General features: G+C 66.5%; 61 protein-coding genes (2 of these 61 running past the window's edge). 35 read left to right on the top strand and 26 right to left on the bottom strand.

Annotation, left to right across the window (positions count from 1 at the left end):
* On the top strand, positions 1 to 1206 hold the 3' portion of the coding sequence (locus KV110_RS22835) for a (2,3-dihydroxybenzoyl)adenylate synthase (RefSeq protein WP_218469319.1). 438 nt of this gene lie to the left of the window's left edge; only the last 1206 of its 1644 coding nucleotides appear in the window; its start codon lies off the left edge, out of view; it ends in the stop codon at positions 1204 to 1206.
* Here KV110_RS22835 and KV110_RS22830 read toward each other — a convergent pair.
* Together KV110_RS22830 and KV110_RS22825 are read right to left on the bottom strand one after the other, a co-directional pair.
* On the bottom strand, positions 1173 to 2300 hold the full coding sequence (locus tag KV110_RS22830) for an acyl-CoA dehydrogenase family protein (protein WP_218469318.1): 1128 nt from the start codon (positions 2298 to 2300) through the stop codon (positions 1173 to 1175). The two genes, KV110_RS22835 and KV110_RS22830, sit on opposite strands and share 34 nt — an antisense overlap.
* Entirely contained in the window at positions 2300 to 3553 is a 1254-nt protein-coding gene (locus KV110_RS22825; RefSeq protein WP_218469317.1) for an aspartate aminotransferase family protein, read from the bottom strand. Before KV110_RS22825 ends, KV110_RS22830 begins: the two co-directional genes overlap by 1 nt.
* Before the next feature lie 188 nt (positions 3554 to 3741).
* Between KV110_RS22825 and KV110_RS22820 the strand changes: the two genes are divergently transcribed.
* The 4 genes from KV110_RS22820 (at position 3742) to KV110_RS22805 (ending at position 8136) form a co-directional block, all read left to right on the top strand.
* Entirely contained in the window at positions 3742 to 4413 is a 672-nt protein-coding gene (locus KV110_RS22820; RefSeq protein ID WP_218469316.1) for an SGNH/GDSL hydrolase family protein, read from the top strand.
* 69 nt (positions 4414 to 4482) lie between these two features.
* Positions 4483 to 6018 (top strand): MFS transporter, encoded by a 1536-nt coding sequence (locus KV110_RS22815; RefSeq protein ID WP_218469315.1) that lies wholly within the window; start codon positions 4483 to 4485, stop codon positions 6016 to 6018.
* 55 nt (positions 6019 to 6073) lie between these two features.
* Positions 6074 to 7327: a glycosyltransferase gene (locus tag KV110_RS22810; protein ID WP_218469314.1), complete on the top strand. Its 1254-nt coding sequence runs from the start codon at positions 6074 to 6076 to the stop codon at positions 7325 to 7327.
* Positions 7328 to 7407: 80 nt separating this feature from the next.
* Positions 7408 to 8136, top strand: coding sequence for a dienelactone hydrolase family protein (locus tag KV110_RS22805; RefSeq protein ID WP_246633921.1), 729 nt, complete (start codon positions 7408 to 7410; stop codon positions 8134 to 8136).
* 464 nt (positions 8137 to 8600) lie between these two features.
* On the opposite strand, the gene KV110_RS22800 is transcribed toward KV110_RS22805, so the two are convergent.
* Positions 8601 to 9263: a TetR/AcrR family transcriptional regulator gene (locus tag KV110_RS22800; protein ID WP_218469313.1), complete on the bottom strand. Its 663-nt coding sequence runs from the start codon at positions 9261 to 9263 to the stop codon at positions 8601 to 8603.
* 68 nt (positions 9264 to 9331) lie between these two features.
* Between KV110_RS22800 and KV110_RS22795 the strand changes: the two genes are divergently transcribed.
* The 5 genes from KV110_RS22795 to KV110_RS22775 all read left to right on the top strand — a co-directional run bounded on the left by KV110_RS22795 (position 9332) and on the right by KV110_RS22775 (position 14138).
* Positions 9332 to 10600 (top strand): oxygenase MpaB family protein, encoded by a 1269-nt coding sequence (locus tag KV110_RS22795; RefSeq protein ID WP_218469312.1) that lies wholly within the window; start codon positions 9332 to 9334, stop codon positions 10598 to 10600.
* Between the two features lie 35 nt (positions 10601 to 10635).
* Positions 10636 to 11658 (top strand): AraC family transcriptional regulator, encoded by a 1023-nt coding sequence (locus KV110_RS22790; protein WP_218469311.1) that lies wholly within the window; start codon positions 10636 to 10638, stop codon positions 11656 to 11658.
* A gap of 131 nt (positions 11659 to 11789) precedes the next feature.
* The gene (locus KV110_RS22785; RefSeq protein WP_218469310.1) at positions 11790 to 13256 is read left to right on the top strand and encodes a flavin-containing monooxygenase; all 1467 of its coding nucleotides are present in this window, start codon (positions 11790 to 11792) and stop codon (positions 13254 to 13256) included.
* 49 nt (positions 13257 to 13305) lie between these two features.
* Positions 13306 to 13572, top strand: coding sequence for a helix-turn-helix transcriptional regulator (locus tag KV110_RS22780; RefSeq protein ID WP_218469309.1), 267 nt, complete (start codon positions 13306 to 13308; stop codon positions 13570 to 13572).
* 17 nt (positions 13573 to 13589) lie between these two features.
* Positions 13590 to 14138: a hypothetical protein gene (locus KV110_RS22775; RefSeq protein ID WP_218469308.1), complete on the top strand. Its 549-nt coding sequence runs from the start codon at positions 13590 to 13592 to the stop codon at positions 14136 to 14138.
* On the opposite strand, the gene KV110_RS22770 is transcribed toward KV110_RS22775, so the two are convergent.
* Positions 14135 to 14791, bottom strand: coding sequence for a hypothetical protein (locus KV110_RS22770; RefSeq protein WP_218469307.1), 657 nt, complete (start codon positions 14789 to 14791; stop codon positions 14135 to 14137). The genes KV110_RS22775 and KV110_RS22770 overlap by 4 nt on opposite strands.
* Positions 14792 to 14809: 18 nt before the next feature.
* Here KV110_RS22770 and KV110_RS22765 point away from each other — a divergent pair, with 18 nt between their 5' ends.
* A complete protein-coding gene (locus tag KV110_RS22765; RefSeq protein ID WP_218469306.1) occupies positions 14810 to 15055 on the top strand; it encodes a hypothetical protein in 246 nt (81 codons plus the stop codon).
* Between the two features lie 2 nt (positions 15056 to 15057).
* Here KV110_RS22765 and KV110_RS22760 read toward each other — a convergent pair whose 3' ends face one another.
* From KV110_RS22760 to KV110_RS22745, 4 genes are all read right to left on the bottom strand, one after another.
* On the bottom strand, positions 15058 to 16494 hold the full coding sequence (locus tag KV110_RS22760; RefSeq protein ID WP_218469305.1) for a short-chain fatty acid transporter: 1437 nt from the start codon (positions 16492 to 16494) through the stop codon (positions 15058 to 15060).
* Positions 16495 to 16691: 197 nt separating this feature from the next.
* Positions 16692 to 17039: a DUF6766 family protein gene (locus KV110_RS22755; protein ID WP_218469304.1), complete on the bottom strand. Its 348-nt coding sequence runs from the start codon at positions 17037 to 17039 to the stop codon at positions 16692 to 16694.
* 89 nt (positions 17040 to 17128) lie between these two features.
* Positions 17129 to 18112, bottom strand: coding sequence for a hypothetical protein (locus tag KV110_RS22750; RefSeq protein ID WP_218469303.1), 984 nt, complete (start codon positions 18110 to 18112; stop codon positions 17129 to 17131).
* Positions 18113 to 18370: 258 nt separating this feature from the next.
* Complete coding sequence (locus KV110_RS22745) at positions 18371 to 18850, bottom strand: DUF6194 family protein (protein ID WP_218469302.1); 480 nt, start codon at positions 18848 to 18850, stop codon at positions 18371 to 18373.
* A gap of 61 nt (positions 18851 to 18911) precedes the next feature.
* Between KV110_RS22745 and KV110_RS22740 the strand changes: the two genes are divergently transcribed.
* Positions 18912 to 19634, top strand: coding sequence for a MerR family transcriptional regulator (locus KV110_RS22740; RefSeq protein ID WP_218469301.1), 723 nt, complete (start codon positions 18912 to 18914; stop codon positions 19632 to 19634).
* On the opposite strand, the gene KV110_RS22735 is transcribed toward KV110_RS22740, so the two are convergent.
* From KV110_RS22735 to KV110_RS22710, 6 genes are all read right to left on the bottom strand, one after another.
* On the bottom strand, positions 19618 to 20520 hold the full coding sequence (locus KV110_RS22735) for an alpha/beta fold hydrolase (RefSeq protein WP_218469300.1): 903 nt from the start codon (positions 20518 to 20520) through the stop codon (positions 19618 to 19620). The two genes, KV110_RS22740 and KV110_RS22735, sit on opposite strands and share 17 nt — an antisense overlap.
* A complete protein-coding gene (locus KV110_RS22730) occupies positions 20517 to 21386 on the bottom strand; it encodes an SDR family NAD(P)-dependent oxidoreductase (protein ID WP_218469299.1) in 870 nt (289 codons plus the stop codon). The genes KV110_RS22735 and KV110_RS22730 overlap by 4 nt, the downstream gene beginning before the upstream one ends.
* 32 nt (positions 21387 to 21418) lie before the next feature.
* Positions 21419 to 22915, bottom strand: coding sequence for a flavin-containing monooxygenase (locus KV110_RS22725; RefSeq protein WP_246633920.1), 1497 nt, complete (start codon positions 22913 to 22915; stop codon positions 21419 to 21421).
* 6 nt (positions 22916 to 22921) lie between these two features.
* Positions 22922 to 24193, bottom strand: coding sequence for a cytochrome P450 (locus KV110_RS22720; RefSeq protein WP_218469298.1), 1272 nt, complete (start codon positions 24191 to 24193; stop codon positions 22922 to 22924).
* Positions 24194 to 24256: 63 nt separating this feature from the next.
* The gene (locus tag KV110_RS22715) at positions 24257 to 24826 is read right to left on the bottom strand and encodes a TetR/AcrR family transcriptional regulator (protein WP_218469297.1); all 570 of its coding nucleotides are present in this window, start codon (positions 24824 to 24826) and stop codon (positions 24257 to 24259) included.
* 99 nt (positions 24827 to 24925) lie between these two features.
* Positions 24926 to 25594 (bottom strand): polysaccharide deacetylase family protein, encoded by a 669-nt coding sequence (locus KV110_RS22710; protein ID WP_218469296.1) that lies wholly within the window; start codon positions 25592 to 25594, stop codon positions 24926 to 24928.
* Between the two features lie 332 nt (positions 25595 to 25926).
* Between KV110_RS22710 and KV110_RS22705 the strand changes: the two genes are divergently transcribed.
* The 3 genes from KV110_RS22705 (at position 25927) to KV110_RS22695 (ending at position 28853) form a co-directional block, all read left to right on the top strand.
* On the top strand, positions 25927 to 27249 hold the full coding sequence (locus KV110_RS22705) for a dicarboxylate/amino acid:cation symporter (protein WP_218469295.1): 1323 nt from the start codon (positions 25927 to 25929) through the stop codon (positions 27247 to 27249).
* Between the two features lie 138 nt (positions 27250 to 27387).
* Positions 27388 to 27903 (top strand): pyridoxamine 5'-phosphate oxidase family protein, encoded by a 516-nt coding sequence (locus KV110_RS22700; protein ID WP_218469294.1) that lies wholly within the window; start codon positions 27388 to 27390, stop codon positions 27901 to 27903.
* Between the two features lie 212 nt (positions 27904 to 28115).
* Positions 28116 to 28853 carry a VOC family protein gene (locus KV110_RS22695; RefSeq protein WP_218469293.1) on the top strand — a complete coding sequence of 246 codons (738 nt, stop codon included), beginning with the start codon at positions 28116 to 28118 and terminating at the stop codon, positions 28851 to 28853.
* Here KV110_RS22695 and KV110_RS22690 read toward each other — a convergent pair.
* Complete coding sequence (locus KV110_RS22690) at positions 28850 to 29290, bottom strand: hypothetical protein (RefSeq protein ID WP_218469292.1); 441 nt, start codon at positions 29288 to 29290, stop codon at positions 28850 to 28852. The two genes, KV110_RS22695 and KV110_RS22690, sit on opposite strands and share 4 nt — an antisense overlap.
* Positions 29291 to 29595: 305 nt before the next feature.
* Between KV110_RS22690 and KV110_RS22685 the strand changes: the two genes are divergently transcribed.
* Entirely contained in the window at positions 29596 to 30039 is a 444-nt protein-coding gene (locus KV110_RS22685) for a response regulator transcription factor (RefSeq protein ID WP_218469291.1), read from the top strand.
* Here the strand turns inward: KV110_RS22685 and KV110_RS22680 are convergent.
* Positions 30029 to 30364, bottom strand: a complete 336-nt coding sequence (locus KV110_RS22680) for a DUF1761 family protein (RefSeq protein WP_218469290.1) — start codon at positions 30362 to 30364, stop codon at positions 30029 to 30031. The genes KV110_RS22685 and KV110_RS22680 overlap by 11 nt on opposite strands.
* Positions 30365 to 30492: 128 nt before the next feature.
* A complete protein-coding gene (locus KV110_RS22675; RefSeq protein ID WP_218469289.1) occupies positions 30493 to 31380 on the bottom strand; it encodes a CE1 family esterase in 888 nt (295 codons plus the stop codon).
* Positions 31381 to 31676: 296 nt separating this feature from the next.
* On the opposite strand from KV110_RS22675, the gene KV110_RS22670 reads away from it, so the two are divergent.
* The 3 genes from KV110_RS22670 to KV110_RS22660 all read left to right on the top strand — a co-directional run bounded on the left by KV110_RS22670 (position 31677) and on the right by KV110_RS22660 (position 34651).
* Positions 31677 to 32936, top strand: coding sequence for a sensor histidine kinase (locus KV110_RS22670; protein ID WP_218469288.1), 1260 nt, complete (start codon positions 31677 to 31679; stop codon positions 32934 to 32936).
* Positions 32914 to 33579 (top strand): response regulator, encoded by a 666-nt coding sequence (locus tag KV110_RS22665; RefSeq protein WP_218469287.1) that lies wholly within the window; start codon positions 32914 to 32916, stop codon positions 33577 to 33579. The genes KV110_RS22670 and KV110_RS22665 overlap by 23 nt, the downstream gene beginning before the upstream one ends.
* Positions 33580 to 33742: 163 nt before the next feature.
* Entirely contained in the window at positions 33743 to 34651 is a 909-nt protein-coding gene (locus KV110_RS22660; protein WP_218469286.1) for a cutinase family protein, read from the top strand.
* A gap of 97 nt (positions 34652 to 34748) precedes the next feature.
* Here the strand turns inward: KV110_RS22660 and KV110_RS22655 are convergent, their stop codons facing one another.
* A complete protein-coding gene (locus KV110_RS22655) occupies positions 34749 to 35498 on the bottom strand; it encodes a copper homeostasis protein CutC (protein WP_218469285.1) in 750 nt (249 codons plus the stop codon).
* A gap of 168 nt (positions 35499 to 35666) precedes the next feature.
* Between KV110_RS22655 and KV110_RS22650 the strand changes: the two genes are divergently transcribed.
* The 6 genes from KV110_RS22650 (at position 35667) to KV110_RS22625 (ending at position 39846) form a co-directional block, all read left to right on the top strand.
* Positions 35667 to 36212: a TlpA family protein disulfide reductase gene (locus tag KV110_RS22650; RefSeq protein WP_218469284.1), complete on the top strand. Its 546-nt coding sequence runs from the start codon at positions 35667 to 35669 to the stop codon at positions 36210 to 36212.
* Positions 36213 to 36382: 170 nt separating this feature from the next.
* Positions 36383 to 36664: a hypothetical protein gene (locus KV110_RS22645; RefSeq protein ID WP_218469283.1), complete on the top strand. Its 282-nt coding sequence runs from the start codon at positions 36383 to 36385 to the stop codon at positions 36662 to 36664.
* A complete protein-coding gene (locus KV110_RS22640; RefSeq protein ID WP_218469282.1) occupies positions 36657 to 37703 on the top strand; it encodes a polyprenyl synthetase family protein in 1047 nt (348 codons plus the stop codon). Before KV110_RS22645 ends, KV110_RS22640 begins: the two co-directional genes overlap by 8 nt.
* Before the next feature lie 37 nt (positions 37704 to 37740).
* Positions 37741 to 38922: an oxygenase MpaB family protein gene (locus KV110_RS22635; protein ID WP_218469281.1), complete on the top strand. Its 1182-nt coding sequence runs from the start codon at positions 37741 to 37743 to the stop codon at positions 38920 to 38922.
* A 37-nt stretch (positions 38923 to 38959) separates the two neighbouring features.
* Positions 38960 to 39544 carry a hypothetical protein gene (locus KV110_RS22630; RefSeq protein WP_218469280.1) on the top strand — a complete coding sequence of 195 codons (585 nt, stop codon included), beginning with the start codon at positions 38960 to 38962 and terminating at the stop codon, positions 39542 to 39544.
* Positions 39541 to 39846 (top strand): transcriptional regulator, encoded by a 306-nt coding sequence (locus KV110_RS22625; RefSeq protein ID WP_218469279.1) that lies wholly within the window; start codon positions 39541 to 39543, stop codon positions 39844 to 39846. Before KV110_RS22630 ends, KV110_RS22625 begins: the two co-directional genes overlap by 4 nt.
* Before the next feature lie 81 nt (positions 39847 to 39927).
* Here the strand turns inward: KV110_RS22625 and KV110_RS22620 are convergent, their stop codons facing one another.
* Complete coding sequence (locus tag KV110_RS22620) at positions 39928 to 40107, bottom strand: hypothetical protein (protein ID WP_218469278.1); 180 nt, start codon at positions 40105 to 40107, stop codon at positions 39928 to 39930.
* A 182-nt stretch (positions 40108 to 40289) separates the two neighbouring features.
* Between KV110_RS22620 and KV110_RS22615 the strand changes: the two genes are divergently transcribed.
* A complete protein-coding gene (locus KV110_RS22615; protein WP_218469277.1) occupies positions 40290 to 41369 on the top strand; it encodes a quercetin 2,3-dioxygenase in 1080 nt (359 codons plus the stop codon).
* A 15-nt stretch (positions 41370 to 41384) separates the two neighbouring features.
* Here KV110_RS22615 and KV110_RS22610 read toward each other — a convergent pair whose 3' ends face one another.
* The 6 genes from KV110_RS22610 to KV110_RS22585 are packed head-to-tail and all read right to left on the bottom strand — an operon-like array spanning position 41385 to position 48389.
* The gene (locus tag KV110_RS22610; protein ID WP_218469276.1) at positions 41385 to 42392 is read right to left on the bottom strand and encodes a sugar phosphate isomerase/epimerase family protein; all 1008 of its coding nucleotides are present in this window, start codon (positions 42390 to 42392) and stop codon (positions 41385 to 41387) included.
* Entirely contained in the window at positions 42389 to 43552 is a 1164-nt protein-coding gene (locus KV110_RS22605) for a Gfo/Idh/MocA family protein (protein ID WP_246633919.1), read from the bottom strand. The genes KV110_RS22610 and KV110_RS22605 overlap by 4 nt, the downstream gene beginning before the upstream one ends.
* Before the next feature lie 14 nt (positions 43553 to 43566).
* Positions 43567 to 44613 carry a substrate-binding domain-containing protein gene (locus KV110_RS22600; protein ID WP_218469275.1) on the bottom strand — a complete coding sequence of 349 codons (1047 nt, stop codon included), beginning with the start codon at positions 44611 to 44613 and terminating at the stop codon, positions 43567 to 43569.
* 23 nt (positions 44614 to 44636) lie between these two features.
* Positions 44637 to 45683, bottom strand: coding sequence for an ABC transporter permease (locus KV110_RS22595; protein ID WP_246633918.1), 1047 nt, complete (start codon positions 45681 to 45683; stop codon positions 44637 to 44639).
* On the bottom strand, positions 45680 to 47182 hold the full coding sequence (locus KV110_RS22590; RefSeq protein WP_218469274.1) for a sugar ABC transporter ATP-binding protein: 1503 nt from the start codon (positions 47180 to 47182) through the stop codon (positions 45680 to 45682). Before KV110_RS22590 ends, KV110_RS22595 begins: the two co-directional genes overlap by 4 nt.
* A 22-nt stretch (positions 47183 to 47204) precedes the next feature.
* A complete protein-coding gene (locus KV110_RS22585) occupies positions 47205 to 48389 on the bottom strand; it encodes an ROK family protein (RefSeq protein WP_218469273.1) in 1185 nt (394 codons plus the stop codon).
* Between the two features lie 194 nt (positions 48390 to 48583).
* Between KV110_RS22585 and KV110_RS22580 the strand changes: the two genes are divergently transcribed.
* Together KV110_RS22580 and KV110_RS22575 are read left to right on the top strand one after the other, a co-directional pair.
* Positions 48584 to 49948 (top strand): cytochrome P450, encoded by a 1365-nt coding sequence (locus tag KV110_RS22580; RefSeq protein ID WP_218469272.1) that lies wholly within the window; start codon positions 48584 to 48586, stop codon positions 49946 to 49948.
* Between the two features lie 137 nt (positions 49949 to 50085).
* Complete coding sequence (locus tag KV110_RS22575) at positions 50086 to 51129, top strand: alpha/beta hydrolase (protein ID WP_218469271.1); 1044 nt, start codon at positions 50086 to 50088, stop codon at positions 51127 to 51129.
* Here KV110_RS22575 and KV110_RS22570 read toward each other — a convergent pair.
* Positions 51126 to 51428: a hypothetical protein gene (locus KV110_RS22570; RefSeq protein WP_218469270.1), complete on the bottom strand. Its 303-nt coding sequence runs from the start codon at positions 51426 to 51428 to the stop codon at positions 51126 to 51128. The genes KV110_RS22575 and KV110_RS22570 overlap by 4 nt on opposite strands.
* A gap of 181 nt (positions 51429 to 51609) precedes the next feature.
* Between KV110_RS22570 and KV110_RS22565 the strand changes: the two genes are divergently transcribed.
* From KV110_RS22565 to KV110_RS22535, 7 genes are all read left to right on the top strand, one after another.
* Positions 51610 to 52014: a VOC family protein gene (locus KV110_RS22565; protein ID WP_218469269.1), complete on the top strand. Its 405-nt coding sequence runs from the start codon at positions 51610 to 51612 to the stop codon at positions 52012 to 52014.
* Positions 52011 to 52634, top strand: a complete 624-nt coding sequence (locus KV110_RS22560; RefSeq protein WP_218469268.1) for a TetR/AcrR family transcriptional regulator — start codon at positions 52011 to 52013, stop codon at positions 52632 to 52634. Before KV110_RS22565 ends, KV110_RS22560 begins: the two co-directional genes overlap by 4 nt.
* Before the next feature lie 4 nt (positions 52635 to 52638).
* Positions 52639 to 52944, top strand: coding sequence for a hypothetical protein (locus KV110_RS22555; RefSeq protein ID WP_218469267.1), 306 nt, complete (start codon positions 52639 to 52641; stop codon positions 52942 to 52944).
* Positions 52945 to 53040: 96 nt separating this feature from the next.
* A complete protein-coding gene (locus KV110_RS22550) occupies positions 53041 to 53418 on the top strand; it encodes a helix-turn-helix domain-containing protein (protein ID WP_218469266.1) in 378 nt (125 codons plus the stop codon).
* A 190-nt stretch (positions 53419 to 53608) separates the two neighbouring features.
* Entirely contained in the window at positions 53609 to 54409 is an 801-nt protein-coding gene (locus tag KV110_RS22545; RefSeq protein WP_218469265.1) for an SDR family NAD(P)-dependent oxidoreductase, read from the top strand.
* Positions 54406 to 55146 carry an SDR family NAD(P)-dependent oxidoreductase gene (locus tag KV110_RS22540; protein WP_218469264.1) on the top strand — a complete coding sequence of 247 codons (741 nt, stop codon included), beginning with the start codon at positions 54406 to 54408 and terminating at the stop codon, positions 55144 to 55146. The genes KV110_RS22545 and KV110_RS22540 overlap by 4 nt, the downstream gene beginning before the upstream one ends.
* Positions 55147 to 55169: 23 nt before the next feature.
* Positions 55170 to 55410, top strand: partial view of an ACP S-malonyltransferase gene (locus tag KV110_RS22535; protein ID WP_218469263.1) — the 5' portion only. Its footprint extends 668 nt past the window's final position; only the first 241 of its 909 coding nucleotides appear in the window; it begins with the start codon at positions 55170 to 55172; its stop codon lies beyond the right edge, outside the window.

The raw sequence follows: 55410 nt of genomic DNA, 5'->3' as shown, positions 1-55410 counted from the left end.
GTTGCGGCGGCACCCACCGTGCGTAGGGTGATCGTGGTCGGAGAGCCGGACGAATTCGTCGCGTTGACCGACCTCGAGTCGACCTCAGCACGGGCGCTGCCCGCGCCGGACCCGTCGTCGGTGGCGCTGCTACTGCTCTCCGGCGGCACCACCGGAACCGCGAAACTGATCCCGCGAACCCACGATGACTACGCGTTTCAGCTGCGCGCGACCGCCGAGCAGATGGGATTCGACGCGGCGGGCGTGTATCTCGCGGTAGTTCCGGTGGCGCACAACGCCGGACTCGGCTGTCCCGGCGTCCTCGGCGCGCTGCGCGCCGGCGCCACGGCGGTGCTGGCCGCGACCCCGAGCCCGGACGAGGCGTTCCCGTTGATTGCCGCCGAACATCCGACGCTCACCACCCTGATGCCCTCCTTCGTGACGTTGTGGCTCGATCTGGCAATGGAATTCGACGCGGATCTGTCCGGGCTCGTGCTCGAAGTCGGCGGGGCACGGCTGCCGGAACAGATCGCCAGACGGGTCGAGCCGGAGCTCGGCTGCACGCTGACCCAATGGTTCGGGATGGGGGAGGGGCCACTGGTTTTCACCCGGCCCGGCGACGATCCGGAGCGCCGGTACACCACCCAGGGCAGGCCGCTGTCCGAGGCCGACGAGTGGCGAATCGTCGACGACGCTGACCACGAGGTGCGGCCGGAAACCGTTGGCCACCTGTTGTTCCGGGGGCCCACCACGATTCGTGGCTACTACCGGGCCGAGGCCGCCAATGCGAGCGCCTTCACCGCGGACGGATTCCTGCGCACCGGTGACCTCGCGCGGCGCACCGCCGACGGCTGCCTGGTGGTGGAGGGCCGGGTCAAGGACATTGTCAATCGCGGGGGCGAGAAGGTATCCGCCGAGGAGGTCGAAGCCCACATCCTGGCTCATCCCGCGGTACGCCGGGTGTCCGTCGTCGCGGTGCCGGACCGGCTGATGGGTGAGAAGACCTGCGCTGTAGTCGTTTCTGGCGCGGCACTCACCCTCGGTGAGCTAAGGGACTTCCTGGACGGGCGCGGCGTCGCGGAGTACAAGTGGCCGGATCAGCTGGCGACGGTAGCGGAATTGCCGCTCACCCACCTCGGCAAGGTGGACAAGGTCGCACTTCGCCGCGACCTTGCCGGTAAAGCGGATTCGCGTCAGGCCAGCGTGATCGACTCACCGCGCAGATAGCCGTCCAGCGCCTCGGCCGCCGACCCGAACGAGGGCGGATGATAGGCCAGCGCCCGCGAAGCGGCCAGCAGGTACCCCACGTCGGCACCGGTGATGAAGCTCAGCCCGCCCGCCAGAGCGGCGGCGTGCATGCTCGCGCCCTCGATCGCCCGCTGCACCCCGTAGCGGATCAGCAGCACTTTGCCGAGATCGGCGCTGCCACCATCGACCTCGCCCGCGACGCCTTCGAGTGCGGCCATCGCGGTCTCCAATGGTGCCGCGACCTGGCATCGTTCGCTCGCGGTGCCGCGCTGCTCGCGGATCACCCGTTCGGCCAAGCCACTGGCTATACCAAGGTAGGACGCGCAGATCAGCAGCTCGAACCAGACGAACCCACGGGTGTGCACCGGATCCATTCGGTCGCCTGCCTGTTCGGCGACCACCGCCAACTGCTCGGGCACGAACACGTCGGTGAGGACTATTTCGTCGCTTTCCGCCCCGGCGAGTACGGGGTTGGCCCAGAACGGTTTTCGGGTGATCCCCGGACTGTCGGCGGAAATCTGCAAAACGACCAATGCCGGTTCGCCAGAGGTACCGAGGTCTGCCGGTATCTGGGCGCTCGCCGTCAGCACATCCATCGACCAGGTGAGGCTGCACGGCTTCTTCGATCCCGTCACCAGGAAGCCACCTGGTACGCGCCGCGCATGCAGCGCGGGCTTCAGGATGTGCTGGCCGGGTCGGCCTTCGGCGAAGCCGGACGCCACCAGCATCGATTTGTCGGCGATCGAGCGCAGCAGCAGCCATTCGGCGCCCTGGTTGCTCTCGGCAAGGGCGGTCACGGTGGCGACCGAGAAATGGTGCATGGTGCTGGCGATCGCCAGCGACGGGGCACGCGCCGCCACCGCGCGCTGGATGCGGACGGCGTCGACGGCGCTCGCGCCGCGCCCGTGATACCGCTTCGGGACCAGCAGCCCCGGGCCGCCGCTGCTGCGGAACAGCTCGATCGCGGGGCCGCGTGCTCGCTCGCATTCGGCGAGGAGCATCGCGTCGAGGCCGTCGGCCAGCTCGGGTAGGAAGGCGGCCAGGCACGCGCGCTCGACTCGCAGGAATTCCATTACGCTCTACCGATTTCCAGGGCGGCCGCCTGTAAGGCCGACAGCAGCCAATCCACGTCGGACGCGCTCAACAACGCGGGCGGCGTCAGTCGCAGCACCTGGTCGGCGTTCAGGGAGTAGGAGGTGATCACCCTGCGGCGCAACATTTCCCGCATCATGTTCAGCGCCGCGCCCGCGCCGACGAATTCGATGCCGATCAGCAGTCCGCGCCCGCGCACCTCGCGGACCAACTGCGGGCAGCCCGCGAAGACGAGCTCGCGGACCTGCGGCAGCAGCAGCGCCCCGAGTTCAGCGCTGCGGGTGACCAGATGTTCGTCCGCGATCACCGCCAACGCGGCGCGGATAGCCGCGGCGGCGGCCGGATTGCCACCGAAGGTGGACGTGTGCAGGAACGGGACCCGGTCGAACGGCCGATGCACCCGCGACGTCGCCAGCGCAGCGCCGACGGGGTAGACGCCGCCGCCGAGAATCTTGCCGGACAACAGGATATCCGGCGCCACGTCCTCGAACGAGCAGCCCCATTCGCGGCCGAGCCTGCCGAGTCCGGTCTGGATCTCGTCCACGATGAGCAGGGCGCCGTGCGCGTCGCAACGCTCCCGCACTGCGGCTAGATACCCGGCCCGCGGGATCCGGACGCCGCCTTCGGCTTGGACCGGCTCGACGATGACCGTGGCGGGCCCGCCGGTCGCCAATGCGCTGTCGAGGGCCGCGATATCGTCGAACCGGACGTGCTCGACGCCGGGCAGCAACGCACCGAAGGGCTTGCGGTAGCGCTCATTTCCGGTGACCGACAGCGCACCCATGGTCTTGCCGTGAAACCCGTTTTCCATGGCGATGATTCGATGACGTCCCGTCGCCCTGGCCAGTTTGAGGCCGATCTCGACGGCTTCGGCACCGGAGTTCGTGAACGTCACGTGCGCCAGCCCCGGCGGCGCGATACCGATCAGCGCCTCGGCGGCCCGCACGATGTCCGGGTCCACCAGCAGGCGGGAACCGAGCGGCCGGGTACGCACCTGCCCGACCACCGCGTCGACCACTCGCGGGTGGCAGTGACCGAGCAAGAACACTCCGTAGCCACCGCACGACAGGTATTCGACGCCCGCCTGGTCGACGACATGACAACCGCTGCTCGACTGCTCGACCGGGGCGCCGATCGAGCCGAGCATGCGCGCCATCGCCTTGCTCAAGAGCCTGCCGTGACCATCGAGTACATCGGCGGCCGGTGCTGCCGGTCGAGTCGTCTGCCGGGTCATCGCCGCACCGGCTCCGGCGGCGGTTTGCGGAGGTCAGCTGCCACGTCACCGATGCTAAGACCGCGGCGCGGTGCCGCGACGGGTTCGCGGCAGTTCTCGTCCGGTCGGGTGGAACGGGTAGTGGCCGAGAGCTTCTCGGTGCGGTGGCGGGCCGGATACGATGGCGCGACGAATCGCGAGGAGCGAGTATGTCCGATCCGTTGGCGCAACCGATCCTGACCGAGGACACCGATCCGTACTGTCTCGACGACCGCGCGTCCGACGAACTACTCGCGGGCGCGCCGTGGCGCAGATACGCGGTGCTGGGGGACAGTGTCGCCGCGGGCACCGGGGATCCGAGCCCCGGCTATCGGACCATCCCGTGGGCGGATCGCGTGGCCGCGGCATTGCGTCGGGTGCAGCCCGACCTCGCCTATCTGAACACCGGCAGGCTCGGCGCGGTGACTGGTGAAGTCGTTGCCACGCAACTGGATCCGGTGCTGCGGTTCGAACCGGACCTCGTCCACGTCAACTGCGGGGCCAACGACCTGTTGCAGCCGGAGCCGGATGTGCGGGCCATCCGCGCCAACCTCGACACGATCTGCACGGCGATAGGTGAGATCGGCGCTCGCATAACGATGTTCACGTTCGTCGACGTCAAGATCAGGCCGCGCAGACCTGCACTGCGTGCACGATTGCAGGCGCTGATCGATCTCACCGACGACGTCGCCGCCTGCTACGACGCGATTCTGGTCGACGTCTCGGAGCACCCGGCCCGGCTGCGGTCGAATCTGTTGAGCGCGGACCGGATGCACTTCTCGATGGCCGGACACGCGGTATTGGCCGCGGAAATGATCAAGGCGCTCTCCGCGCAACGATAGCGGCTGCCTACCGGGCGGGACTATTCTGAGCGTGCGCGCATCCAGGACCTTCTTCGAGGGGAACGCAAGATGCAGTCGAAATGGTGGACGCTGATCGGTGTTTGTGTCGGCGTATTCATGATCTTGCTCGACGTGACGATCGTGAACGTGGCGCTACCGGACATCCAAACCCACTTCACCGCGACGCTGACCGACCTGCAGTGGGTGATCGACGCCTACGTCCTCACCCTGGCGGCCTTCCTGCTGACCGGTGGGACCGTTGCCGATCTCGTCGGCCGTCGGATCGTCTTCGCCTACGGTCTGGTGATCTTCACCCTCGCGTCGCTGCTGTGCGGCCTCGCGAACGGTGTCCTGATGCTGTCGCTGTCCCGTGCGTTGCAGGGGGTCGGCGGCGCGATCATGTTCGCGACGTCGCTGGCGCTGCTCGCCGCGGCATTCCCGCCGAAGGAGCGGGGTATCGCGTTCGGCGCGTTCGGCGGGATCACCGGCGTCGCGCTGGCCATCGGGCCGGTGCTCGGCGGCGCCCTGACCAGCGGACTGTCCTGGCGCTGGATCTTCCTGGTCAACCTGCCGGTAGGCATCGCGGCCCTGCTGATCACGGTCTTCGGGATGACCGAGTCGCGTGACCCGGCACAGCGCCGCGTCGACGTGCCGGGCGCGATCACCTTCAGTGCGGCGCTGGCCCTGCTGGTCTTCGGCCTGATTCGCAGCCATCCCGACGGCTGGGGATCGGTTGTCGTCCTCGGCTCGTTGATCGGTGCCGCGGTGCTGCTCGTCGCGTTCTTCGTCATCGAGAGTCGTTCCGCGACACCGATGTTCGATCTGAGCCTGTTCCGGGTGCCCAGCTTCAACGGCGGGCTGCTCGCCGCCTGGGGCATTTCGGCCTCGCTGTTCTCGCTGTTCACCTTTATCGCCATCTACCTGCAAGGCGCCATGCAGTATTCGGCGTTCGAGGTCGGGCTGTGGTTCCTCCCGATGACCGTGGTGATCTTCTTGACGGCGGGGCTGGCGGGTTGGCTCAGCAATATGGTGCCCTCCGGCCTGCTCATCGCGGGCGGTTTCGTCCTGGTCGCCGTGGGGCTGTGGCTGATGCGCGGCAGCGACCCGGCCGGAAGCTGGACGCATTTCCTGCCGGGGTTCGTCGCCGCGGGCGCGGGCGCGGGATTGCTCAACGTCCCGTTGGCGGCCGTCGCGGTCGGGGTGGTCGCCCCGGAACGTGCGGGGATGGCCTCGGGAATCAATTCGACCTCGCGCCAGGTCGGGATCGCGATCGGCGTCGCTGCGCTCGGCAGTCTGCTCGCCGCACGGATACAGGACAGCGTGCGTTCGTCCCTGTCCGAGGGGCCGCTGGCCGAGCACGCCGACCGGTTCGCCATGGCGGCCAGCAAAGGACAAGCGGGCACGGCACTCCAGTCGCTCCCCGAACAACAGCGTGGCCTCGCGGCACAGACTGCCGCGCAAGGCTATTCGACTGCGCTCGACGAAATCCTGGCCGTCGGTGCCGGTATCGCAATCATCGTGGCAGTACTGACCGCCGTGCTGATCAGGCAGCGAGACTTCGTGGCCGGCCCCGAAGTCGACGCCGAGGAACCCAAACCGGCCTGAGCCCGACCGCCGCGGCGGCTGGCGCGCACGCCCGAGCGGGAAACAAGGGGGAGTTTTGCGCAAAGTCGTGATCGTCGGTATCGGTAGTCGCGGAGATATCGCGCCACTGACGGGGATCGGTGTTCGTTTACAACAGGCAGGGCATCAGGTCGTGGTGGCCGCGCCCGCGCTGTTCGCGGACCTGGTCAGCGGCTGCGGGCTGGAATTTCGACAACTCGATGCCGATCTCGGCATCGACGCGGACCTCTCGGATGTGAATCCCCTTCGGGCGCTCGCGGCCTTCTGGGCGCCCAGCGGCGTCCGCGCGACCGGCGAAGGAGTGCTGGCGGCTCTGCGCGATGAGCCTGCCGACGCTCTGCTGCTGTCACCGCTGGCCGAGTTGGCCGGACATCCGCTCGCCGAGGCGAAAGGCATTCCGTCGGTTGGTGTGCGATTGCAGCCATTATCGGCCACTGCCGAGTACCCACCCGCGGTCCTGGGCGCCTGGTCGGCCGGTGCTGGTGGCAACCGGCTGGCCGCCGGGGCGGGCGCATGGGTTGTCGATCGCCTCTACTCCGGTGTCGTCGGTGAGTTCCGGCGACAACTGGGGTTGCCCAAGATGTCGACCCGAGCATTGCGGCGCCGTCGAACTGAGGCCGAATGGCCGGTACTGCACGGGTATTCGACCACGGTGGTGCCGCGACCGGTCGATTGGCGGCCGAATCTCGAGGTGGTCGGCTACTGGTGGCCTGCCCGCCCGAAGGCGTGGCGGCCACCGGCAGAATTGGTCGCGTTCCTCGACGCTGGACCGGCTCCGGTGTTCGTCGGTTTCGGCAGCCTGGTCAACACCGAGCGACAGGCCGCGCGGCTGTCCGATATCGTGCGCCGCGCCTTGCGTGCGGCCGGCGTGCGCGGCGTCATTCAGGCCGGTTGGGCAGGTCTCGAGGCGGTCGATGAGGGTATATCGACGATCGGCGAGGTGCCGCACGACTGGCTTTTCCCGCGAATGGCCGCGGTTGTCCACCACTGTGGGGCCGGGACGACCGCCGCGGGACTGCGCGCCGGTGTGCCCGCAATCGCGGTGCCCGCCATGGGGGACCAACCTTTCTGGGCACGACGCCTCACCGAACTCGGCGTCAGCGTCGCGACCATTCCCCACCGCAAACTGACCACCGATCGGCTCGTTTCAGCGATTCACACCGCTGTGACCGACCCCTCACTACAGGACAATGCCCGGCAGCTGGCCGATCGGATCGCCGTTGAAGACGGTGCCGGACAAGCCCTCACCATCCTCGAAACCTTGCTCGACACAGTCGACGAGATCCCCTGAAGTCCAAGTGAATTCGGACAACCAGCGTTGTCGCCGGACATCGGTTGTGGTGCCTTCAGGTTGTCAGGTCTAATCGGGTGGTGCCGGTTCCGCCGTATATGCGTCCGTTCGTACTGCCTGTGGCCGAAGTCCGCCGCGAACGTGCGGGTGCCATCGACATCTACCGTCCGCAGGAAATCAACGGCGAGCCGGAGCCGATCATTGTCTTCGTACCTGGCGGGCCACTGCCGCCGGACCTGCAAGCGATGCCGCGCGACTGGCCGGTGTTCGTCGGCTACGGATCGTTGGCGGCAGCTCATGGCGCTGTCGGAATCACCGTGGAGCACCACCTGTATTCGCTGGACGACTACGCGGCCGCAGCGGACGAGGTGGCCGCGGCTGTCGATACGGCCCGAAATCTGCCCGGCGTAGGCCCCGATCGGGTGGCGTTGTGGTTCTTTTCCGGCGGCGGACTGCTCAGTGCCGACTGGCTGCGCATGCCGCCATCGTGGTTACGTTGTGTCGCGGCAAGCTATCCCGTTCTCGCGCCGTTGCCGGGCTGGCGGGTCGATGCGCGGTTCGACCCGGTGGCTGCGCTCGCGTCGGCGACTGGACTGCCCATTCTGTTGACCCGGGTGGGGCGCGAGCGCCCCGAGATCGCCGCCACCGTAGCCGCGTTCAGCGCGGCGGCCACCCGGCATCGAGCCGAACTCGAGGTGATCGACGTGCCGGACGCCCACCACGCCTTCGACACGATCGATGACACCGACGCCTCCCGCACGGCTATCTCGCGCGCCATGTCCTGGGTGACTTCGACGCTGTCGGCGTAACCGGCCGCCGTCTTCGTGCGGGTGTCAGGCGCGGACCGGGGGATCTCCTTCGACCCGGCCCGCTACGAGCACGGCGGTGTGTCGAAGTGAGCAGGACGTGGCGGTCGGGACCGGGTCCGTGGCGCTGATCGCCTAGGAATACGTCGATTGCTACGTAGTAGCCTGTGGTTTCGGCCGGTAGTGCTCGGCAATCGGCGTTCGGAATGCTGAATTTGCGCGACGCCTTTGTCGCTGGGCTGGCGCAGTGTTGTCCCGTGCGGCCCTCAGCCGATGCCGAGCAAGTGACCTATCCCGGTGATGAGCTGATATGCGCCACCGATGATTGCCAGCGGGGTGAGGATCGCGAGCCACATGAGTGCACCCTCGAGATTGTTGACGTCCATGGAAAGCCTCCTAGCTGATCGTTTGATCTGAACATTTACCTTATCAGATATGTATTGCTAAATGTTAGCTAATTCCTGGATCTAGCGAATGGTCGATCGATCTTGTCGGGGTAGCCGCCCGCCGTCTTCGCGGCGGTGGGCGACGGCGTCGAGCCAGTCGCCGATCATGTCGGCGGTCTCGGTGATCAGGCGGTCGCGATCGACGGCGGGTGTCGGGCCGAGGGCGAAGCGCAGGCTTGCCGCGAGGCCAGCGTTCGCCATGACGAAGGCGCGGACTTCGAGTTCTTCCTGCGGGCCCGGGCCGAGCTGGTGCAGCAGGTAGGCCCTGGTGAGCACCAGCAGTCTGCGCTCCAGGTCGGGTAGACCGACACCCTGTACGGTTGCCTCCGCAGCGAGTGCGCGGACCAGCCCCTCCCGCTGTGCCACCACCTCGACGATCGCGCGCAGGCTGGCGGCTACCGCTTCGCGCGGTGACACCGTGAGGCCGGTCAGCACGGTCGCGGCGAACCGCTCCTCCAGCTCGCTCAGCACCCGCTCACGCAGCTCTTCGACGATGTTGTCCTTGTCGGCGAAGTACCGGTACAGCGACCCGATGCTCATCCCGGCTTGCGCCGCGATGCGGTTCGTCGAGGTGTCGGCGATACCGCGTTCGGCGAAAAGCTGAGCGGCAGCGGTCAGAATGCGTTCCCGGGATTCCCGAGCCCGCACCTGCTGGGGGCGTCGCCGCCGGTCAGCGCCGGACATCGGAACCGCCCCTGCGTTGAACCAAAAGAGAGTAGAAGGTGAGCATTCGCTCACTTTACAGTTCGTTCATGGTCACCGACACCTCGAACAGCGCAGCGGCGGACGCCATACCGTCCGAATTCCGATACTGGACAAGGATTACCGATCCGCGAGTCCAGCGGGCACGCCGAATCATGCGCCGCGCCGTCGGCTTCGACCCGCAGCCCGACGAAACCATGGTCAGGAACTTCGCCGCGGCCTACTACCAAGCCGACCCGGTCGCCGAGGCTTTCGTGGACGAGGTCTATCTCGGTGAGCTCGGCCCGAAGGCGGGCCGAGCGATGCTCGATCAGGCACTGGCGCACGGCGTCGAGTCCGTGCCGGACTCTCCGCCGTCGCTGGTCCGGTTGTTCGCCGAATTCGAAAAAGCACCCGAATGGCTGGATCCGGCGCTGGTCGAACAGGGTGCTCGGGTGTTCCGCCGCTGGGGCACTTCGGTATTCAGCTTCGCCACCACCAGCACGCTGGAGATGTATTCGGAAAGCTCGATCACCAAGCCGCTTTCGTACACCGGCGGCTACGCGGGCGAACGCGCGCACAAGCGGCAGCTGGAGACGGTGCGGTTCTGGATCGACGTCTCCGAGCCAGGGGGACTGGCGCAGCGAGGGCGCGGGCGGCAGACCGCCATGCGGGTGCGCATCATGCATGTCTTCTTGCGCCGCAAATTGATTCAGCGGCCAGAATGGGACCGCGCCGCCTGGGGTGTGCCGATCAGCGTGGGCGATGCGACCCTCACGCTGATGGCGGGCAGTGTGGTGCCCGGCCTTGCGCTGTGGAGCATCGGGTATCAGACCACGATCCGCGAAATCGAAGCGACGATGCACTTTTGGCGCTACGTGGGCCACTTGCTCGGTGTCCAGCCGGACTGGTACCCCTTGAACTTTCGAGACGGCGTGCGATTGATGTTCGCCGCGTTCGTCAAACGCGCACACACCGCGGGCACCGACGGCGCGGAGCTGGTGGAGTCCTACCTGCCCGCCTTCGAGCCGAAGCCGGGAACGCCGTGGCCCAAGCGAATTCGCGACGAACTCAACTACCGGATGCAGATCGGCTACACCGCCGTTTGGCTACCACCGGCGACCTACGCCCGTCACGCCATGCCCCGCCGCTTCCCGTGGGTGCTGCATCCCATCCTGCAAGCACCGGTGATCTTCAGCCTGGAGACCCTGCGCCGCACCGTTCCCGGTGTCGACGATCTCGCCGACCGGGTGCAGCGCCGACGCCGCGAAACCTGGTACCGCAATGAGGTCGGCGATCGGGCCGCCGAATTCCGGCCGGTCGAAGAATTCCGAAGGTAGCGGTAATCAGCCATCTTCGATGGAGTACCGTTCCGATGATGGTGGCGGCGGTATCGGTGGCGCCGGGCTGGGATCATCCGCGTGCGGCGGCAGCGGCTCGGATTCTGGTCGAGGTGGGCACCGAGCGCGGAATGACCGTCGGAGCCTGCCTGGCCGGTAGCGGCCTGCGCGCCGAAGATCTGGTCGCGCCGGGCTTTCAGCTGGAGGCGGGGCAGGAATTGACCGTGGCCCGCAACCTGATCAGAGCTCTCGGGGACAGTCCTGGGCTCGGCACCGAGGCTGGTCGCAGGTATACCATTGCCAGCCTGGGGATCTGGGGCTACGCGATCCTGTCCAGCCCGACGTTGCGCGAGGTGCTGCGCCTCGGCGTGCGATACGCCGAACTGTCCTTCGCGTTCATCCAGCCGGTGCTCGAGGAGTCCGGCGCCGAGGTGGCGGTGGTGTTCGATGACGAGCAGATCCCGGCGGACGTGCGCGATTTCTTCGTCGAGCGCGAATTGGCCAAGATCGCGCACCTGCTGCCGGTGGCGGTCGACCCGCGGCACCGGGTGCGCATCGAGACCCGCTTCACGGGCCCGCGCGCGGCGGCATTGGCTGCCGTGCTCGGTGACGTCTCGCTGCGCTCGGGAGCTCCGCGGCACCGAATCGTCGTGCAGCGCACCGCGCTCGACGCCTCCCTGCCGCATGCCGATCCGATCGCCGTCCGCGAACTCGAGGCGCAATGCCTGCGCACCCTCGAGGCTCGGCGCGCCCGCCGCGGTGTCGCGGCGCACGTGCGGTCGCTGGTGCTCGCCGAGCTCGACACCGGACCGACGATGGCACGGATCGCCGACTACCTGCACATCGACGCCCGCACCCTGCGCCGCAGGCTGCGGGCTGAGGGCACCACCTACCGCGAGCTGGTCGACGAGGTGCGCGCGGCGATCGCGGACGAACTGCTCGCCGCCGGCCTCACCCTCGCCGACGTCGCCCGCCGCCTCGGCTACCACGACGCGGCGGGATTCTCCCGTGCCTACCGGCGATGGACGGGCACGGCGCCCGGCCGGTCCCGTCGCTGAGCTGTCCGCAAGGCGCTGAGCTGTCCGGAAGGCGCTGAGCTGTCCGGAAGGCGCTGAGCTGTCCGCAAAAGACAAAAGACCGCCCGCGCCGGGCATGGCTTGCCGGGCCGCTCGGTTCCTACCGTTGCCGCATGACCGGATCAATGCCATCGGTGGCCGTCATCGGCGCTGGGTTCGGCGGCTTGGCCGCCGCTATCGAGCTGGACCGCAATGGGATTCACACCTACGAGGTGTTCGAGCGAGGTGATTCCGTCGGCGGAGTGTGGCGGGCGAACAGCTATCCCGGCGCCGCGTGTGACGTGCCGTCGCCGACCTACTGCTTCTCCTACGCGCTGGAACCGGAGTGGTCGGCGCGTTACGGGTCACAGCCGGAAATCCACGCGTATCTGCGCCGCTGCGCCGACCGGTTCGGCATCACACCCAAGATCAGGTTCGGCACCGAAGTGGTCGCGGCGACCTTCCGTGACGAGGGACGCTGGGTCGTCGAGTTCGCCGACGGCCGGACCAAGGAGTTCGACGCACTGATCTGCGCCACCGGACAGTTGTCCCGGCCGAGGATTCCGAACCTGGACGGGCTCGCGGATTTCGCTGGCGCGCAGTTCCATTCGGCCGAGTGGGATCACTCCGTCGAGCTGGCGGGCAAACGCGTCGCGGTGGTCGGCAGCGGCGCGAGCGCCATCCAACTGGTGCCCGCCATCGTGGACCGGGTCGCGTTGATGCACGTCGTCCAGCGCTCCCCGAACTGGGTCGCCAACAAGTACAACCACCGCGGCACCGGTCTCGCCCATCGACTGGCGCATCGGCTGCCCGGTATGGCCCGGCTGGAACACAACGTCGAATGGCTCTGGTACGAAATGCGGGTACCGATGATCTTCAATGCCGCGGACCCGCTGCGCGCGCTCTATCACGCACTGCTGCGCGCGAAGATTCGCCGGGAGATCAAGGATCCGGCACTGCGTGCGGCGGTGACGCCGGACTACAAGATCGGCTGCAATCGCGTGCTCCTGTCCACCGACTGGTACCCGGCGCTGGATCGTCCGCATGTGCGCGTGCACACCGAGGGCGTGCGGCGGGTGACGCCGACAGGTCTGGTGCTCGCCGACGGCACCGCAATCGACGTCGACGTGATCGTGTGGTGCACCGGCTTCACGCCGAACGAGTACCTGGCGCCGATCGACATCACCGGACGCGACGGCCGGAAACTGCACACCGAATGGAAGCGCGGCCCGCAGGCGTACCTGGGCATCAGCGCGTCCGGGTACCCGAATCTGTTCATGATGTACGGCCCGAACACCGGTTCGCTGACCAACACCATCACCTTCCTGTTGGAAAAGCAGGCTCGGTACACCCGGCTGGCCTTGCAGCACTTGGCGCGGACGGGCGGCTGGCTCGATGTCCGGCCAGACGTGCAGGACCGTTTCAACGCCAAACTGCAACGGCGACTGCGCAATACGGTCTTCACCAGCGGCTGCCCCGGCTGGTATCACACCGAGGAAGGCAAGGTCTTCGCGGTATGGCCCGGTTCGCACGTCGCCTATGCCGCCGCCACCCGGACCTTCGATCCGGCCTGCTACGAGCATGGTGGTCTGCGGAAGTGAGCGGTGTACCCATTTGACATTCTGTTGGGTTTTTACAACACTTAGTTGTATGAGTCCGGTGAAGAGGGGTGAAAGCCTACCGATCTACAACCGTATCGGCGTGCTTCGGGCCGAGCGGCGGATGAGCCGGGCTGAGCTGGCCGCGCGTATCGAGGTCAATCCGCAGACCGTCGGAGCGCTCGAGCGCGGTGACCACTACCCGAGCCTCGACCTGGCGATGCGCATCTGCGACGTCTTCGGGTTGCCGGTGGAGGCGGTGTTCTCTCGCACGCAGTTCGCGCCGCTGTCCACCGAGCTCTACGGGCGCACCACTTGATCCGAAAGAAGGTTCCGATGAACTCCATTGCCCATTCGCGGCGAAATCCGATCGAGCGCTACCAGGACTACCGCGCCCAGCGCTTCGCCAAGCACGAGCGCACCTGGTCGAAGTCGTTGCCCGGCTGGCGAACCAGGAGTCGGCGCCGAATGCTGGTCGTCGGGTTGGCGCTGACCTTCGCGTTCATGCTCGCCGTCAGTGTGTTGTGCGCGTTCGGGGTGCAGTGGGCTCCGTTGTTGTGGTTGCCCGCCAGCGTCGTGTTCTTCCCGCTGTGGATCATGTTGCAGATCGTCTCCGGGCGCCGCGGCGACGCACCGGGCGCCGTCCTGGACGAATTCGAGCTCGCACAACGCGACAGCGCACGCTCCATCGGCCTGACGGTCACCCAAAATCTGATGATGATCCCGATCGCCTACCTGATCGTCGGTGCGGTGATCACCGAGGGCACCAACGAAAGTATGGCCTACGCAGGCGGATTGATGGCATTGGTGATGTTGCTCGTCGGCGGCTGCACGCCGGCCATGGTCCTCGGCTGGACCCGGCCCGACCCGGAACCCGAAGACTAAGGTTGTCCCGGCCCTGGCGTCTGGACCGCTATCTCGCCACCCAGTTCGTAGCCGCCGGACAGCCGCAGTCCGTCTCCGCTCCAGAATCGGCCCGGGTCATACCAATTGGGGCTACGGTTCTGCGGCAACAGTCCCATCGCCTGGTATGTCGTGGCTACGATTTCCGCGCAATACGCGTTCTCCAACTCTCGCGCGGCCGCCTTGCGCGGCTTGCGGCGCGGGAGACGCGCCCGGCCGCGTAGCCAACGTCCGGCGAGACCGGCCGTGGAAGGGAACGGAGTTCCGTCGAGCCGGGCGATGGTGCGCAGCAGGCTGTCCTCCATCTCGCGGGTGGCCGGCCGATTCAATTGGCGCAACCAGGCCTGCTGACCGTAGCGGTGGGCCCACACCAGCACGGCATCGCGCAGATTGTGCAACTGGACGCCGCGGTGCGCGGCACCCGACCACATGTCGGGCAGTGATCGGCCGAGTTCCGCATGCCAGATCAGCGCGGGCAGATCGTCGAGCACCACGGACATGCCGACATGGTTCACCGGACTGTTCGTCGTCATCCGGATTGCCCGGTCGGCCGCCGAATGGCCACGGAACAGCCAGATGTCGCCGGTTCTGGTGAGCTCGAGTGCTCGGTCCAGACTGATGCCCGTACCCGTCATGGCCGTAGCCTATGCGGTATGAGGTGGTGGAAGGCAGTGGGATTGGCGGGTGCGGCCGGTGTGGTTGCCACCGGGGTGGTGGTCGTGCGCGCGGAGCGCCGTCGCCGCGCCTACACGCCGGACCAGGTGCGCGAGCAGCTGCACGTGCGATTCGCCCAGGCGACGGCGGCCGAGGCGGTCGCCGAAACCGCTGCCCCGGTACCGCAGGCCCGCTCCGGTATCCGTGGACGCGTCCGGCGTTTGTTCCGCCGAGCAGCTGGCTGAGGTCACTGGCTGGGCAAGATCGGCGGGACGTAGTCGAACGTCATGCCGAGCAACCACACCAGCAGCAATACCACCGGCAGGTGGAAGATGAACTGCAAGAACGTGAAACCGACGAGGTCGCGCGCCCGCAGTTTGAGTACTGCCAGCAGGGGCAGCATGAAGAACGGATTGATGAGGTTCGGCAGCGCCTCGGCGACGTTGTAGATCTGGACCGTCCAGCCCAGGTTCATCTGGACGTCGGTCGCTGACTGCATCACGTAAGGGGCTTCCACCAGCCACTTTCCGCCGCCGGACGGGACGAAAAGGCCCAGCACCACCGTGTAGATGGCGATGACGATGGCGAAGCTCCCGCCGCCGCCGATGCTCGTGAAGAACTCGGCGAGGTGCTCGGAGACCGTGACGCCGCCCCTGCCCTTCGCTTTGGTAAGGATCGCGGCCATAGCGGCGTATAGGGGAAATTGCACCAGAATCCCGGCCGTGGCGGGTACGGCGAGGGAGACGGCTTGCAAGAACTTGCGCGGCGTCCCGTGCAGGACCAAGCCGAGCATGAGGAAGATCAGCAAGTAGCCGTTGAGGCTGCTGACAACGGTGAGGATCGGCTTGCTGAAGAGTTGGGAGATCAACCAGCCGACCGTCATCAGGCCCGCCAAAGCGGGCAGGATGGGGCTGTACTCGAGCCATTCCCCGGGTCGCGAGCGCGGCGCCACTTCCGCGGGCTGGTCGTCCAGATCGACCTCTAGTTCCTGAGCCGTTTTGATGGCCGCGCCCTTCGGTGCCGAGAAGTGCGCGATCACCACGGTCAGCGCCAGGATGATGGCGCAGGTGAGCATGGATTGCCAGGTGAAGATGGTGCGTCCGAAGTCGAGGACACCGGTGATCTTCAGCAGGGCCGGCGGCAGGGAGGTGGCGGTGGCCTGTAGCTGCGCCGCCGAGGAGGATATGCCCAGCGCCCACACGGCACCCAAGCCCATGAACGCCGCCGCGCCGAGCGCGCGATAGTCCACCCGTAGATCGGTGCGACGGGCGATCGCACGGGCAAGCAGACCGCCGAAAACCAAGCTGAGTCCCCAGTTCAGCAGCGATATCGAGCAGGACAGGAACGCGACGAAACTCACTGCGCCAGCAGCGGTTTGCGGCACGGTGGCCAGCCGGTCGATCAGCCGCGCGATCGGCGGGGACGTGGCGACGACGTACCCGCTGAGCACCACCATCGCCATCTGCAGCGTGAAGGCGGTCAGATCCCAGAAGCCATCACCGAACGCATTGACGACCGCTTTCGGCGACGAGCCGTTGGCCAGCGCGGCGACCGCCACCAAGAACACCCCGGCAAGCGCGACCACATAGGCATCCGGGAACCACTTCTCCGTCCACCTGGCGAGCAACTGCGCAACCCGCGCGAGCCCCTTCTCCGAGCTGGCTTCTTCAATCGTGGACGTCATCCAGTTGTTCCTCTACTTCCCAACGCTGCCCATCCGCATGTGACGCACCGCACACAGGCTCGGTTGGCCAGTATTGGTGCCCACATGTGCGCAGACAATAGGGAAATCCGCACGCACCCTCTGCGAAATTGCAGAAACTGCCAGTGATCTGGCCCTAGGCTGGCCCAGTATCAGTTTTGGTGTCCCGCCGGGGGAGCTCAATCGTGGGGGACTGGGGTTTGCTGGTCCGGCGGTATCAGGTAGGCGCGCAGGTCGTCGATTTTGGACTCGATACGTTCGGCGTTTTCCGCGTCTACCCGGAAGATCCAGTGCTTGGCGCCCAGCAACAGAAGGGCCTGGAAGACGAGCTGCAGCCATTCGCTCTGCCAGTTCTCGAAGGTGCTGGCCAGAAAGTCCGGCCAGTAGCCGGACCACTGGAACGGCTGTCCGTGCTCGTGCTGGGTATTGCGGTATTCGACGAGCTGGGTGAAGAACTGCGCGACCCACGATCCGGCGAACAGCACGAGCAGTAGATAAACAGCTCCCCAACGCCTGAAGTGTGCCATGCCCAGCGAATACCCAGCCTGCGCCCGTCGACCCAGCACGCCGGGCCTCGTTCAGCACGGCGTGCAGGGTCCACCGGCACGAAGGAGAACTACACCCAGGGCGCCACCGGATACCACGGGATGATGTCGCGCATGGCGAGTAGGCGCACGTCCCAGTAGAGGAAGGTGAAGACGCCGACGGTGAGTAGGGCGGTGGCGCTGAGGATGCTGACGCGACGTGGGTCGGCTTGGAACCAGCGTTGCAGGCGCCCACCGACGAGGACGGTCAGGATCAGTAGGACGGCGAGGATGATGATGTTGCCGATGGACTGAAGGACGAAGGCACTGGCGGCGTAGAGGATGTTGCCCTCTTCGGCGGCGTCGCGAAATAGCTTGCGGAACAACGGGAACGGGCGTCCGATGAGGAAGGCGCCGATCAGGCCGCCGAAGACGACCAACGGGGCGTTCGGGAAGCGGGCGGCGATGCGGGCGAACGGGTCGCGCACCAGACCGAGGACGGCGAGTCCGAGGTAGGTCATGATCACCCCGATCACGCCGAACACCACCATGGACTGGATCAGCCGCGGCGACAGCTGGCCGGGTCGGCTCGGCGCGGTGTCGAACTGCGGCATGTCGGTCCCGAAGATGCCGACCACCACACCGTAGGCGGCCGACACGACGACCATCCCGACCGCCATCCACAGCAGCGGCCGCAGCACCGCCTGCACTCGGCTCCACCAGCCGCCCGCGCTGCCCGCCAGCGGCGCCACCGCGCCGAACACGGCGATATTGCACGCGGTGAACGTGCCTGCCAGGCCGGAGACGAACGCGAACACGATGCCCGCGCCGATGCCGGTGATCGCGGTTTCCTTGGCATCGTGGCCGAGCAGCCCGTCGGCCACCGTGCCACCGATCGTGGTGTCCACGAACGGCGCCGACCACACCACGGTCAGCAGGAACCCGGCGAGCACACCGAGCAGCAGGACCAGCCCGCGCCGACGGGGAATATATCCATTGACGAACACGCTGGTTGCTGCGGAATGCTCGGGTGTGGGGGAATCGGGTGCGGTGGAAGGGGATTCGAGCTGTGTCATCGGGCTCTCCTATCGGCCACTGACCGGCAACGAAACGCCGGCGTTCCCCATTGTCGGGTATCCGTGACCGCCAGTCCTGCTGAATGGCCGAGATGATCACCTACCTCACCGCGGCCCGCCGTGGGCTGTGCGCAGGTAGTCCACAGTTCATCCGGCGCAGGGACTTTCGGCAGTCGGCTGGTGACAAGTCGAACACCCTGCGACACAGCAGATTCCGACACGCAACGCACGAATCCGCAGTCGGCTGGCCCGGACTCGCTACAGACTCGACTCCGACCCGGTACGCCGCTCAAACCGGGACCGCGCGCGGTCGTAGGCCATTTTCAGCAGCTCCCGTGTCGGCTCACCGGTCCGGACTCCCGGATTCACCACGGCGAGCCACCCCGCGGTGCCATAGTCGGGGTGCGGGATGACGGTGTCGATAACGCTGTAATCCACATCCTCGGCGGCCGCCTCCCGCGGAGTTCGCCCGATCCAGCGGATGAACGCCTCTTTCCCGGCATTGATATTGACCCGGAAGGTATCCGGACGATCCAACCGGGAGCTCCGATCCGCGTCGTAGTCCTTTGTCACGATCGTCGCGAAGGGCTGGGTCCTGGCCGGAACGACGCCGTCCGGGGAGTAGTAGAAAAACGAGTCACCCCAGGCGATCTCGGGCCAACTGTCGCCCGGTACCGGGCTGATGGTCAGAACGCCGTCGAGGCTTCCCACGAAGTCGATGATCTCCTCTATCGTCATGGTTCCAGCGTCTCATTCATGTGCCTATGTGGACTTAGGACGGATCGACTAGGAGTTTTGGTTGCCAACCCTCAAATCTCAGTTCAAGCGCACGGTCGACATCGCGCGCGATACCGGTTACTCGGTCCAGCAAATACGCAACCTCGAACGTGCCGGTGTACTCCCGCCTGCCACCCGCTCAACCACCGGCTACCGCGCCTACGCCGAGATCCACCTGCACTCGGCACTCGCCTACCGGGCCCTCGCCGCGGGCATCGGCCCTACCGAAGCGAAGAAGATCCTCCAGGCGATGCACACCCGTCCGCTCGCCGAAGCCCTCGCTCTGCTCGACGCGGCCCACGCCCGCCTGCACAGCGAACGCATCGATCTAGCGCACGCCACCAGGGCCGCCGAATCAATCTCCACCGAACCGATCACCGACGTGCACACCTCCGACTCGATGACCGTCGCCGAACTCGCCACCGCACTCGGCATCCGCCCCTCGACCCTGCGGCACTGGGAGGCCGAAGGCCTGATCACCCCGGATCGCACCGGTCCACAGGGAGCCCGCCGCTACACCCCGAACCAGGTTCGTGACGCCCGCGTCGTCCACCAACTACGCGCCGCCGGATACCGCATCCCGCACCTACGCGCCTTGATCCCAGAACTGAACCGCCCCCACCGATCCGAAGACATCCGCTCCGCCCTGGCCGCCAGAGACGCCAGCCTCACGGCCTGCTCCCGCGCACTCCTCACCGCCGCCGCGGCCCTCGACACCGTGGTCGCGCTCACCGACCGGCGCTGATGATCAGTTCGTTCAATCGGCGAGCCACATCTCGTGCCCGTTCGTACGGAAGGATGTGTCCCGCTCGGGGATAGAGCACCAGATCCCCGCTCAGCTCTGCCGCGATAGCGCGCGAGTCTCGCACCGGGCACAGGCGGTCGCGCCCACCACCGAAGACGATCGTCGGGATATCGCGATAGTGCCGCAGGGCGGCGTGCCGGGAATGCCGCGCTAGCGCCGCCTGGAATCCGGTCACCGCACCGGGCGCGGCCAGGGAGGATTGCTCGATCATGCGGTCGACGTCGCGCAGCCGAGCGTCCCGGCCGAACAATGACCACCGGGTGTTGCACCGCGCCGCCCACCGCAACCACGGTTTCCGCAATGGACGTTCCAGCAGCGCCATGAGCTGGCTGAACCGTTCCTCGAGCCAGGACGTCTGAACGCCATCGGGCCGTCGATGCCCCGCACTGGTCGCGACAAAGGCGGCCCCGCCGACCCGATCGGCCACCACCGCTGGGTGCCGTTCGGCAAGCGCCATCAGCGTCATGCCGCCCAGCGAATGCCCTACCAGCACAATCCGTCCCGTAGGCACGCGATCTTCGATCAACTCGGCGAGATCGTCGGCCAGTCGCTCGAGGGTGGTTGTCCCGACCGGGGCCGGGTCCGATCGCCCGTGTCCGCGGTGGTCGTAACTCAGTACGCGCAAGTCGCGGTGGCGCGCCGCGAGCAGCGGGGTGACGTCGTCCCAGGTCCGATGGTCCAGCGTCCAGCCGTGCAGCAAGATCACGGTGGTCACGGCGTCGGCCGGGTCTTGCTCGAACACCGCCAGTGAAACGCCGTCGCTGGTCACGAATCGTGTTTCGGTCGCTGCGTGTGGTCTGTCGAAGGCGGCCGATAGCTCGGTCATACCAACCCTTTCGACGCATTTCCCGCAGCTCCGGCGTGCCGCTCATCGACCGTGCCGCTACGGCGGGCCAGCGCCGCCCCGATGTCCTGATACCGCGGCCCCACCACCCGCGCCACCACGTCGAACAGGCGAGCATCCGCGCCGATGAGCACCCTCGGCTTGTTCTTCTCGACGCCCTTCAGAATGGTTTTCGCCGCCGATTCGGCATCGGTCCACGCGCTCTTCTCGAAACTCGTCCGCACCTGCTCGAGATCGAGACCGTCGTTCCCTCGGGCATTCACCGCGATATTCGTCTTGATCCCACCCGGGTGCACCGAGGTCACCCCGACCGGATGCCCGGCGATGCGCATCTCTTGGCGTAGTGACTCGGTGAAGCCGCGGACCGCGAACTTCGCTGCGCAGTAAGCACTCTGGGTAGGCACGCCGACAAACCCGAAGACCGACGAGAGGTTGGCGATATGCCCGTCACCCGAGGCGATCAGATCCGGCAGAAACGCCTTGGTGCCGTGGACGACACCCCAGAAGTCGATGTTCATCAGCCATTCGAAATCCGCCCACGACATCTCCGCCACCTCGGCGCCGAGGGCCACACCGGCATTGTTGATGACTAGATCGACCCCACCGAAATCCTCCCGGACCTCGTCGGCATGCCGATAGACCGCGTCGCGATCGGCGACATCCAGGCGGTATTGCTGGACCGGCGCGCCGATCCTTTCGCACCGGGTCGCGGTGTCGGCCAGCCCGGCGGTGTCGATGTCGGACAGTGCGAGCGAGACGCCACGCCCGGCCAGCTCGGCGGCCAGCGCTCGGCCGATGCCGGACCCGGCCCCGGTGACCACGGCGACCTTGCCCTCATAGATCTTCATCTGTTCCTCGTTCCGGTGAATGTGCTTGGGGGTCAAGCGCGTTGAGCGGACTGCTGGGCCGGAAGTTTCGGTTCGAAACGCATCCGATCCCCGACCGGGCCTTCGAGCAAGTACTTGCGATCCAGCAGATAGTCCATGTCGAGTTCGAAAGGCTTCCCGGCGGCTTGGCGAGGGAATTCCTGGACGGCCCGTTTGACATAGCCGGGCGAGAAGTCGTCGGCCACCGAACGCTCTTTGGTGCCACGCACCGGCGGTCTCGGGACGCAGAGTCCATAGCCGCGCGCGTCCATGAACTCGATGAGACGAGTCAGCTGGCCGCCGATCAGCTCCACCATCAGCGTCCAGGAGAGATGCGGATATCCGAAGACGTAACTGAAATTCGGGACATCGGTCAGCATCATCGCCTTGTAGGTGAAGGTTTCGGCCGGCACAACGGGCTTCCCGTCGACCGTGAGCCGAATCTTGCCGAACGACACCACCTGTAGCCCGGTGGCCGTGACGATGACGTCCGCCGCGAGTTCCGCACCGGATTGCAGCAGCAGGCCGTTTTCGGTGAAGGTCGTGATGTGGTCGGTGACCACCGACGCCTTCCCCTCGCGGATCGCGGTGAAGAAGTCGCCGTCCGGTGCCAAGCACATCCGCTGATCCCACGGCTGGTACGGCGGGGTGAAGTGCTTGTCCACGTCGAAGCCCGGCGGTAACTGCCTGGCGTTCGACTTGCGAATCCATTCCTTCGTCCGATCCGGAAAGAATCGGATCACGCCGAACAGCCACGAATCCCTGCGGATATTCACCTGACGCACGATGCGCGCGGTCGCCGTGCGGCCGAGCACGCGGCGCAGCAACCTGGTCAGCGGATCGACCGCGGGCGCGGACATGATGTAGGTCGGCGTCCGCTGCACCATCGTCACGTGCGCGGCCCGCTCGGCCAGCGAGGGTACGAGAGTCACCGCCGTCGCGCCGCTGCCGATGACGACGATCCGCTTGCCCGCGTGATCGAAATCCTCAGGCCAGTGCTGTGGATGGATGATCGTGCCGGTAAACCTTTCGACGCCATCGAATTTCGGCAGGTAGCCCTGGTCGTAGTCGTAATACCCGGCGGCGGAAAGCAGCCAGTCAGCGGTGAATGTCACCGGCTGCCCTCGGTATTCGGCCGTCACCGTCCAGCGCTGGTCCGCGCTCGACCACTGTGCCGTGCGGACCTGGTGCCCGAAGCGGATATGGTGGTCGATGCCGTGCTCGCGCGCGGTCTCAGTGATGTATTCGAGAATCGCCGGACCGTCGGCGATCGACTTCTCGCCGATCCACGGCTTGAAGGAATATCCGAAAGTCTGCAGATCGGAATCCGAGCGAATACCGGGATAGCGGAACAGGTCCCAGGTGCCGCCGATCTTCTCCCGACCCTCCAGGATGAGGTACCGCTTGCCGGGCAACTTGTCCTGGAAGTGGTAGGCCAGGCCGATGCCCGAAACGCCCGCGCCGACAATGAGGATGTCGACGTGCTCAGGAATGTTCGTCTTCGTTTCCATGGTCGCTCACTTTCTTCCGGTGGTCACCGGGAACCGCGTCAGTCCGCGAATGCCGCTCGCCCTGCGTTCCGGTGGGGCGGCCGACGCCAAGTGGGGGAGTCGTTCCGCGAGGGCCCGCAAGGCGACCTCGCCCTCCAATCGAGCCAGTGGTGCGCCGAGGCAGAAGTGGATGCCGCCGGAGAAGGCCAGGTGGTCGCGTTCGTGGATGCGTGTGATATCGAAGACATCCGGGTTGTCGAAGGCTTGCGGGTCGCGTCCCGCCGAACCGAGCACGACGAGCACCGGCTCGTTGCGGCCGACGGGTTTGCCGGCGAAGTCGAGATCCTGATGGGCTACCCGCACCGTGGCCTGCACGGGCGGGTCGTAACGCAGGGTTTCCTCGGCGGCTCCGACGGCGAGATCAGGATTCTCCTTCAACGCCGCCCACTGCGCCGGATTGTCCAGCAGCGCAAGCGTTCCGTTGCCGATCAGGTTCACCGTGGTTTCGAAACCGGCGATGAGCAGCAGCCCGCACGTGGCCAGCAGTTCCTCGATGGTCATCTCGCCGTTGTCGCAGGCATGGGTGAGGTGGGTGATCACGTCGTCACCCGGCTCGATCCGCTTGTGCTCCACCAGCTTCCGGAACATCTGGTCCAGCTCGGTCTCCGCGGCGCGCAGCGCATGGAACTGGCGGACCGAGCGGACGCCGTCGAGCGACTGTCCCACGATCTGGCCGATGTGCAGAAAGCGGGTGGTGTTCGCATCCGGGATGCCGAGCAGGTCGCTGATCACCCGAATCGGCAGCGGTCCGGCGAAGTCACTGATCAGGTCGAACCGGCCCTTGGCCTGCGCGCGATCGAGCAGGTCCATCGTCGCCTTCTCGACAAGCGCGCGGTAGCCCTTGATCTTGGCCGGCCCGAAGGCCGGTCGGGCCAGCTTGCGCAGCCGGGTGTGCTCGGGCGGGTCGAGCTCCAGAAACGATGGCACGTCCCCGGTTTCCCGTTCCCGCATGAAGCGTTCGAACGCGCGTGGCGTCGGACCCGCGGCGGCCTGGACACCGAATCGGCGGTCCCGCAACACATCATGGCAATGCTGGTAACTGGTCGCCACCCAGATACCGATGCTGCTGCGATACAGCCCGCCCTGCGACCGCAGCCGTGCGTAGTGCGGATACGGATCTAGTCGATTGCGTGAACTTTCCATCCGGGCCAGTTCGTCACCGCGGGCGCTGAGTAACCAGTTACCGACACGGGCGGCGGCCAGCCGGGTGAAGAGGCGGGCATCTGCCAGCATTGTCATGCGAAAACCTCGCTATCAATTCTGTTTTCTTGTTGCCGCGCAAGCTGAATCGCGGTGACCGGGTCACTGCGCGCGGTCCGTTCGCCCGAGACCGGTCAGCGCCGTCTCGAGCGCGAGTTTCGGGGCGTCGAGCGGGGCGAGCCTGCCGAGGGCGACGTTCTCCCACGCTCCGTAGCAGATGGCGTAGAGCGTGGAGTTGATCCACCACGCGGGTTGGTCCGCGCGCAGCAGCCCCTCTCGCTGCGCGCGGACGATGAACGCGTTGGTAGTCGCGTCGATGCGGTCGCTGGCGAGTTGGATGTCCTTCACCGGATCCAGCGAAGGCTGCCGGAACAGGAACGCGATCCGGGAGCCGAGGGCCACGCAGGCCTCGATGAAACGCCCCAGGGCCTCGGCGGCGTCCGTCTGTTCATCGGTCATCCCGGCGTCGATCAGTGCCTGCTCCATCAACTCGATCGAGTCGTAGGCCACCGCGAGCAGCATGTCCTGCCGCTTCGGGAAGCGCTTGTGCAGCGTGGTGCGCCCGATGCCCGCCGCTTCCGCGATCACGGCCAGCGATGCCGTCGGGTCCAGGGCGAGTACGTCCGCGGCCACCGCTAATGTCGACCGCTTACCTCCGTGGTGAACATCCATGTTCAGAACTGTACATCGATGTTCACACTCGGGAGATACCCATATTTCAGGGGCAGCGATCGCTGCGGCTTTCGCGGAAACCTTTGCCCACGTCCGGGGTCAATCCGGGAGGTAGTCCCGCAGTGGCGCGGGCCGCAGACCGGCCGCGTCGGCGGCGGCGAGCGCCCGGCCCAAGTCGGCGGTCACGGTGTCGTTGAAATGCAGCAAGACGATGTCGCCTGCTTCGAGGGTCGGGGTCGGTGGTGTCGCACCGGCCCAGGTGGAGAAGTCGTGGGTCCAGGTCACCAGTGCTTTCGCGCCGCACGCCCCGGCAACAGCCCGGGTGGTGTCGTTGTACGCGCCGTACGGCGGCCGGGCCAGGCGCGGCTCCTGACCGAACTGCGCCAGCGTCTTATCGCGCGCCGCGCACAGTTGGGCTCGCTGCCCGTCCGCGTCCATCGTCGTCAGGTCCGGATGGTCGACGGTGTGATTCTCGATGCGGGACGGCCCGTGGTCGAGCAGAGTGCGGTAGTAGCCCGCGTCGTAGGAATAGGCGCCCGGCAGCAGGAACAGGGACGCGGGCACCTGGCGATCCAGCAGCAGTTGCTGTGCGGCCGGGTCGTGATTCCATCCGTCGTCGAGGGTGACGAAGATGACCGGGTCGTTCGTGGCCACGCGGGAGACGACGGCAACCGGGGCGGGCCATTCGTGAGCCGTAGCAGGCGTGGCGAATCCCACGAGGAGCAACAGCGGGCCGACGACTGCGAGCACAGCGCGGGTCATCGGCATACCCGCATCATTCGCCCGTCGAAGTGGTGGAACCAACTGGGGGCGAGGCTAACTCGACTGGGGAAACCGTCACGCCGATGCCGGGACCACCCCGACGTCGTCGCTGCCCGAGGCGGAATATCGGGGTGTCGGGTGACGCACGCCGAAACGCGGCAGCTCGACCGGATCGAAATTGATCGGATGAATCCCTTACTCTGGAGAGCGTTGTGAACTTCTCCGTAACAGTGGTGCACCTGGTCGCCAGGCTGCACGTGGATCTGGGCCGTTTGGCCGCGCAGTTGTGTCGCTGACGCGCGCACACACCTCACTAGATCCCCCTGATTGCCTTGGAGATGGTTTCCTTGTCTGCACCCAGTTCGCGCAGCCGTACGCTCAATCCGGCGCGCTGGCCGTTCGGCGTCCAGATCCTGCTCGGTTTGGTGGTCGGTATCGCCGCGGGCTTCCTCGCACGCGCGACCGACGCCGCCTGGCTCACCAGCACCCTGACCCAGGTCGGCAGCATCTTCGTGCAGCTGCTGAAGCTCGCGGTGCCGCCGCTGGTGTTCACCGCGGTACTGGTGAGCGTCGCGGGACTGCGGCATGTCACCAATGCCGCCCGGCTGGCCGGTCGCACCCTGCTGTGGTTCATGGGTACCGCGCTCATCGCCGTCGCGGTCGGCATCATGCTCGGCCTGGTCACCAATCCCGGCCGCGGCGTCGACCTGACGCTGACCGGTGCGAAGGCGCCGGAGGCGAAGGGCGGCTGGACCGACTTCCTCACCGGCATCATCCCGACGAACGTCGTCGGCGCCTTCACCAACGGCAATGTCTTGCAGCTGGTGTTCCTCGGCGCCGTGCTCGGTGTCGCCGCACTCAAGCTCGGTGATGCCGCCAAACCCGTTGTCACACTGGCCGAATCGGTGCTCGAACTGGTGCAGAAAGCGCTGTGGTGGGTGATCCGGCTCGCGCCGATCGGCACCGCGGGACTCATCGGCAAGGCGATTGCCAGCTACGGCTGGCACCTGCTGCGACCGCTGGCGACCTTCACGATCGCGGTCTACGCGGGCTGCCTCATCGTGCTCGTCATCGTTTACCCGATCCTGCTGCGCACCGTCGGTGGCGTGAATCCGATTCGCTTCTACGCGAAAGCTTGGCCCGCAGTCGAATTGGCTTTCGTGTCCCGTTCCTCCATCGGCACGATGCCGCTGACTCAACGGATGGTCACCGAACGACTCGGTGTCCCAAGGGAATACGCGTCGTTCGCGGTGCCCTTCGGCGCCACCACCAAGATGGACGGCTGCGCGGCGGTGTATCCGGCACTGGCTGCCATCTTCGTCGCGCAGCTCACCGGAATGCAACTCGGTCTTCGCGACTACCTCTTGATCGCCTTCGTATCCGTGGTCGGATCCGCGGCGACCGCGGGCCTCACCGGCGCCATCGTGATGCTCACCCTGACCCTGTCCACGCTGGGCCTGCCGCTGGCCGGTGCGGGTTTGCTTCTCGCCATCGACCCGATCCTCGACATGATCCGCACCGCAACGAATGTCGCGGGCCAGATGGTGATCCCGGTGCTCGTGGCGAAACGGGAAGGCATCCTCGACCAGGATGCCTTCGATCAACCGTCCCCACCCCTGGTCGCCGAGCCGACACCCGAGCCGGTGCCCGTAGCCGCATGACGAGGCGGGGTTCGAGCTGTTCGAGTCGGCGAGCGACGCTGCTGTCGAGCGGGCCGTGCGCTGGCCATATGACGCCGTAGGGAAGATCGTGCGGTGTCGCCTGTTGAGCTCGGGCGGGGACCGGCGGAAGCTGGAGGGGTGGAGTGGGCCGAGCTCGTCGCAGCGGCACCGGACCTCGCCGGTAGCGCCCAGGAAGCGTTCGCCCGCTCGGGTTTCGGCCTGATCGGCACCGTCCGGCGTGACGGAACCCCGAGGATCAGTCCCGTCGAAGTCCACTTCGTCGACAACCGGCTCGTTCTCGTCTTGATCGCTGGCACCCGCAAGGTTCGTGACCTGGACCGTGATCCCCGTGTCCTACTGCGGACCCCGGTAACCGACGCCGCCGCACCAGAACCCGAGATCACCGTGCGCGGCCGCGTCCGGGAGCTAGTCGACGACCGCCTCCGTGGCACTATCGCGGACGCGGTCCAGTCCCGCAGCGGGTGGCGCCCCCACCCCTCATGGCGCTTCTTCGCCCTAGACGCCGACGCCGCGAGCTGCGTCGAGTGGAACGGCGACGAGATGCGTTTGACCCGCTGGGACACAGCCCACGGCCTCCGCCCCACCCAAAGACGGCGACTCGACATGCACGAGAGCCGGTACATCGACATCTAGGATCGGCATCCGGACCGGCCGCGGTGATCACGCCCTGACCCTCGAGCGGGATGAATGCGTGGTGGGCGGATGCGCGTCAATGTCCCTGGGTACGGCGTCGGGCGCTGGGCCGAGCGCGAGGAACGCGCCTCGGGTGCAGGTATTTCAGGTGGCTTGCGGGGGTGCGGGGGAGGGTGTGGGATGGATGCGGTTCGCGACGGTGGGATGGCGAGATGTCTGGTGAGAGAACGGTTCCGATTCTGCCCTGTCGGCACATCGATGAGGTTGCTACCTTTTATCGCGCGCTCGGGTTCGAGGTGACCTACCGGCAGATGCGGCCGAATCAGTATGTGGCGTTGCGACGCGACGACATCGAGCTGCATTTCGGTGCCTGGGAGGGGTTCGATCCGGCCGACTCCTACGGTCAATGCGCGGTGTACGTCGCCGATACCGCCGCGCTGTACCGGTCTTTCGCCGACGGGATGCGCGCGGAATACGGCAAACTGCTCGTCGCCGGTATTCCGCGGATGACGCGCCCGCGCAAACGCAAGAACGCCGGTGATGTCTCCGGCTTCACCATTATCGACCCGGGTGGCAACTGGATCCGCATCGCGCAACTTCCCGGCGACGACCGGCCAGGGCCGTCGACGGCCCGCGCCGACAGCAAGCTTGCCGAGGCGCTGCGGACCGCGGTGGTACTCGGCGATTCCCACGGCGACCATCGGCAGGCCACCAAGGTGCTGGGATCCACATTGGCCAAACACGGCGATTCGGCGCCGAACCCGGAGCGTGTCCAGGCCATGGTCTATCTCGCCGAACTAGCGATCACGCTCGGCGAAGCCGACAGGGCCGCCGAACTGCTCGACACCGCTGCCGCGGTACCGCTCACCGACAGCGAAACCCGCGCTCTCGCCGATGAACTCGCCGGTGCGCAGGAACTCCGCACGACGCTGGAACGAAACCGGACCTAGATGGGGGTGCACCCTTCGCGGGTGCAGTACAGCTGACCGAGAACGCCTTCCTCGCTCGGCCGCTCCCCGTCGAAGAGCGTCACATCGACCCGATGGACGCCACCCTCGGTCTTGACGAAGAACCGGTAGGCGAAGCGTTCGGTGCGGCCGGGCTGCGCGGTGGTGCATTCCCCGCCTGCCCCGAGTTCACCGGCGCTCCCCGAATAGCAGACGGTGCGGACGCTGCCGCCCGCTTTGACCCAGCCGTACGCGTACGCGGAATAACCGGAGCCCCAGTAGATGTCGCCTTCGGTGCGGGTGTCCCCGTGCGACATCGCCCAGTGGGTCACCTGGTCCGCCGCTGCGGGCGCGGCCGGTTGGTCGGCGGTTGCGGTGGGAAGTGCGGAGGCCATCGACAGCACGGCCGCCGTTCCGAGAATTGCTGCCCACCTGCGCATCTGAGTCCTCATTTCGTGACATACCGGCCGCGGCGGTGCATTCTTTTGAAAGGCATTGTCCCCCAACGGCTCCAACGCACCCATGCTAGCTCGGCTGGCACTCCCCAGTGGTTGCCGACATCTGGGGAACAACCGATCAACCTGCGGTGCACTTCTGCCTACAACCCCGGTTGACCCCGCCCGCTCGGCTACCGAACCGGTTTCACCGAAGACACAACCTCCATCGGATGCCCTCAGTACCCGAAAGCCCGTAATTTCACAGATGTTCGAAGGTGGATCGGCTGGACAACGGGTTTGGATGGGCTATGACGGAGATCGTGTGGGGGACAACGGATGTGGTCGACATCGCGATCCACGAGCTGGTGCGCCTCGCCGACGCGCCGGACTGTCACGTCGGCGCGGTCGTCGACCTCGCCCGGCGGCAGGCGCAAGCGTGGCTGGAACTCGCCCGCATCCTCGAGGAACGCGACACGACGGACCCTGCGGTTCCGGACGCCGACCACGTCGGCGACAGCGAGGAACTACCGCCCGCCCCGCCGCTGACCGTCCTCACCGAACGACAGCGCGAAATCGCCGAGCTGGTAGCCACCGGCATGACGAACCGGATGATCGCCAGACGGCTAGGACTCTCGGAATGGACTGTGGTGAACCATCTCCGGCAAGTGATGGTGAAGCTGGACTGCCCTTCCCGGCTTCATGTCGCCCTGATCATCCAGCGGGACAACCAGCCCGCCGTCCTCAAGAGTTAAGCACTCCTCCGGTGACGATGAACGTGCCGGTGAACAATTTCAGTAGCCAGTGCCCACCGTGCAGCGCGGCCGACTCCCACGGCATTCGATTTCGCAGCCAGAGGAAGACGGTGATCGGCACCGCGGCGGCGGAGCCGACGACCAACCCGAGCCACGCCGCATCCGGCAGGTTGCCGACCTCGCCCGCGATGACCAGCAGCGCGAGTAGCGCGGTCAACGCCGCGTGCCCGAGCAGGCTGAGGGCGAGTGTGCTGCTCGATAATCCCGCACCGACGCGATAATCGAACTTCGGCTGCTCGGTGCGGAAGAGGCTGTCCAGAAGCACCATTGAGAGCGTTGCGGTGGGAAACGTCCAGAACGAATCGGCGGATACGGCCTGGTCGGCGATAAGGGACATGGGACCCCCAGATACGAACTGTTCTGTGGAGCTTGCGCGGAGTGCATGTACTTGCCCTATGGGCGCGGGTTGTTCTGGAACATCGTCCACATCCGATTGCGGATGTCGGCGCCGAGGTCGCCGCCCGGTATGCCGTGCCCGGCGTTGTAGACCCGCCAGACGACCTTGGTGTCGGCGTTGCAGGTGTTGACCTCCGCCGCGAGAACGCCGGCCGGGTGCGGTTCGGGGACCGGTGGTGTGGTGCAGCCGTTGCGGATCTGCCAGTTCAGCCGATGGTTGCCCATCAGTATCAGATTCACCACCGGGTCGTTCTGACCGGCGAAGAGTCCGAAGGAAATCGGCCGGGCGGGTGCGCAGTCGAAGGGGTTCGCGCTGTGCGCCGGGCCCGCGTACACCGCGACGGAGGCGATCAATCGCGCGGCGCTGCAGGCCATCCGAGTCGTCATCTGGCCGCCGTTGGAATGTCCGGACACGTGCACTCGCCTGGCGTCGACGCACCATGTGGCGGCGATATCGGTGACGACCTCGCGCAAGAACCGTTCGTCCTGGTCCTGGCCGGGCAGGTAGTGCCACGACCAGGTGCCGTTGTCGTTCGCCAACCCACCGCGCGGATAGGCGACGATGAACTTCTTGGCGTCGGCGAATCCACTCCAGCCGCTTTGGGTTTCGTGCTGCGCGGGCCAACTCCCGCCGCCGTGCAAAGCCAACAGCAGTGGCGCGGGCCGCGGCAGCCCGGCAGGGACATGCAACAGATAGACGCGTCCGCCGATCCGCCGCTCGATGGTTCCCGAGGTCGGGGTCTGGGCGCAGGCGGCCGCCGGTTCGTCCGGCAGTGGCTGATCCGGCGTCTCGGCAACCGCCGCCGGAGCCGCCAACCCGAAGGCGAGCGCAACAGACGCGACGACCAAAGATACGCGGGTGAATACACGTCGTGCGTGGGGCATGAAGCTGATCCTCTGCTCGAAACAGGCCCCGATCCGGGGACCGTCGGCGACCGCGGGGTCATCCCCTCTGCGTCCCCGCGGCCGCTGCCGGTGAATTCTTCTCCGGATACCGCGATTTGCCGGCCCATGTGAAAAGTACGCGCTCAGCGGCGCCGGGAAATCAGCTACAAGTTGTGTTTTCCAGCGAAACCGGTTCGGTAGCAGAGCATGTGAGGTCAACCATGGTCGTAGGCGGAAGTGCACCGTCAGTTGATGACTACGCTGCCGCGCCCGAATAGGGTGGGTCGGTGTGGACCGTGACATCGCTGAGACCGCGGTTTATTGCGGTATTACCGCGGATCCGTGACATCGGCGGGCCGATCGGCTTCACCGCGGCCGCGCTGCTCGCAGCCCATAGCAACTACGCGACGGGACCCAAAGAGCTCGATCTGCTCGGCGCCGCGCTGATCGTCCTCTCGAATTTGCCCGTGGTGTGGCGGCAGCGGGCTCCGATACTGACGTTGTTGATCTGTTGCACCGGAATGGTCGCGTTCGCGCTGGCCGGGTACTGGGAAGCGTTGAACGGCGCCGGTGCGCTCCTGGCGGTGTACACGGTGGCCGGGCGCTATCCGCCGAGCAGATCGATCCCAGCAGCCGTGTTGCACACGCTCACCCAAATTTTCGTCGCCGTGATCAGCGACGAGATGGCATTGTGGATGATCTTGGTGCTGGCACCGCAGTTCAGCTTGACCGCGTGGATGCTCGGCAACCTCAAACGGGTACTGGCCGCCCGCAACGAGCGACTCGCCGCGCTGACCGAACGGCTCGACCGGGATCGGATAGCCAGGGCCCGCCGCGCGGTCATCGAGGAACGGGTCCGACTCGCGCGAGAACTGCACGACGTTGTGGCCCATCACATGTCGGCGATCTCGATCCAGGCCGGACTGGCCCGATACGTCTTCCACAGCGATCCCGACACCGCATACACCGCGGTGCAGGCCATCGGTGATGCCAGCGGCAAAGCGCTGGAAGACATGCGACGCCTGCTGACGCTGCTCCGGCTCGACCCGGAACACCCGCGCGACGCGCAGTTGATCGACGTCGGTCTCGGTGTCGATCGGCTCGGCGAGCTGGTGGACAACGTGACCGCAGCGGGTGTACCGGTCGACTTGGCGGTCACCGGAACGGTGCGCCGCCTGCCGGCCGGTGTCGAGTTGTGTATCTATCGGGTCGTCCAGGAGTCGCTCACCAACGTCCTCAAACACGCGGGCAAAGCCCAGGTCAGGGTGACCGTGGATTACCGCGCGAGTGAGGTCGTGGTCGAGGTCGTCGACGACGGTCCGGGTACGGTGCACGGCACGGTTTCGGCAGCGGAGGGACACGGGTTGATCGGCATGCGGGAACGGGCGAAGCTGTATGGGGGTAAGCTCACCGCAGGTGCATTGCCGCAGAAGGGATTTCGTGTCGTGCTGAGCCTCCCGATCGCCGGGGAGACCGGGGCCGATGAGCCGCATCCGGATCACAACACCCGACCTGCGGGCGACGGACGGTCGGATGATCAACGTACTGGTTGTTGACGACCAACCACTCGTCCGCGGTGGACTCGCCGCGCTGATCCGTACCAGCCCGGAGCTCGATGTGGTCGGTGAAGCCGCCACCGGTGACGAAGCGGTCGCCCTGGCGGCCAGCTTGCGACCGGACGTGGTGCTGATGGATATCCGGATGCCGGGCATGGATGGCATCACCGCCACCGAACGGATCCTTGCTGCCGCGACGCCCCGGACGCCCCGCGTGCTCATCTTGACCACCTATGACCTGGACGAGTACGTCTACACCGCGCTCAGCGTCGGCGCCTCCGGATTCTTGCTCAAAGATGCTTCGCCCGAGCAAGTCCTGGCCGCCATTCACGCCGTCGCCACCGGCGACATGCTGATCGCGCCGACCATCACCCGACGTTTGATCGAGGAATTCGCCGACCGCACCAAACCCCGCCAGAAATCCCAGCCGGACCTCGACGCCCTGACCGCCCGCGAGATCGAAGTACTCCGATTGGTCGGCACCGGGAAATCCAACACCGAAATCGCCACCCACCTGTCCGTCAGCAACGGCACCGTCAAAACCCACCTGTACCGCGCCATGAACAAACTCGGACTGTGCAGTCGCGCTCAAGCTGTTGTCATCGCCTATGAATCCGGCCTCATCACACCTCGTGGCACCTAGTGCCCGCGGCCGACGCGCGCGAACTGCCGAACCAGTTGCGGCGGGCGAACTTTCTGGGACACTGATCTCACCTGCGGGGAAGATCCCCCGAAGACATGATATACACACCGAGCGCCTTCGCCGACGGGGTCAGGCGCCCCCGGCAGTGAACATGGAGCACACGATGTTTTCGCGATGGAAGAACACCGCCGCATGCGCGGCAGCGATGGTCACCGCCGTCTTACCGGTCGGCACCGCGTCGACCGCGCAAGCCGCCCCACAGCACTGCCCCGAAATGTACGTCGTGGCGATTCCCGGAACCTGGGAGACTTCGAATACCGACCCCGGCAAGGGGATGCTCGCCGAAGTCGCCGAAGATTTGCCTGGTGACGTCTGGACCGACTACGTCGCGTACCCGGCGACCGCGTTCCCGTGGGAAGGCGACGTATACGGCCGTTCCAAACAGGAAGCCATCGATGATGCCAGGGGCCTGATCACCGCGATGGCCCAGCGTTGTGACACCACCCGATTCGCGCTGCTCGGCTACAGCCAGGGCGCGGACGCGGCCGGTGATCTCGCCGCTGAGATCGGCACCGGGCTGGGTGCGGTGTCGCCCAATCGTGTCGCGCTGGTGGGGCTCATCTCTGATCCGCGCCGCTCACCGACCGACACCTTGATCGGCCCGCCCGTCACGGGTGCCGGCGCGGGCGGTCCGCGCCTCGGCGGCTTCGGTTGGCTCTCGCCACAGACCTATACGTTCTGCGCCGCAGGGGATTTGTACTGCGCGACTCCCGACGGCGACTTCGCCGCTCGCATCGCCGGTTTCTTCGCCCAGATCTCGAACCCCAACCCCGACCTGTTCGGCTCCTACCAGCGACAGGCGGACGAATTGATCAACGATGCCCTCGCCGCCGGTGGTCTCGGCTTGCTGGCCGACCAGCTGAACAATTCGGCCTACGAAGAACGCAAACGGCAGATCGACGATTTCTTGAAGTCCGGGATTCATCAGAGCTACCCCGGCTACGCCGTCGGCGGCGGCGCCACCCCGCTGACCTGGTTGCGCCAACGGCTGATCGAAGCGACCCGAGGCTGAGCTGATACCGGTCCGGCGGCAATCGCCGCCGGACCGGATGCATCGGCTGACACCACCGGGTCGTCGACGTCCCAGCGCCGCAACATCATTCGGTGCATCACTCAGGGGATACCCGGTTTCGGCCACGGATGAGCTCGCATAGCGCCGCGACCTCCGCGGGGTCGGTCTCGAAGCGGTCGAAGCCCTGGGGGACACCGACTCCGGCGAACGAGACCGCGCCATTCCTGGCGCCGCGCACCGGCGTGCGGACGGCCGCGTGCAGGTCTGCGACGCCGGTCGCCGCAAGCACTTCGACGGCGTTCGATGCGCGCACGCCGCCGCACGCCATCACCTCGATCGCGCCGCAAGCCTGCCGCACCAGATCTTTGATCAATGGTGCGCCGTCCAAGACCGAGCGTTGCCTGCCCGAGGTCAGCACGCGCGTGAAGCCGAACGAGATCGCTTGGTCCAGTGCCCGTTGCGAAGACGCACTGACATCGATCGCCCGATGGAAAGTGACGTCCAGGTTTTCGGCCGCGTCAACGAACGCCGCGCACGCCGGGTCGAGCGCACCGGACGAATCCAGCGCGCCGACCACAACCCCCTTGGCGCCCGCCGCGCGAGCCGCACGAATATCGCGCACCATCACCGAAATCTCCTCGGGGGAGTACCGAAAGTCTCCTGCCCGCGGCCGAATAAGCACGTGCACTTCAGTTTTCCTGGTCAGTGCCACCGCGCGTTCGATCAGCGCCACACTCGGAGTCAACCCGCCATCGGACAGCCCACCGCACACCTCGACCCGGTCCACCCCAGCCTCCTCCGCGACCCGTACCCCATCAACCGACTCGACACTGATCTCTACCCGCACCTCAGCGAGTATCCACCTCCCGCGGTGTCGGCCGTAAGGTCGCCCAGCGCCGACCGAATCCGGACAATGGACTGTGTCGGCACTGCTGTTCGCACATCGTCGGGCGTGAACCAGCCTGGCGCGGTTGCGGATCAGTGCGGCTCTTCGCATGAATCGGAGGTTCATGACATGAAGATCGGCCAGGGTGTGCTGCTGCTCGCTGCGGCGTTGCTCGTAACCGGGTGTGTTGGGAGCGGCGAGGATACGAATCCGGCTGTCGCGTCGTCGGCTCGGTCCGCAGCCCAGATCAGCTCGAGCGCGGGGCCAGGTGCCCCCGTACCCGAGCCACTGCGGTTCACCGCGCGCACCGTCGACGGTGCCGAGTTCTTCGGTGCGAGTTTGGTGGGAAAGCCGGTCGTGCTGTGGTTCTGGGCACCGGGGTGCCCGGACTGCCGAACCGAGGCTCCTCGTGTCGCCGAGGCTGCTCGCACTCATCCTGACGTGCAGTTCGTCGGTGTCGCCGCTGGCGACCAGATACCTGCGATGCGCGCCTTCGCCGCCGACCACGCTCTGCCGTTCGCGAGCATCGCCGACACCGACGGATCTGTGTCCCAGCGATTCCGCGTGACCGACCACCCGGCCTTCGTCTTCGTCAGCAAATACACCGAGGTCGACACCGTTCCGGGAACGCTGAGCGAGCCGGAGCTGACGGCGCGTATCGCGAGCTTGGATTGAGCAGCGTGCGTACCTGAACCGGCAACCGCTATTCGGCGTTGTGCACACGTCCTGCAAATTTTCGGCGTGTCTCCGCGCCACCGCTGCCACACTGGCGATGCCGGGCCGGTTCAGCTCTTTCCGGATCGCACGGCACCGGGTGCCGATCGTGTGAACAGGAGCGTGATCGCATGTCGCAGAGGTCGAATCAGCGCGGATCCCGGACTGAGGACGCGGTACTCCTGGCGGCCGGTCTAGCGGATCTGGCACTCAGTCGAGTGGGCCCGGTGGTGGGTCGGGCGTGGGGACTACTACGGCGGTCGGACCTGACGGGGCTGGCCGGGGAAGCGCGGAGCGACCTCGAGGCGCGCGGGCGATTGGCACTGGACCGCGGTGCATTCCTGCCGCCCGCCCATCTGGAGATCCTCGCCCAGCACGTCGCCGCGCGCCGGACAGGTTCCGGTGATGCCTGACCGGCACGACGCCCGCGCCTTCAAGGCTCGCGTCGACGACGTTCTCGAGGAATTCATCGGACGGGAACGCGACCAGCTGCTCGACATCGACCCGCGACTGGGTCCGGTGGCCGATCAGCTCGTGGTGGCGAGCGGCCACGGAAAGCGGTTGCGGGCGGCCTTCTGCTACTGGGGCTGGCGCGCGGCCGGGCAACCCGACAGCGACGCCTTCGTACGGGCCGCTGCAGCTTTGGAATTGGTGCACGCGGCGGCGAGTGTGCACGACGACATCATCGATGACAGCCCACTCCGGCACGGGTTGCCCACCGCGCACGCGGCCCTGCGCGCCCGGCCGCACCGTGCGTCCGAGTTCGAGCAGACCGGGAAAGCGCTCGCCATGCTGGTCGGGGATCTGCTCATGGCATTGGCCGGTCAGCTGTTCGTGACCAGCGGTCTGCCCGTGGCCTACCTGTCACGGGCGCGCCCGCTGTGGGCGGTGCTGGCCCGGGAGCTGATAGCCGGTGAGTGTTTGGAGATTCTGTGTACCGGCGCGGTGCCGGATGTGGCCGAGTCGCTGAAGGTGGTCCGGTACAAGACGGCCAAATACACCGTCGAGCAGCCCCTACTCATCGGCGGTGCGCTGGGTGGCGCGGACGACCGGCTGCGGAAAGCCTTCTCCGCGTACGGTCTACCTCTCGGCGAGGCATTCCAACTGCGCGACGACCTGCTCGGCCTGTTCGGTGACCGGGCCCGAACCGGCAAGGCGAATCTCGACGACCTTCGCGCCCACCGTCCAACGGCCCTGCTAGCCGAAACCTGGCGGGCCGTCGACCATCCGCAACGCGAACGGCTGACGCGGCTGCTGGACCTGGGCGAACCCGACGACACGGATCTGGGCGAACTGCGCGACCTGATGACCCAGGTCGGCGCACCCGCCCGGATCGAGCAGATGATCACCGCCCGGGTCGAGGAGGCCACGCACGCTTTGGCGGATGTGCCCGCGCCCGCCGCGCACGCGCTGACCGAGTTGGCCCATGCCGCGACCACGCGCCGGTACTGACTCGCGCACCATTTCGCCACCGACACAAGGAGGCTCGATGACCTACACGCAAGCATCGATGGACGCACTGCGACTGCACGGTGACGAACTCGCCGATGCCACTGTGGCCACCCTGTTCGAGCGTGGTGAGGTGGGCAAGTTCAACACCCTCATGCGCTATGTCTCAACCGCTGGTGCGCCCCTGCCCGACGACCTGCCCGAGGTCGCCCGCGAGTATCTGCAGACGACCGCCGCCCCGCCCGCCTGGGTGGACTGGGACGAGATGGAGAAGGCCAGGCTGTTCTTCATCGACAACAACGTGCACATCTCCACCGCGCTGTCTTTTGCGGCCATGCCCGCGTGTTACGTGATCCCACAGGTCGCGAAACTGCTGTCGGCCACGCATTCGCTGGAATATCCGTCCAAACGGATGGCCGAGACCGGGCAGTTCACCGTCTACCTCATGCAGCCCGACGCCTTCGAAGCCGGTAGCCGCTTCATCCCCGCGGTGCAGAAGGTGCGGCTGCTGCACGCCGCCATTCGCCACCACCTCTCCCGCGAAAAGCGTTGGGATATCGAGACTTGGGGCACACCCATCTGCCAAGAGGACATGATCGGTGGTCAACTGCTGTTCTCCATGCTGGTCCTCGATAGCCTGCACCGGTTGAACATCCACATGAGCGTGGACGGCGCCGAGGCGTATTTTTACGCCTGGCGGGTGGTCGGTGCGATGCTCGGCGTCGACCAGCAGCAAGCGCCGAAGGACCTGGAGGCCGCCCGGCAATTCCTCGACCTCTACCTGATCCGTCACATGGGACCGAGCGACGAGGGTGTGAACCTCACCCGCCAACTCATCGACCTCTATGAGGACGTCGTTCCCGGCACCCTGTTCGACCCGGTGGTTTCCGCCCTTATCCGCTACCTCATCGGCGACACCTGCGCCGACTGGCTCGCGGTGCCGCGCACCGGATGGGACACCGCGATCAAGACTGTCCCGGCCATGCTCGGCGTCCTCGAAACCATCGAGGACAGTTCACCATTGGGTGAGTGGGCACTGGACCGCCTCGGCCACCTCACCACCTGGTTCGAGCTCAGCTCGCTCACCCGTGGTCGCGTCATGCAGTACGCCATCCCGGAAGAACTCAAGCACGACTTCGGCTTCGCGTCGGCCGCGTCGCGCACCGGCCGCTGGACCCCGCCGGAACCCACCATCGTCACGGCTAGCCGTCGAAGCGGTTGAGCTTGACAGCCATAGCTTTGCGGCGCAAAGTTGATTTATGAACTCTGCATCGCAAAGTCAACCGGATGTCGAGGGTGCCCGTCAGCTCGTCGGCGATATCGAGAAATGGACCGCACAGGGCTGGAAGTTGGGTTCGCCCGTGTGGTTTCCGCTGTTGTGTGTCGCCGTCGAAGTGCTGGCATCGGTACCGGTGGTGAACTTGCTCGACTCCGGCAATGGTGTGTCGCTGTATTACACGATGGTGTCCCCGCTGACGGCGGTCGCCTGCGCGTGGTTCTTCGTCAGCCGACGGGTGCAGGCACCGGAAAGCCGTGGCGGGCTGGCCTTTCTGACCGGCATGGTGATGTTGGCGGCCACCCTCGGGGCGAGTTGGCTCTACCGGGGCGAATGGGCCTCGGCGATTCCGTGGCTGATAGTCGGCACGGGATTGGCGGTGTTCGCCGCGGCCTGGCGTTCGATGACAACGGCCGCGGTAGCGATTGTCTGCGTCGCGACGCCCGTCATCGTTGCCATCGCCGATCCGGAAGACGGCTATTCCGTGGTGGCCCTTGCCGTAGGTGTGACGGCCGCGTTGGCTGTCTTCGTCGAGTTGGTTCGCGCAGATCCCGCGCGTGCGTCATGACTGACGTGCACCCCGCCGTAGGGCTCGACGACACCGTGCATCAACGCAGTCGCCTCGGCATCCTCGCACTGCTGCGCACCGGTGTTTCGATGGAGTTCGGTGCGCTGCGAGATACCTTGCACCTCACCGACGGCAACCTCAACCGGCATCTGAAAGTGCTCGAAGACGCCGGACTGATCGTCAGCACTCGCAACACCGGTCAAGGGCGACCCAGAACCTGGCTGACCATCACCGACGCCGGGCGCGCGGCGTTGGATGCGGAAATCGCCGCGCTGCGCGCATTGATCGCTGCCACCGAGTGATGCACGCGCAGTGCCGGCACGCCCATCAGCTGCGCGGCCCACCGCAGCAGCGCGCAAGGGGCCAGGTCCGTAGTCGGTTCTTTACCGGCGGCGGCGCCAGTTAATTGAGCGGCTGGTGCCGACACCGGCTAGGTGCAGGGCGACGAGCAGCAGGCCGAGGGTGACGAGCGTGCCTTCGGTGATGTGGTCGCCGAGGCTGGCATTGATCAGATCGAACAGCAACGCGAGCCCGAACGCGACAGCGGCAGCTATGGCCATCATGATGAAACCTCCTGTAGTGCCGAGGAAGTACCCCCCGACGACGTCCGCAACCATCGGTGGTGCGATTGCCCAGCCGACCGGTTCGTCCTGCTACCATCCGGATCAGGCAGGACCTGCGAGAGGCTTTACAACCGCGTATGCGGTGACCCGGGCCCGGGTACTGCGTTCGGAGGAGTTCTTCCTTGGACACGGCTTCGACCGTCTTCGACATTCCTACTATCGATGAAGTTCAGACGCTTGCCCCGAGCGTCGACACTCTCCCGGGCCGGTGCGTCCCGTACTACCTGGCTGCCGGTGCAGGTGAACGTCACGAACTCGGCGGGCAGCTGATCACGGTCATCGCCCGGCCGGAGGACACCGGTGGGCAGTTCGGCGCCGCATATGTGTACGGCGGCAAGGGAATCGAAACACCATTCCTGTCGCATGCGCAGGAGCACCGGTTCCTGTACGTCACCGATGGACAGCTGCAAGTGTGGCTGCCGGGTGAAACGCACGTCCTCATCCCGGGCTCTTCCGTCACCGTTCCGCCCGGCGTGCCGTACGCCTATCGCATGCTCGCGCACCGCACCCGGTTCCTGAGTTGGCTCACCGTGGGCGACGGGCACCGGTGGGCGCAAGCCACCGGTCGCGAGACCGCGTCGCACGTCTTCGACGTGACCGCGGACCGGCCGGTATCCGCTGGACAGCAATCGGAACTCGCCGCCCAATTCGGCGTACGAATCCACGATCTGGCGAAGCATCACCTGCCGCCGTTGACCGGAACGTCGCTGCCAGACGGCGAATCGCCTTTTGTCCTCGAGGTGGGCGAAGGCGACCGGTGGGCGAGCATGGGCCAGCTCAACACCTATCTGGCGCGGTCCGCCAACACCGGTGGAACCTACTTCGCGATGCACACCATCGGCGGCAAAAGCCCCTACATCCCGCGGCACTTCCACCGCGAACACACGGAGAACTTCATCTGTCTAGAGGGTCGAATCCTGTTGCACGCGAACGGGACAGAACTGCTGCTCACCAAGGGCGACTTTCTGCATGTCCCGGCGGGCACCGTGCACAGCTTCGCGTTCGACAGCCACAACACCCAGATGCTCGGCCTACTGACCACCGGTGTGTTCGAGAAGTTCTTCGAGTACATGAACACACCGACCGAGGCGCATGTGCACAGCGAGGACGGGGATATGGAGTTCCCGGCAGCGGGTTACGCGCGAGCGCGGGCGGAGCTGGATCTCGAGGTCGTCGGCCCACCTCCGGTCCGCAGCGTATGAGGCGGATGCCACGCGTTACCGTTCGGCTCCGAAGGCGGCGTCGAACGGGGCCGGTGGTGGGGTGATGGCGTTGAGGCGGCGGACGAAGGAGAGCGCTTCGGGCGCCCCGGCGAGCCGGTCCATGCCCGCGTCTTCCCATTCGATCGAGATCGGTCCGGCGTAGCCGATGGCATTGAGGGCACGGAAACAGTCTTCCCACGGCACGTCCCCACGCCCGGTGGAGACGAAATCCCAGCCGCGGCGCATATCGGCCCACGGCAGATGCGACGACAGTCGCCCGCGTCTGCCGTCGCCGCAGCGCACCTTGGTGTCCTTGCAGTCGACGTGATAGATCCGGTCGGCGAAGTCCAGAATGAACGCGACCGGGTCCAGGTCTTGCCAAATGAAATGGGAAGGGTCCCAGTTCAATCCGAAGGCAGGCCGGTGGTCGACGGCAGCCAGGGCGCGCACGGTGGTCCAGTAGTCGTAGGCGATTTCACTGGGATGCACCTCATGCGCGAAACGCACGCCTTCGGCATCGAAGACATCGAGGATCGGATTCCACCGCTCCGCGAAATCTCGGTATCCGCGTTCGATCGCCTCCTGCGGCACCGGAGGGAACATCGCGACGGTGTGCCAGATACTCGATCCGGTGAACCCGACGACCGTGCGCACGCCGAGCTGCGCGGCCGCCCGTGCCGTATCGGCCATTTCGGCCGCGGCCCGCCGCCGCACGCCTTCCGGCTCGCCGTCGCCCCAAATGCGTGGCGGCACAATGGCTCGGTGCCGTTCGTCGATCGGGTGATCGCAGACAGCTTGGCCGACCAGGTGATTGGACAGTGCGAAGACCTGAAGCCCGTAACGCTCGAGAGTCTTCCGTTTGAGCGGTGCGTAACCGGGGTCGGCCAGTGCCTTGTCCACCTCGAAATGATCGCCGGAACAGGCGATTTCGAGTCCGTCGTAGCCCCAGTCGGCCGCCAGCCGACACACCTGCTCGAAGGGTAGGTCGGCCCACTGGCCGGTGAACAGCGTGATCGGTCTCATGGTCGTCCTCCTCCGATGGCGGTCCAGCGCCCGGCGTCGGCCGCGCTTTCCTCGACCGCCGCCAGCACTCGCTGCACCGCGAGCCCGTCGGCAAAGCTGGGGCTCGGGTCCTTGCCCGCCGCGATCGCGATGACCAGATCGGCGACTTCGTTGGTGAAGGTGTGGTCGTAGCCGAGCCCGTGCCCGGCGGGCCACCAGGCACCCGAGTAGGGGTGCTGCGGCTCGGTCACCAGGATGCGGCGGAAACCGGCGGTCTCCGGTTCCTCGGTGTGGTCGTGGAACCACAATTCGTTCATCGCCTCCAGGTCGAAGGCCAGGCTGCCGTTGGTTCCGTTGAGCTCGAGGCGAAGTGCGTTCTTGCGTCCGGCGGCGACCCGGGTCGCCTCGAAGGAAGCCAGTCCGCCACCGGAGAGCCGACCGAGGAACAGCGCGGCGTCGTCCACCGTGACCCGGCCACGGCCCGGCCCGTCCGGGCGGGGGCGTTCGGTGACGAACGTGTCCAGCAGTGCCGACACCCCGGTCAGCGCCTCCCCGGTGACGAACTGAGTGGCGTCGATGATGTGCGCGCCGATGTCGCCGAGCGCGCCCGACCCGGCGCGCCGCCGATCGAGCCGCCAGGTGAGCGGCGCCTCGGGATCGACGAGCCAGTCCTGTAGATACAGTGCCCGCACGTGCCGGATGGTGCCGATCCGACCCTGCGCCACCAGATTTCGCGCCAAGGCCAGCGCGGGCACCCGCCGGTAGCTGAATCCCACCATCGACCGCACCCCGCGCAGAGCGGCCTGCTCAGCCGCGGCGGCCATCGACTCCGCCTCGGCGACGCTGTTGGCCATCGGCTTCTCGCACAGCACATGCTTGCCCGCACGCAGCGCGGCGATGGCGATTTCGGCGTGGCTGTCGCCGGGTGTGCAGATATCGATGAGATCGACATCGTCGCGGTCGAGCAACTCCTTCCAATCGCCGACGGCGCTCGCCCAGCCGAGCCGGGCGGCGGCGGTGGCCGCCCGGCCGACGTCCCGGCCCGCGAGGACGACCGGTACCGGCCGCCACGGCAGGTCGAAGAACGCATCCACACTGCGCCAGGCATGCGAATGGGCGCGGCCCATGAAGGCATGGCCGACCATCCCGATGCCGAGTGTGGGTCGGTGTGTCGAGGTCATCTGGCTCCGATCGGTCAGTAGCCGTTCGCTAGATACTGTTCGGCGTTGTCTTTGGTGACGACCGCGGAGAAGGTCGTGATCTTCGCGGGCACATCGTGTTCGGCGAGATCGCCGAGTGCTCTGCGCTGCCCGAGCAGCCGGGCCAGCGCGACCGCCGAGGAGGCCATGGCCGGGCTGTAGAGCACGGTGGCCTGCAAGGGCGAGTTGCCTGCCTGAATTTCCTTCATGGCCTGGGCCGAGCCGCCCCCACCGACCATGACGAACTCGCCGGATCGGTTGGCCTGTTTGATCGCGGCCAGCACGCCGATGCCCTGGTCGTCGTCGTGGTTCCACATGGCGTCGATCTTCTTCGTCGCCTGCAGCATCTGACTGGCCACCTGCTGGCCACCTGACGCTGTGAAATCGGTGGATTGCCTTGCGGCGATACGGAATCCGGCGGCGGCGAGAGCGTCCTGGAAGCCCCGGCTGCGTTCCTGGGTGAGCTGGAGGCTGTCGATTCCGGCGATTTCGACGATTACTGGGTCGCCGATGCCCGCGTCGCGCAGCTTGCGGACGATGAAGTTGCCCGCGTTGACGCCCATGCCGTAGTTGTCGCCGCCGATCCACGTGCGGTAGGCCAGGGCCGATGCGAAGACCCGATCCAGGTTGATCACTGGAATCCCCGCCGCCATCGCGTTTTTCGCGATCTCGGTGAGGGCGTTGCCGTCGAACGGCAGTACCACCAGGACGTCGGCCTTCTGGTTGATCATCGACTGCACCTGCTCGATCTGGCGGGCGACGTCGTTGGTGCCTTCGGTGACGTTGAGCGTGACATCGGCGAATTTCTCCGCCTGAGCCCGCGCGTTGCGGGTGATCGCCGCGGTCCAGCCATGGTCGGCGGCGGGTGCGGAAAACCCCACGCGCACTTGCTGTCCGGCGGCGGCGTTGTCACCGGTATTGCCAGCTACCTGAGTGCCTGCCGTGGTGTCGTTGGACGTGCAGGCGGCCGCGAGGACACCGGCGCCTGCCGCGAGACCGGACAGCAGGATGCCGCGACGGGGGAGAGAGACTGTGGTGCTCATGATTTTCCTTGGTACGTGGGAGATCAGGTGAGAGTGGGGACCGCGCGGGCGCGGCCGAAGCGCTGGAACAGCAGGACGGCCACGATGATCGCGCCCTTGCCGATCGCCTGGATGGGTTGTTCGAGGTTGTTGAGGATGAACAGGTCCTCGATCACGGTGAAGACGAGCACGCCGAGGATCGAGCCGGTGATGGTGCCGAATCCGCCGCTGAGCAGCGTCCCGCCGATGACCACCGCGGCAATGGCGTCCAGTTCGTAGAGCTGGCCGTTGGTGCTGGTGCCGGTGGTGGTCTGCGCGGTGAGCATGATGGCGGCGATGCCGCAGCACAATCCCGACACCGCGTACAGCAGCAGGGTGTGGCGGCGGACGTCGATGCCCGCCAGCCGGGCCGCCTCCGGGTTGCCACCCACCGCGGCCGTGCGGCGGCCGAAGGTGGTGCGCTCCAATACGATCCAGCCGACCGCGACGACCACGACGAACAGATAGACCAGCAGCGGGATGCCAAGCACCCGATTCTGAGCGAGGGCGAGCAGGTCGGTGGTGACGAGCTGTGATTGCCGCCCCGAGATCTGCTCGGCCAGCCCCCGCGCCGCCACCATCATGGCCAGCGTGACGATGAACGGCACCAATCGGCCGTAGGCGATGAGCGCCCCGTTCAGTAGTCCGCAGCCCAGGCCGACGAGCAGTGCGCTGAGCACCATCCCGGCCACGCCGTAGGACTGGGTGGCGGTCGTGGTGCACCAGACCGAAGCCAAGGCGATGATCGCGCCGACGGAGAGGTCGATGCCGCCACCGATGATCACGAACGTCATCCCGACGGTCACCACGCCGATCACCGACGCCAGGGTCAGGATGGTGATCATGTTGCTGGTGCTGAGGAAGTCTTCACCCTTGGTCAAGGCGCCGACGAGTAGCAACGCGAGGAGCGCGAGGATCAGCGTGACGTGTTTGCGTAATTCGCCGCGTCCGCCCGCCTTACGGCGCACCATCGGTGGCGGATCACCGTCCGCTACGGGTGTTTTCGCCTCAGTGCCGACTGCGGGCGTTGTGGTGTCGGTTCGCTCGCTCACAGCGCACTCCCTTCCATGATCATGGCGATGATGTCCTGTTCGGTGAGCTCGGCCGCGGCAGCCGCGTGGATGATCTCGCCGTCGCGCAGGACGAGCACCCGGTCGGCAAGGCCGAGCAATTCCGGCAGATCGCTGGAGACCATCAGCACCGCGACACCCCGCTCGGCGAGCCCGCGAACCTGGGCGTACACGTCGGCGCGCGCGCCGACGTCGACCCCGCGGGTCGGTTCGTCGAGCAACAACACCCGGCAGTCGTCCAGCAGCCAGCGGGCCAGGACGGTCTTCTGCTGATTGCCGCCGGACAGTCCGCGCACCGGGTAGTCGGGATCGGCCGGGCGGATGCCGACGCGGGTGAGCAGGTTGCCGGTGTCGGCGCGTTGCCTGCCGCGGTCGAACCAGCCGAACCGGGAGTAGCGCGGCAGGGAGGCGGCAGAGATGTTGCGCCCCACCGATTCCAACAGGAACAGCCCCTGCGATTTGCGCTCCTCGGGCGCCAAGCCCAATCCTGCGGCCACGGCCGCGGTGGTGTTGCCGGGTCGGACACGGCGACCGTCGACCAGGATCTGGCCAGCTGACGGACGGCGCGCCCCGTAGATGGTTTCCAAGACCTCAGAGCGGCCCGCGCCGACCAGCCCGGCTAGGCCGACGATTTCTCCGGCGTGCACGGCGAACGAGATGTCCCGGAACCGCCCGGACAGGCCGAGTCCGGTCACCCGTAGCACCTCGGTGTCGTCCTGGGCGCGCGGCTGCTGTGCGAGCGCGTCTTTGGCGCCGTTGCCGCCCGTCATCAGCGAGACGACGTGCTCGGTGCTGGTGGTCCTGGCGGGCAGCCCGGCGGCGACGGTGCGACCGTCCTTCAGCACGGTGATCCGATCGCCGATGGTGCGAATCTCGTCGAGCCGGTGCGAGATGTACACGACGGCAACACCATCCGCGCGCAGCTGGTCGATGATGCGGAACAGGTTGGCCACCTCGTCGTTGCCTAGCGCGGCCGAGGGCTCGTCCATCACGATGAGCCGCGCCTCGTAGGACAGCGCTCGCGCCATGCTCACCACCTGCTTGGCGGCCGCGGGCAGGGTGCCGACGAGCGTGTCGGGGCGCAACTCCCGGTGGCCGAGGCGATCGAGCAAGGCGGTCGCGGCGCGGGCGGTCGACGCGCGACGGGTGAACCCGGCGCGGGCCTGTTCGTGGCCGAGGAAAATGTTCTCGGCGATGTCGAGCCCATCGCACAGATCCAATTCCTGGTAGATCGTGGCGATGCCCAACCTGGTGGCCGCGGCGGGACCGGACAGCCGCACCGGTTCGCCCAGCCAGCGAAGCTCACCCGAATCCGGCTGGTGCGCCCCGGCCAGCACCTTGATCAAGGTGGACTTGCCCGCGCCGTTCTGGCCGAGCAGACAGTGCACCTCCCCGGCGCGGACCTCGAGATCGACATGGTCGAGGGCACGCACACCGGGGAAGTCCTTGACGATGCCGCGCATGGTCAGCACGGTGTTCATGGCAGGCCTCCTTGCCGTGGCGTCAGGCGACGCTGAATACGTGGTCGCTGATCAGCCGCGCCGCGCCGATCACCCCGCCGAGCTCGGCCAGCTCGGAGAGCACGATCGGCAGGTTGCCGGTGGCCAACGGCAGTGACCTGCGGTAGACCACGCTGCGGATCTCCGCGAGCAGGGGGTGCCCGAAGCCGGTGAGGCCGCCCGCGATCACCACCATGCCGGGGTTGAAGAAGCTGACCAACCCGGCCAGCGCGGTGCCGAGATGGCTGCCAGCCTCGCGAATCATGTGGACTGCCAACGGATCTCCCGCCGCAGCGGCATCGGCGAGGTCGGTGGCCGTGAGGGTGCCCGCGGCGGCAAGGCGGTCGGCGAGAAACGGCGACCGTCCGGCGCGCGCCGTGGCCTCCCTGGCCAGTGCCGCGCCGCCGGCGTATGCCTCCAGGCAGCCGCTGTTGCCGCAGGCGCAGACCGGTCCGTCGTCGGTGAGCCGGAGATGGCCGATATCGCCCGCGCTGCCGGAGGCGCCGCGATAGATGCCGCCGTCGACGACGATGCCGCAGCCGATGCCGGTGCCCGCCTTGACGAGTAGGAAATCGGCCACCGCGTGCGCCGAGCCCGCGTGCATCTCGCCGAGCGCCAGAATGTTCACGTCGTTGTCGACGAGTACCGGGCAACCGAGTTCCTGCGCGATGACCTCGCGCACCGGGAATCGGTGCCAGCCCGGCATGATCGGCGGCGCGACCGGCATGCCCTCGCGGAAGCTCACCGGCCCCGGCACGCCGATTCCCGCACCGTGCAGCCGACCGGCCATGTGCTCGTCGGTGCGCAGCTTGCCGAGCAGATCCAGCGCCCGTTCCAGCACCGCGGTCGGTCCCTGCCGGATATCGCAGGGCTCGGAAAGCTGCCCCAGCACGCGCAATTCACCGTCGGTCACCGCGACATCGATGGAGGTGGCGCCGATGTCGATGGCGGCGAAACGCAGTCCTGAGGCCAGCATGGCGATGGCCGATCGGCGACCGCCACTAGATGCTGCCAGGCCACCGGCTTCGACCAGTCCGAGCGTGGCGAGCCGATCGAGCTCCACCGCGAGCTTGGACCGGGACAGCTCCATCGGCTGAGCCAGTTCCGACCGCGACTGCGGGCCCCGATCGCGCAGCAGCCGTAAAAGCCGTGCCTGGTGGGCGTTTTCAGGTCGGGCCGCGATCCGCATCAGCTGCTTCTTTCTATCTGCTGAGCGAATTCAACCGCACTTTGTCGAGCTTTGTCTTCGCTTTAGACAGATTGAGCCCAAGTTTGTTCTGTGGCAGGACAAAGTTGCCGAGGTGCACCGGAAGTGTCTGTTGGACAAGAGCAATGGCTTGCGTGAAGTACCGGCGCCGGGGAGCATGGCCCTGGAGGAATGTCATGGAACCAGGCCGCGACGGTACGTCCGCCCGGATCCCGGGACCGCGTGGCGAGGGGGATGGCCTCGCCGACATCGTGGCCGCGGGCGGGCTGCACAACTATCAGCTGAAGCTGCACGCCGATTACGGCCCCGTGGTCCGTTTCCGGTTGCCCGGTGCGGAGGCCGCGGTGTCGGTCGCCGACCCGGTGCTACTGGAGGCCACCGCGAAGATCGATAAGCGGCCGGAAAAGCTGTTCGAGTTCCTTGCGCCACTGCAGGAGTCGGACAATCTCCAAACCATCCCCGCCGAGGAGCACACGCCATGGCGCCGGGTGCTGCTGTCGGTCCTGGCCGCGCGTCCCTCGCACGAGGCGCATTTCGGGCAGTTCGTGACGCTGGCCATCGAACTGGCCGATCGGTGGGCCGAATCGGCTTCCGACGGCCCGATTGCCTTACAGCAGCAGCTCAGTCAGCTGTCGCTGCGCATGATTTGCGACTATGCGCTCGGCAGCGGCCTGGATTCGCCGGAACAGGCCGGACGGATCGTGTCGGCGTTCGAGGATGTGCTGACCGAACAACTGGCTCGGCTGTATCAGGTCGACCTGCCGGGCACCGACCAGGAACGCGGCGTCCGCGCGCAGCGAGCACTGACTTATCTGCGGGGGATCGTGGACGGTGTGCTCGCCGCGCATCAGGACGGCGGCTCACCGACCGTCGGCAGCGACCTGATCGCCGCCCTCGCTGCCGCGGGTCAGTTACCGGCGCGGATCCGCGACACCGTGCTGATGACCCTGCTGGCCGCCCACCACACCACCGGCGTCGCCATCTCCTGGACCCTGTACTTGCTGGCGCAACACCCGGACGCGGCCGATCGCGTCGTCGAAGAACTCGCGCGCGTCGTGGGGGACCGGCCCGCGCCCGACTACGCGGATCTGAAACACCTGACGTATCTGAACATGGTGCTCAAGGAATCGATGCGCCTGTACCCGCCCGGACCCTACGGCGCCCGCGAAGCCACCGAAGACCTTCGCGTGGGCGAATATACGATCTCCGCCGGTACCACGATCTTCTACCCGATCTGGGCCGTCCACCTGAACCCCGAATACTGGCCGAGCCCAGAGGTCTTCCGGCCCGAACGGTTCGCCGCGCAGGAATCCGCCACCCGCCCCAGACTCGCCTACATCCCCTTCGGCGTCGGCCCACGCAGCTGCGAAGGCGCGGCCGTGGCCATGATCGAAGCCGAACTCGTCCTGGCGGTCCTGCTGAAGCGGTTCCGTTTCGAGCTCGCCCCTGACCATCCAGTGATCCCGATCGAGCGCTTCGTACTATGGGCAGCTGACGACATCCACATGAATCTCACCCTCCGCGAGCCCATCCCGTCCTGATTCACCGCAGCGCCGTAGCACCGATGCGGAGGACAACGGATCGCCGCCGCGAAAACTGCCGCACCGCAAGCAGATACGGGAACTTCATCATGCGGAAAGGCATCGAAGGTGGGCGCGGCGCGGCTAACGTAGGATGAATGCTGCCTTGGTCTGCCGAACTTGCCGGACGTCTCGATGAACACATCTTCGAGAGCGCGCTATTGCGTGACAACCCGTTGCAGGATCCGCATCAACGCCCGTTGTGGGTGTATGTGCCGCCCGGTTACGAGGAGGATGGCGACAGACGCTATCCGTCGATCTACGTTATCCAGGGCTACAGCGGTCACGTCGAGATGTGGCGGAATCGGATGCCGTTCCGTCGTCCGTTTCCCGAAACCGCCGACGCGGTCTTCGTGGCGGGTGAGGCTCCGCCCGCGATTGTCGTGTACGTCGACGCGTGGACCGCCTACGGCGGCAGCCAGTTCGTCGACTCGCGCGGCACCGGCCCGTACCACTCTTACCTCTGCGATGAGATCGTCCCCTGGGTGGACGCGCACTATCGCACGGCCGCCGACCGTGATCATCGCGCCATCATGGGCAAGAGCAGCGGCGGATTCGGTGCGATGATCACGCCGATGCTGCGTCCAGACCTGTTCGGCGCCTTGGCAACCCATGCCGGTGACGCTCTCTACGAATACTGCTACATTCCCGAATTCCCGGACGCCGTGCGCCATCTCCGAGCGTACGACGGAGATATTCACCGGTGGTGGGCCGAGTTTCAGCAGCGGGTGTCCTTCACCAAACCCGAAGACCACGATCTTCTCGTGGTGTACGGCGTCGCCGCCTGCTTCTCACCGGGCCACGACGGCCGCCCGGAGCTTCCGTTCGATCCCCGCACCGGCGTGCTGAAACCCGATGTCTGGCAACGCTGGCTGGATTGGGACCCGATCCGCATGGTGCCCACCCACGCCGAGGCCATGCGGTCGATGCGGGCGATCTGGATCGACGGCGGCACCAAGGACGAATGGTATCTGGACATCGGCGCCGAAGCTTTCCGCCAGGCACTGCTCGACAACGGCGTGCACAAGGATGTGATCAATTTCGAGCTGTTCGACGCCAAACACGGCGGCATCGACTATCGCTACCCCATGTCGCTGGCGTGGTTGGCGAAGAACCTCTCGGATCGAGCCGCCGACCGCTAGAAGAAGTGGGCGGACAGCGACGAACTTCCGGTCCCGTAGCCCATACTCACCAGCCAATTACGGAAGGCGATCACCGCTCCGCCGACCGGACCCGGGTCGGAGCACGAGCCGCCGACCGACGAGAAGGTGCACCCGTCATTCGCCACCGGTGCCGAACTGACCACACCGGGGTCGAACTGACCGCTCTCGGCCGAGGCCGTGGCCGCCGTACCGGACAACACACCCGCTACTACCGTCCCGGCCAACACCGCACCGCTGATCCCACGTTTCCACTGCACACTGCTCTTCGATGTACTCACGGGTACGAAGCTACCCCACCTCCTCAGCGGGCCAGCGTCGAGTTGCGCTGTGGCACCGTCGGGTTCGGCGACGGTCTCGGTGTGGGGAAATCGCGAGCACGTCGGATGGTTGTACCGGCGTTCCCGGCGACTTATACTATCGGTTGATAGGGCTATCGGTCGCTAGCTAAGGAGGGTGGGTATGGCCATTCAGCGGCTGGACAACATCGGGGTCGCAGTGCGGGATGTGGAGCGGGTCGCGCGGTTCTTCGCAGATCAAGTGGGCCTACCGACAGAGCTGGACCTGGCGGGCGAGCCACCCTCGGCTCAGGTGGCCGTAGGTGAGCAGTACCTGTATCTGTTCCGGACGACCGACGCCGCGGGGCAGACGAAGCGACTGCCCGATCTGGTCGGCAATCCGCAGGGCTTGGATCATGTGAGTTTCACCGTCGACGACGTCGATCGCACCTACGCCGAACTCGTCGAACGAGGCGTCGCCTTCGACGGCGAGCCCACGACCGAGCAGGCCTGGAACATCCGCCTCGCCGGTTTCGCCGACCCAGAAGGTAACCGGTACTACCTGGTCCAGTCCCTATCGGCGGCATGACCGAGCTGCCGGAAGTAGCCGGACCGCGGGGTCGGCGTGGGCCGGTGAGCGGCTTGCCGCCGCGGTACCGGCGGCTGATCGAGATCTCCACCGATCTGTTCAGCCGATACGGCTACGGCGCCACCACGATCCGGCAGATCGCCGACGAGATGGGGATCAAGAGCGCGAGCCTGTACTCGCACGTCGGCAGCAAGGCCGACATCCTGCGCGTCATCATTCTCGATGTCGCCCGTGAATTCACCGAGGGCGCAACGCAGTGCGTCGACACCATCGCCGATCCCGAGCAGCGACTGCGCGAGCTCTGCCGGTCGCATATGCGGGTGATGGAGCGTCGCGCGGCCGCCGTGGTGGTGTACTTCCATCACTGGCGCAAGCTCAATCCGGAGTACCAAGCCGAAATCATCGACCTACGTGGGGAATACGAGGCGATGTTCCGGTACGCGGTCGCCGAGAGCGTGCGGCAGGGAATCTATCGGCCGGTCGACGAGGCCCATGCGGTCCGGGTCCTGCTCGGCGCGTTGAACTGGACCTACGAGTGGCGCTCCCCGTCGCGCGGCATGGATGCCGACGCGACGGCGGACAGCATCCTCGATCTCATCACTTCCGGCTTGAAGGGATGACACCATGCCGGCGGCGCAGTACCTGATCGATCTGGCAATGCATTTCGAATGCAGGCCGAATCCGTTTCCGAACGGCACGGGTGGCGGTACCGCGGTGTTGTGTCCCGGTTGCCGGGTGCTCGCACCGGTCTACGACGTCGGACATTTTGTGCGGTACACCTGGGGGACTGTCGCCGCTTACGACACCATCGACCGGATCGTCACCGTCTATTACGACGCGCCGGAGCCGACCAGCGATGGTTTCGGCACCAGCGGTGTCCTGGCTTATCCGGTCTCGCTCAGTACGTCTCTCCGGAATTCCGGGGAGTAGCAAGGGAGCTCAACGGCGAGCTCCGACGGAACGAGCCACCCATCGGAAAGCGAAGATCAGCACCCTCGTGGGGGAGTGTTGGGAGGGGCCGGAAATATGCAGCAAACCGCCTACGACCCGGAAGAAATCGAGTGCGTCATCAGCAGCCTGCAACGCGCCATCGAATCACAACAGCAGGCAATTGACGCGTTGCAGCGCTTGTGGGCTCGACCTCGGGTCGAGTACGAGCCGGTACCGCTGTCGGCAACGCCCGCCCAGTCCGACGTATTCACCTTTACCCGCAGGCAGGCGCAGGTTCTCGACCTGCTGGCCGACGGTGCGACGAATCGGCGGATCGGCAAGGTGCTCGGAATCAAGGAGCAAACGGTGAAAGCGCATGTGCACGCGGTGCTTTCGAAGCTCGGCGCGTCGCATCGCACCGAAGCCGTGTCGATCGCCTACAAGTGGGGACTGTTGCGCGCCGAGACCGCCTGAGGCGCGTGCAAAGGAAGTATCCACCTCGGTCATGGCAGGGTGACGAGGTGGATATTTTGCTGAATTCATACCGGCGGCAAGCCCGGTGGTATTAATACCACGAGACATTCGGTGCAGTGACATTCGAGATCGGGGCAGTTACCGTGGAATGCGAAGGCATACTTCGTCGTCGTATCGGATAAGGAAACCGATGTCGCCCGAAATAGCACCGCTGGCCGGAAAGCTCGCCCTCGTCACCGGTGGCGCCCGTGGCACCGGCCGCGCCATTGTCGAAGAAATCGCGCGATTGGGCGCGCGCGTCATCATCAACTACTGCCATTCCGAGGAAGACGCCGAGCGCACCCGTGCCGAGCTCGGCGGCTCGGTAGTGGCGACGATGCGCGCCTCGGTGGCCCGCGAAGACTCGGTGGAGCGTCTCTTCCGCAGCATCGAAGAACGCTGGGGGACATTGGATATTCTCGTCAACAATGCGGCCTCAGGTGCGTTCGGCGCACTGAGCGATCTCTCCGGCAAGGATTGGGCGCGGGCGATAGATACGAATCTGCTCGGCACGCTGCGCTGCTCGCAGCACGCGGCGGCCCTGATGCGCGACCGCGGCGGCGTGATCTGCAATGTTTCCTCGACCGGCTCGACCTATCCGGTTCCAGGCTACGCGGCGGTGGGCGTCACCAAGGCGGCGGTGGAATCGCTGACCCGCTATTTGTCCTATGAATACCGGGACGACAACATTCGGGTGAACTGTGCGTCGGCGGGGCCGCTGGAGAGCAGGCCATTACGCCAGCTCTTGCCGGATCCCGTTGCGGCACAGCGCGTCGCGGAGCAGACACCCGCGCGGCGGCTCGGCGTGCCCGCCGAACTCGCCGCCGTGGTCGGATTCCTGGTATCCCCGGCAGCGGGCTGGATGTGGGGGCAGACCGTGATCGCGGACGGCGGCCTTTCACTGACCTCCTGGCCGAATGCGGCTGTCGCCGAGTACGCGGTGCGGTCATGACGTCGGCGGCGCGCGACCGGGTGGCGCTGGTTACCGGCGCGTCCGGGCTGCTTGGCGGCCGCGTCGCCGATCGCCTGCTGGCCATGGGGATTCCAACGGCACTGCACTACTCGGCGAACCCGCAGCGCCCGCACGAGGTGACCGCACAGAACGCGGGGCTGGCCATGCCGGTAAAAGCCGACTTGGCGGACGGCGCCGCGGTGGAGACGATGATCGCCGATGTCCGCGAGCGGTTCGGACCGATCACCGACCTCGTGCACTGTGCGGCGGTCACCGACGACGGACTGCTCATCGAGCAGGACGAACAGCGCTGGCGGTCGGTCATCGAGGTCAATTTGCTCGGCACCTACCGGCTACTGCGCGGCGTCGTTCCGATGATGATGCGCAAGCGGGCCGGTCGCGTCGTGGTCGTCTCGTCACCGTCCGCGCTGCACGGAATTGCGGGCCAGTCCTCCTACGCGGCCTCGAAAGCCGGTGTGCTCGGCCTGATCCGAGCCCTCGCGGTCGAGTATGCGGCGCGCAATATCACTATCAACGCGGTCTGCCCCGGATTCATGGACAGCGCGCTGACCTCGGCGACACCGGAACCGGCGAGGGAGCGGATTCTCGCGAGGACTCCGCTCGGTAAGGAACCCGTCGAACCGGATCACGTGGTGGACGGGATCTTCTTCCTGCTCGCGAACCCCATGGTGACCGGTCAGAACTTGGTCATCGACGGCGGCTACACGATCTCTTAACCAGTGGGACCTGGAGGAGCACAATGACCGGATTTGCGCTGGCCTTCCCCGGACAGGGCGTCAAACCCGCGGATCTGCGACGAGACTTGGCGGAGCTGCGGTCGGCACCCTTGATCTCCGTGGTGCTCGAAAGCCTGCATCGGGCCGACGTCGCCGACCTCGATCTCACCGACACCCGCGTCGTGCAGCCAACGATGCTGGCGCTTGGACTCGTCCGGGCCAGGGCGATCGCGCCGTCGCTCGCGAACGTGCCACTGGTGGCCG

Origin of the sequence: Nocardia iowensis (assembly GCF_019222765.1) — a bacterium.
GTDB classification, from domain to species: Bacteria; Actinomycetota; Actinomycetes; order Mycobacteriales; family Mycobacteriaceae; genus Nocardia; species Nocardia iowensis.
This window is presented reverse-complemented; position numbering and strand designations above follow the sequence as displayed.

Coding starts and splice junctions, on each gene's coding strand:
- KV110_RS22830 (WP_218469318.1), bottom strand. CDS start 2,300: ATGGAATTCCTGCGAGTCGAGCGCGCGTGCCTGGCCGCCTTCCTACCC.
- KV110_RS22825 (WP_218469317.1), bottom strand. CDS start 3,553: ATGACCCGGCAGACGACTCGACCGGCAGCACCGGCCGCCGATGTACTC.
- KV110_RS22820 (WP_218469316.1), top strand. CDS start 3,742: ATGTCCGATCCGTTGGCGCAACCGATCCTGACCGAGGACACCGATCCG.
- KV110_RS22815 (WP_218469315.1), top strand. CDS start 4,483: ATGCAGTCGAAATGGTGGACGCTGATCGGTGTTTGTGTCGGCGTATTC.
- KV110_RS22800 (WP_218469313.1), bottom strand. CDS start 9,263: ATGTCCGGCGCTGACCGGCGGCGACGCCCCCAGCAGGTGCGGGCTCGG.
- KV110_RS22795 (WP_218469312.1), top strand. CDS start 9,332: ATGGTCACCGACACCTCGAACAGCGCAGCGGCGGACGCCATACCGTCC.
- KV110_RS22790 (WP_218469311.1), top strand. CDS start 10,636: ATGATGGTGGCGGCGGTATCGGTGGCGCCGGGCTGGGATCATCCGCGT.
- KV110_RS22785 (WP_218469310.1), top strand. CDS start 11,790: ATGACCGGATCAATGCCATCGGTGGCCGTCATCGGCGCTGGGTTCGGC.
- KV110_RS22780 (WP_218469309.1), top strand. CDS start 13,306: ATGAGTCCGGTGAAGAGGGGTGAAAGCCTACCGATCTACAACCGTATC.
- KV110_RS22775 (WP_218469308.1), top strand. CDS start 13,590: ATGAACTCCATTGCCCATTCGCGGCGAAATCCGATCGAGCGCTACCAG.
- KV110_RS22770 (WP_218469307.1), bottom strand. CDS start 14,791: ATGACGGGTACGGGCATCAGTCTGGACCGAGCACTCGAGCTCACCAGA.
- KV110_RS22765 (WP_218469306.1), top strand. CDS start 14,810: ATGAGGTGGTGGAAGGCAGTGGGATTGGCGGGTGCGGCCGGTGTGGTT.
- KV110_RS22760 (WP_218469305.1), bottom strand. CDS start 16,494: ATGACGTCCACGATTGAAGAAGCCAGCTCGGAGAAGGGGCTCGCGCGG.
- KV110_RS22755 (WP_218469304.1), bottom strand. CDS start 17,039: ATGGCACACTTCAGGCGTTGGGGAGCTGTTTATCTACTGCTCGTGCTG.
- KV110_RS22750 (WP_218469303.1), bottom strand. CDS start 18,112: ATGACACAGCTCGAATCCCCTTCCACCGCACCCGATTCCCCCACACCC.
- KV110_RS22745 (WP_218469302.1), bottom strand. CDS start 18,850: ATGACGATAGAGGAGATCATCGACTTCGTGGGAAGCCTCGACGGCGTT.
- KV110_RS22735 (WP_218469300.1), bottom strand. CDS start 20,520: ATGACCGAGCTATCGGCCGCCTTCGACAGACCACACGCAGCGACCGAA.
- KV110_RS22730 (WP_218469299.1), bottom strand. CDS start 21,386: ATGAAGATCTATGAGGGCAAGGTCGCCGTGGTCACCGGGGCCGGGTCC.
- KV110_RS22725 (WP_246633920.1), bottom strand. CDS start 22,915: ATGGAAACGAAGACGAACATTCCTGAGCACGTCGACATCCTCATTGTC.
- KV110_RS22720 (WP_218469298.1), bottom strand. CDS start 24,193: ATGACAATGCTGGCAGATGCCCGCCTCTTCACCCGGCTGGCCGCCGCC.
- KV110_RS22715 (WP_218469297.1), bottom strand. CDS start 24,826: ATGGATGTTCACCACGGAGGTAAGCGGTCGACATTAGCGGTGGCCGCG.
- KV110_RS22710 (WP_218469296.1), bottom strand. CDS start 25,594: ATGCCGATGACCCGCGCTGTGCTCGCAGTCGTCGGCCCGCTGTTGCTC.
- KV110_RS22705 (WP_218469295.1), top strand. CDS start 25,927: ATGGTTTCCTTGTCTGCACCCAGTTCGCGCAGCCGTACGCTCAATCCG.
- KV110_RS22695 (WP_218469293.1), top strand. CDS start 28,116: ATGTCTGGTGAGAGAACGGTTCCGATTCTGCCCTGTCGGCACATCGAT.
- KV110_RS22690 (WP_218469292.1), bottom strand. CDS start 29,290: ATGCGCAGGTGGGCAGCAATTCTCGGAACGGCGGCCGTGCTGTCGATG.
- KV110_RS22685 (WP_218469291.1), top strand. CDS start 29,596: ATGACGGAGATCGTGTGGGGGACAACGGATGTGGTCGACATCGCGATC.
- KV110_RS22675 (WP_218469289.1), bottom strand. CDS start 31,380: ATGCCCCACGCACGACGTGTATTCACCCGCGTATCTTTGGTCGTCGCG.
- KV110_RS22665 (WP_218469287.1), top strand. CDS start 32,914: ATGATCAACGTACTGGTTGTTGACGACCAACCACTCGTCCGCGGTGGA.
- KV110_RS22660 (WP_218469286.1), top strand. CDS start 33,743: ATGTTTTCGCGATGGAAGAACACCGCCGCATGCGCGGCAGCGATGGTC.
- KV110_RS22650 (WP_218469284.1), top strand. CDS start 35,667: ATGAAGATCGGCCAGGGTGTGCTGCTGCTCGCTGCGGCGTTGCTCGTA.
- KV110_RS22645 (WP_218469283.1), top strand. CDS start 36,383: ATGTCGCAGAGGTCGAATCAGCGCGGATCCCGGACTGAGGACGCGGTA.
- KV110_RS22640 (WP_218469282.1), top strand. CDS start 36,657: ATGCCTGACCGGCACGACGCCCGCGCCTTCAAGGCTCGCGTCGACGAC.
- KV110_RS22635 (WP_218469281.1), top strand. CDS start 37,741: ATGACCTACACGCAAGCATCGATGGACGCACTGCGACTGCACGGTGAC.
- KV110_RS22630 (WP_218469280.1), top strand. CDS start 38,960: ATGAACTCTGCATCGCAAAGTCAACCGGATGTCGAGGGTGCCCGTCAG.
- KV110_RS22625 (WP_218469279.1), top strand. CDS start 39,541: ATGACTGACGTGCACCCCGCCGTAGGGCTCGACGACACCGTGCATCAA.
- KV110_RS22620 (WP_218469278.1), bottom strand. CDS start 40,107: ATGATGGCCATAGCTGCCGCTGTCGCGTTCGGGCTCGCGTTGCTGTTC.
- KV110_RS22610 (WP_218469276.1), bottom strand. CDS start 42,392: ATGAGACCGATCACGCTGTTCACCGGCCAGTGGGCCGACCTACCCTTC.
- KV110_RS22605 (WP_246633919.1), bottom strand. CDS start 43,552: ATGACCTCGACACACCGACCCACACTCGGCATCGGGATGGTCGGCCAT.
- KV110_RS22600 (WP_218469275.1), bottom strand. CDS start 44,613: ATGAGCACCACAGTCTCTCTCCCCCGTCGCGGCATCCTGCTGTCCGGT.
- KV110_RS22590 (WP_218469274.1), bottom strand. CDS start 47,182: ATGAACACCGTGCTGACCATGCGCGGCATCGTCAAGGACTTCCCCGGT.
- KV110_RS22585 (WP_218469273.1), bottom strand. CDS start 48,389: ATGCGGATCGCGGCCCGACCTGAAAACGCCCACCAGGCACGGCTTTTA.
- KV110_RS22580 (WP_218469272.1), top strand. CDS start 48,584: ATGGAACCAGGCCGCGACGGTACGTCCGCCCGGATCCCGGGACCGCGT.
- KV110_RS22575 (WP_218469271.1), top strand. CDS start 50,086: ATGCTGCCTTGGTCTGCCGAACTTGCCGGACGTCTCGATGAACACATC.
- KV110_RS22565 (WP_218469269.1), top strand. CDS start 51,610: ATGGCCATTCAGCGGCTGGACAACATCGGGGTCGCAGTGCGGGATGTG.
- KV110_RS22560 (WP_218469268.1), top strand. CDS start 52,011: ATGACCGAGCTGCCGGAAGTAGCCGGACCGCGGGGTCGGCGTGGGCCG.
- KV110_RS22555 (WP_218469267.1), top strand. CDS start 52,639: ATGCCGGCGGCGCAGTACCTGATCGATCTGGCAATGCATTTCGAATGC.
- KV110_RS22550 (WP_218469266.1), top strand. CDS start 53,041: ATGCAGCAAACCGCCTACGACCCGGAAGAAATCGAGTGCGTCATCAGC.
- KV110_RS22545 (WP_218469265.1), top strand. CDS start 53,609: ATGTCGCCCGAAATAGCACCGCTGGCCGGAAAGCTCGCCCTCGTCACC.
- KV110_RS22540 (WP_218469264.1), top strand. CDS start 54,406: ATGACGTCGGCGGCGCGCGACCGGGTGGCGCTGGTTACCGGCGCGTCC.